45 protein-coding genes, 1 tRNA gene and 1 pseudogene (1 of these 47 cut by a window edge) are annotated in these 57,671 nt (G+C 64.2%); 20 read left to right on the top strand and 27 right to left on the bottom strand.

Going from position 1 to position 57,671, the window contains the following annotated elements; all coding sequences use genetic code 11:
- On the bottom strand, positions 1–2,200 hold the 5' portion of the coding sequence (gene uvrA / locus CH293_RS22320; protein ID WP_094721536.1) for an excinuclease ABC subunit UvrA. It extends 725 nt beyond the left edge of the window; only the first 2,200 of its 2,925 coding nucleotides appear in the window; the start codon lies at positions 2,198–2,200; its stop codon lies beyond the left edge, outside the window.
- Between the two features lie 252 nt (positions 2,201–2,452).
- Between uvrA and CH293_RS22315 the strand changes: the two genes are divergently transcribed.
- From CH293_RS22315 to CH293_RS22305, 3 genes are all read left to right on the top strand, one after another.
- A complete protein-coding gene (locus CH293_RS22315; protein ID WP_094721522.1) occupies positions 2,453–3,142 on the top strand; it encodes an MBL fold metallo-hydrolase in 690 nt (229 codons plus the stop codon).
- Between the two features lie 126 nt (positions 3,143–3,268).
- Positions 3,269–4,606, top strand: coding sequence for a DoxX family protein (locus CH293_RS22310; protein ID WP_094721521.1), 1,338 nt, complete (start codon positions 3,269–3,271; stop codon positions 4,604–4,606).
- Positions 4,607–4,799: 193 nt separating this feature from the next.
- On the top strand, positions 4,800–7,034 hold the full coding sequence (locus CH293_RS22305) for an ATP-binding domain-containing protein (RefSeq protein WP_176460092.1): 2,235 nt from the start codon (positions 4,800–4,802) through the stop codon (positions 7,032–7,034).
- A gap of 112 nt (positions 7,035–7,146) precedes the next feature.
- On the opposite strand, the gene CH293_RS22300 is transcribed toward CH293_RS22305, so the two are convergent.
- The gene (locus CH293_RS22300; protein ID WP_019665816.1) at positions 7,147–7,599 is read right to left on the bottom strand and encodes a universal stress protein; all 453 of its coding nucleotides are present in this window, start codon (positions 7,597–7,599) and stop codon (positions 7,147–7,149) included.
- Between the two features lie 183 nt (positions 7,600–7,782).
- Here CH293_RS22300 and CH293_RS22295 point away from each other — a divergent pair, with 183 nt between their 5' ends.
- The gene (locus CH293_RS22295; RefSeq protein WP_094721519.1) at positions 7,783–10,671 is read left to right on the top strand and encodes an alpha/beta fold hydrolase; all 2,889 of its coding nucleotides are present in this window, start codon (positions 7,783–7,785) and stop codon (positions 10,669–10,671) included.
- On the top strand, positions 10,668–11,522 hold the full coding sequence (locus tag CH293_RS22290) for an ABC transporter permease (RefSeq protein ID WP_037107757.1): 855 nt from the start codon (positions 10,668–10,670) through the stop codon (positions 11,520–11,522). The genes CH293_RS22295 and CH293_RS22290 overlap by 4 nt, the downstream gene beginning before the upstream one ends.
- Before the next feature lie 12 nt (positions 11,523–11,534).
- On the opposite strand, the gene CH293_RS22285 is transcribed toward CH293_RS22290, so the two are convergent.
- Positions 11,535–12,389 (bottom strand): hypothetical protein, encoded by an 855-nt coding sequence (locus CH293_RS22285; RefSeq protein WP_094721518.1) that lies wholly within the window; start codon positions 12,387–12,389, stop codon positions 11,535–11,537.
- A gap of 24 nt (positions 12,390–12,413) precedes the next feature.
- Positions 12,414–14,576 carry an excinuclease ABC subunit UvrB gene (gene uvrB / locus CH293_RS22280; protein WP_094721517.1) on the bottom strand — a complete coding sequence of 721 codons (2,163 nt, stop codon included), beginning with the start codon at positions 14,574–14,576 and terminating at the stop codon, positions 12,414–12,416.
- Between the two features lie 66 nt (positions 14,577–14,642).
- Between uvrB and CH293_RS22275 the strand changes: the two genes are divergently transcribed.
- The gene (locus CH293_RS22275) at positions 14,643–15,185 is read left to right on the top strand and encodes a DUF402 domain-containing protein (RefSeq protein ID WP_094721516.1); all 543 of its coding nucleotides are present in this window, start codon (positions 14,643–14,645) and stop codon (positions 15,183–15,185) included.
- Between the two features lie 106 nt (positions 15,186–15,291).
- On the opposite strand, the gene coaE is transcribed toward CH293_RS22275, so the two are convergent.
- Complete coding sequence (gene coaE, locus CH293_RS22270; RefSeq protein WP_094721515.1) at positions 15,292–16,509, bottom strand: dephospho-CoA kinase; 1,218 nt, start codon at positions 16,507–16,509, stop codon at positions 15,292–15,294.
- 130 nt (positions 16,510–16,639) lie between these two features.
- Here coaE and CH293_RS22265 point away from each other — a divergent pair, with 130 nt between their 5' ends.
- The gene (locus tag CH293_RS22265) at positions 16,640–16,849 is read left to right on the top strand and encodes a hypothetical protein (protein WP_019665823.1); all 210 of its coding nucleotides are present in this window, start codon (positions 16,640–16,642) and stop codon (positions 16,847–16,849) included.
- Positions 16,850–17,079: 230 nt separating this feature from the next.
- Here the strand turns inward: CH293_RS22265 and rpsA are convergent, their stop codons facing one another.
- Entirely contained in the window at positions 17,080–18,555 is a 1,476-nt protein-coding gene (gene rpsA / locus CH293_RS22260) for a 30S ribosomal protein S1 (RefSeq protein WP_019665824.1), read from the bottom strand.
- Positions 18,556–18,824: 269 nt separating this feature from the next.
- Between rpsA and CH293_RS22255 the strand changes: the two genes are divergently transcribed.
- Positions 18,825–19,661 (top strand): class I SAM-dependent methyltransferase, encoded by an 837-nt coding sequence (locus CH293_RS22255; protein WP_094721514.1) that lies wholly within the window; start codon positions 18,825–18,827, stop codon positions 19,659–19,661.
- Here CH293_RS22255 and CH293_RS22250 read toward each other — a convergent pair.
- The 4 genes from CH293_RS22250 to CH293_RS22235 all read right to left on the bottom strand — a co-directional run bounded on the left by CH293_RS22250 (position 19,658) and on the right by CH293_RS22235 (position 23,639).
- The gene (locus CH293_RS22250; protein WP_037107741.1) at positions 19,658–20,410 is read right to left on the bottom strand and encodes an amino acid ABC transporter ATP-binding protein; all 753 of its coding nucleotides are present in this window, start codon (positions 20,408–20,410) and stop codon (positions 19,658–19,660) included. The two genes, CH293_RS22255 and CH293_RS22250, sit on opposite strands and share 4 nt — an antisense overlap.
- Positions 20,411–20,415: 5 nt before the next feature.
- Entirely contained in the window at positions 20,416–21,399 is a 984-nt protein-coding gene (locus tag CH293_RS22245) for an amino acid ABC transporter permease (protein ID WP_037107738.1), read from the bottom strand.
- A gap of 39 nt (positions 21,400–21,438) precedes the next feature.
- Positions 21,439–22,320, bottom strand: a complete 882-nt coding sequence (locus tag CH293_RS22240; protein WP_037107835.1) for an ABC transporter substrate-binding protein — start codon at positions 22,318–22,320, stop codon at positions 21,439–21,441.
- Positions 22,321–22,550: 230 nt separating this feature from the next.
- A complete protein-coding gene (locus CH293_RS22235) occupies positions 22,551–23,639 on the bottom strand; it encodes an isocitrate/isopropylmalate dehydrogenase family protein (RefSeq protein ID WP_094721513.1) in 1,089 nt (362 codons plus the stop codon).
- Between the two features lie 20 nt (positions 23,640–23,659).
- On the opposite strand from CH293_RS22235, the gene CH293_RS22230 reads away from it, so the two are divergent.
- From CH293_RS22230 to trxA, 3 genes are all read left to right on the top strand, one after another.
- The gene (locus tag CH293_RS22230) at positions 23,660–24,196 is read left to right on the top strand and encodes a 2'-5' RNA ligase family protein (protein ID WP_037107733.1); all 537 of its coding nucleotides are present in this window, start codon (positions 23,660–23,662) and stop codon (positions 24,194–24,196) included.
- Positions 24,197–24,383: 187 nt separating this feature from the next.
- Positions 24,384–25,382 carry a helix-turn-helix domain-containing protein gene (locus CH293_RS22225; RefSeq protein WP_037107731.1) on the top strand — a complete coding sequence of 333 codons (999 nt, stop codon included), beginning with the start codon at positions 24,384–24,386 and terminating at the stop codon, positions 25,380–25,382.
- Positions 25,383–25,451: 69 nt separating this feature from the next.
- Positions 25,452–25,829, top strand: coding sequence for a thioredoxin (gene trxA / locus CH293_RS22220; RefSeq protein ID WP_019665833.1), 378 nt, complete (start codon positions 25,452–25,454; stop codon positions 25,827–25,829).
- Between the two features lie 86 nt (positions 25,830–25,915).
- On the opposite strand, the gene polA is transcribed toward trxA, so the two are convergent.
- Complete coding sequence (gene polA / locus CH293_RS22215; protein WP_037107727.1) at positions 25,916–28,657, bottom strand: DNA polymerase I; 2,742 nt, start codon at positions 28,655–28,657, stop codon at positions 25,916–25,918.
- 297 nt (positions 28,658–28,954) lie between these two features.
- Between polA and CH293_RS22210 the strand changes: the two genes are divergently transcribed.
- Genes CH293_RS22210 through CH293_RS22195 form a run of 4 tightly spaced genes read left to right on the top strand, consistent with a single transcriptional unit; the run spans position 28,955 to position 33,077 of the window.
- Positions 28,955–30,244, top strand: a complete 1,290-nt coding sequence (locus CH293_RS22210) for a branched-chain amino acid ABC transporter permease (RefSeq protein ID WP_094721512.1) — start codon at positions 28,955–28,957, stop codon at positions 30,242–30,244.
- A 4-nt stretch (positions 30,245–30,248) separates the two neighbouring features.
- Complete coding sequence (locus CH293_RS22205) at positions 30,249–31,238, top strand: branched-chain amino acid ABC transporter permease (RefSeq protein WP_019665836.1); 990 nt, start codon at positions 30,249–30,251, stop codon at positions 31,236–31,238.
- Complete coding sequence (locus CH293_RS22200) at positions 31,231–32,271, top strand: ABC transporter ATP-binding protein (protein WP_094721511.1); 1,041 nt, start codon at positions 31,231–31,233, stop codon at positions 32,269–32,271. The genes CH293_RS22205 and CH293_RS22200 overlap by 8 nt, the downstream gene beginning before the upstream one ends.
- Positions 32,268–33,077: an ABC transporter ATP-binding protein gene (locus tag CH293_RS22195; RefSeq protein WP_037107722.1), complete on the top strand. Its 810-nt coding sequence runs from the start codon at positions 32,268–32,270 to the stop codon at positions 33,075–33,077. Before CH293_RS22200 ends, CH293_RS22195 begins: the two co-directional genes overlap by 4 nt.
- A gap of 363 nt (positions 33,078–33,440) precedes the next feature.
- Here CH293_RS22195 and CH293_RS22190 read toward each other — a convergent pair whose 3' ends face one another.
- Both CH293_RS22190 and CH293_RS22185 read right to left on the bottom strand, forming a co-directional pair.
- Positions 33,441–34,781 (bottom strand): ABC transporter substrate-binding protein, encoded by a 1,341-nt coding sequence (locus tag CH293_RS22190; RefSeq protein ID WP_037107719.1) that lies wholly within the window; start codon positions 34,779–34,781, stop codon positions 33,441–33,443.
- 172 nt (positions 34,782–34,953) lie between these two features.
- Entirely contained in the window at positions 34,954–35,571 is a 618-nt protein-coding gene (locus CH293_RS22185; RefSeq protein WP_037107717.1) for an ANTAR domain-containing response regulator, read from the bottom strand.
- Between the two features lie 159 nt (positions 35,572–35,730).
- On the opposite strand from CH293_RS22185, the gene CH293_RS22180 reads away from it, so the two are divergent.
- Positions 35,731–35,807: transfer RNA gene (locus tag CH293_RS22180), tRNA-Leu, on the top strand.
- Positions 35,808–36,084: 277 nt separating this feature from the next.
- Complete coding sequence (locus tag CH293_RS22170) at positions 36,085–36,813, top strand: AAA family ATPase (RefSeq protein WP_094721509.1); 729 nt, start codon at positions 36,085–36,087, stop codon at positions 36,811–36,813.
- Here the strand turns inward: CH293_RS22170 and CH293_RS22165 are convergent.
- On the bottom strand, positions 36,798–37,781 hold the full coding sequence (locus tag CH293_RS22165) for an AraC family transcriptional regulator (protein ID WP_094721508.1): 984 nt from the start codon (positions 37,779–37,781) through the stop codon (positions 36,798–36,800). The two genes, CH293_RS22170 and CH293_RS22165, sit on opposite strands and share 16 nt — an antisense overlap.
- Positions 37,782–37,910: 129 nt before the next feature.
- Here CH293_RS22165 and CH293_RS22160 point away from each other — a divergent pair, with 129 nt between their 5' ends.
- Complete coding sequence (locus tag CH293_RS22160) at positions 37,911–38,390, top strand: DUF1772 domain-containing protein (RefSeq protein WP_052059209.1); 480 nt, start codon at positions 37,911–37,913, stop codon at positions 38,388–38,390.
- Here the strand turns inward: CH293_RS22160 and CH293_RS27960 are convergent.
- A complete protein-coding gene (locus tag CH293_RS27960; protein WP_141216857.1) occupies positions 38,387–38,569 on the bottom strand; it encodes a hypothetical protein in 183 nt (60 codons plus the stop codon). The genes CH293_RS22160 and CH293_RS27960 overlap by 4 nt on opposite strands.
- Positions 38,570–38,630: 61 nt before the next feature.
- On the opposite strand from CH293_RS27960, the gene CH293_RS28405 reads away from it, so the two are divergent.
- The gene (locus tag CH293_RS28405; RefSeq protein WP_080732913.1) at positions 38,631–39,224 is read left to right on the top strand and encodes a DNA-deoxyinosine glycosylase; all 594 of its coding nucleotides are present in this window, start codon (positions 38,631–38,633) and stop codon (positions 39,222–39,224) included.
- Between the two features lie 198 nt (positions 39,225–39,422).
- Here CH293_RS28405 and CH293_RS22145 read toward each other — a convergent pair.
- A pseudogene (locus tag CH293_RS22145) lies at positions 39,423–40,337 on the bottom strand (glycosyltransferase 87 family protein); the annotation flags it as partial.
- Positions 40,338–40,450: 113 nt separating this feature from the next.
- Here CH293_RS22145 and CH293_RS22140 point away from each other — a divergent pair.
- The gene (locus tag CH293_RS22140) at positions 40,451–41,428 is read left to right on the top strand and encodes an alpha/beta hydrolase family protein (protein ID WP_052059207.1); all 978 of its coding nucleotides are present in this window, start codon (positions 40,451–40,453) and stop codon (positions 41,426–41,428) included.
- Positions 41,429–41,447: 19 nt separating this feature from the next.
- Here CH293_RS22140 and CH293_RS22135 read toward each other — a convergent pair whose 3' ends face one another.
- The 11 genes from CH293_RS22135 to CH293_RS22085 form a co-directional block, all read right to left on the bottom strand.
- Positions 41,448–42,365, bottom strand: a complete 918-nt coding sequence (locus CH293_RS22135; RefSeq protein ID WP_052059206.1) for an acyl-CoA thioesterase II — start codon at positions 42,363–42,365, stop codon at positions 41,448–41,450.
- On the bottom strand, positions 42,366–43,784 hold the full coding sequence (gene pyk, locus CH293_RS22130) for a pyruvate kinase (protein ID WP_080732911.1): 1,419 nt from the start codon (positions 43,782–43,784) through the stop codon (positions 42,366–42,368). It abuts the gene before it with no gap.
- Positions 43,785–43,921: 137 nt separating this feature from the next.
- Complete coding sequence (locus CH293_RS22125; protein WP_094721507.1) at positions 43,922–45,427, bottom strand: glutamate synthase subunit beta; 1,506 nt, start codon at positions 45,425–45,427, stop codon at positions 43,922–43,924.
- A complete protein-coding gene (gene gltB, locus CH293_RS22120; protein WP_094721535.1) occupies positions 45,420–50,003 on the bottom strand; it encodes a glutamate synthase large subunit in 4,584 nt (1,527 codons plus the stop codon). The genes CH293_RS22125 and gltB overlap by 8 nt, the downstream gene beginning before the upstream one ends.
- Before the next feature lie 293 nt (positions 50,004–50,296).
- Positions 50,297–51,289 (bottom strand): TM2 domain-containing protein, encoded by a 993-nt coding sequence (locus CH293_RS22115; protein ID WP_094721506.1) that lies wholly within the window; start codon positions 51,287–51,289, stop codon positions 50,297–50,299.
- 3 nt (positions 51,290–51,292) lie between these two features.
- A complete protein-coding gene (lgt, locus tag CH293_RS22110; protein ID WP_094721505.1) occupies positions 51,293–52,294 on the bottom strand; it encodes a prolipoprotein diacylglyceryl transferase in 1,002 nt (333 codons plus the stop codon).
- Positions 52,294–53,097 carry a tryptophan synthase subunit alpha gene (gene trpA, locus CH293_RS22105; protein WP_094721504.1) on the bottom strand — a complete coding sequence of 268 codons (804 nt, stop codon included), beginning with the start codon at positions 53,095–53,097 and terminating at the stop codon, positions 52,294–52,296. Before trpA ends, lgt begins: the two co-directional genes overlap by 1 nt.
- Entirely contained in the window at positions 53,094–54,407 is a 1,314-nt protein-coding gene (gene trpB, locus CH293_RS22100) for a tryptophan synthase subunit beta (protein ID WP_037107692.1), read from the bottom strand. The genes trpA and trpB overlap by 4 nt, the downstream gene beginning before the upstream one ends.
- Positions 54,408–54,479: 72 nt before the next feature.
- On the bottom strand, positions 54,480–55,289 hold the full coding sequence (trpC, locus tag CH293_RS22095) for an indole-3-glycerol phosphate synthase TrpC (protein ID WP_037107691.1): 810 nt from the start codon (positions 55,287–55,289) through the stop codon (positions 54,480–54,482).
- Positions 55,290–55,367: 78 nt separating this feature from the next.
- Positions 55,368–56,066 (bottom strand): TIGR02234 family membrane protein, encoded by a 699-nt coding sequence (locus CH293_RS22090; protein WP_094721503.1) that lies wholly within the window; start codon positions 56,064–56,066, stop codon positions 55,368–55,370.
- Positions 56,063–57,649, bottom strand: coding sequence for an anthranilate synthase component I (locus tag CH293_RS22085; RefSeq protein ID WP_037107686.1), 1,587 nt, complete (start codon positions 57,647–57,649; stop codon positions 56,063–56,065). Before CH293_RS22085 ends, CH293_RS22090 begins: the two co-directional genes overlap by 4 nt.
- Positions 57,650–57,671: the final 22 nt, after the last annotated feature.

The raw sequence follows: 57,671 nt of genomic DNA, 5'->3' as shown, positions 1-57,671 counted from the left end.
GCACCTTCGCCTCGGTGGTGGCTGCGAACAACGTACGAATCTTGTCGAACACACCGGTGTACGTGGCTGCGTTGGAGCGGGGCGTACGTCCGATGGGTGACTGGTCGACGCGAACCAACTTGTCCAGTTGGTCGAGTCCGTTGATTCGCGTGTGGCGTCCCGGGACCTGGCGAGCACCGTTGAGCTTGTTCGCCATGACCGTCGCGAGGATGTCGTTCACGAGCGTCGACTTTCCCGATCCCGACACACCGGTGACCGAGGTGAGCACGCCGAGCGGGAAACTGACGTCGATTCCCTTGAGGTTGTGCTCGCGAGCACCGACGACGGTGACCTGGCGCTTCTTGTCCACCACGCGTCGGAGGTCGGGCAGCGGGATCTCGAGGCGACCTGCGAGGTAGGCACCCGTCAGGGACTCCTCGTTCTTCAGCAGGTCCTGGTAGGACCCGCTGTGCACAACTCGTCCGCCGTGCTCGCCTGCCTGCGGTCCGATGTCGACGACCCAGTCGGACGTACGGATGGTGTCCTCGTCGTGCTCGACGACGATCAGGGTGTTCCCGAGATCTCGCAGTCGAGTGAGGGTGTCGATGAGTCGACGGTTGTCCCGTTGATGCAGGCCGATCGACGGTTCGTCGAGGACGTACAGAACGCCGACGAGACCGGATCCGATCTGCGTGGCGAGCCTGATGCGCTGAGCCTCTCCGCCGGAGAGGGAACCTGCTGCGCGGGACAGCGACAGGTATTCGAGGCCTACGTCGAGCAGGAACCCGAGCCTGGCCTGGACCTCCCTGAGAACCTGACCTGCAATGGCCTCTTCCTTGGCTCCGAGGGTGAGGCTGTTCAGGAAGTCGGCGGTGTCCGAGATCGACAGACGGCAGACGTCGGCGATGGACTTCGCGCCGAATCCACCCGCCTCGATGGTGACGGAGAGGATCTCCGGCCGAAGACGATCTCCACCGCACGCCGGGCATGGGACGTCACGCATGTACCCGTCGTAGCGTTCCTTCATCTGCTCGGATTCGGTCTGCTCCAGCCTGCGATGCAGGAAGGGCATGACGCCTTCGAACTCCGCGTAGTACGACCGGGTACGCCCGTACCGATTCTTGTACTTGACGTGAACCTGATGCTCACTGCCCTCCAGGACAGCGCGCTTCACTTTTGCGGGCAGCTTGCTCCAGGGCGCGTCGAGGTCGAACCCCATCGCGTCCGACAACCCGGACAGCAGCCGGCCGAAGTACTCCGATGTCTGCCCCATCGACCACGGCGCGATGGCGCCGTCGGCCAGGGACAGATCCGGGTCCGGTACCACCAGATCCGGATCGACCTCTTTGCGCACACCCAGCCCGAGGCACTCCGAACACGCACCGTAGGGCGAGTTGAACGAGAACGACCGGGGCTCGAGATCGTCGATGGACAGCGGATGCGCGTTGGGGCAGGCCAGCTTCTCGGAAAAGCGACGCTCGCGATCGGGCGAGTTCTCGTCGATGTCGACGAAATCCAGGACGACGATCCCGTCGGCGAGGCGTAGCGCCGTTTCGACCGAGTCCGTCAACCGCTGCTTCGAACTGGCTTTCACCGTGAGGCGGTCGACGACCACCTCGATGTCGTGCTTTTCCTGCTTCTTGAGCTTGGGGGGATCGGTCAATTGGTGCACCACGCCGTCGACGCGGACTCGCGAGTAACCCTGAGTGTTCAACGACTCGAACAAGTCGACGAACTCGCCCTTGCGGGTACGGACCACGGGAGCGAGCACCTGGAACTTGATGCCCTCTTCCATCGCGAGCACCTGGTCCACGATCTGCTGGGGTGTCTGCTTGGCGATCTTCTCCCCACACACCGGGCAGTGAGCCGTGCCTGCGCGCGCGAAAAGCAGACGCAGGTAGTCGTACACCTCGGTGATGGTGCCGACGGTCGAGCGCGGATTGCGGTTGGTCGACTTCTGATCGATGGACACCGCAGGCGAAAGACCTTCGATGAAATCGACGTCCGGCTTGTCCATCTGACCGAGGAACTGACGAGCATAGGCAGACAGCGATTCGACGTAGCGTCGCTGACCTTCCGCGAAGATGGTGTCGAACGCCAGCGACGACTTACCCGAACCCGAGAGCCCGGTGAAGACCACGAGGCTGTTGCGCGGCAGGTCGATATCGACCCCCCGCAGGTTGTGTTCCCGCGCACCTCGTACGACCAGGCGATCCGCCACAATTTTCCCTTCTTTTCGGAAGTGTTCGAACACCGAACGCCGGTACCGACGACTCTCGCGTACCACCGAACGAACCGATCCAACCGATGCTGTTGTGATGCACACGTGAAGATCCAGTTCACGCACGAGCAATGCTAGGCCGACCCACCGACACGTTTGCCCGGCGCCGCAGCGGTCAGTTGCCACGCAACACTCGGGGCTTACCCAGGGTCGAACAGGCAACGCGCTCGAGCCGACGGTAGCCTCCTCGCAATGGACGAGCACCTCATGGTCATCGACGACCAGTACACCGGCGCGGTTTCCCCAGGATCGACGCCTCAGCGGCGGCAGATCTCCGGCGGCACGATCACCAAGATGTCGGTCGGCCCGATGGACAACAACTCCTACCTCGTCGTTTGTTCCACCAGCGGTGAGTCGCTTCTCATCGACGCCGCCAACGAGGCCGAGCGCCTGTCACAGCTCATCGACGAGAACGCGCCGACCCTCAGCTTGATCGTCACGACGCACCAGCATGCGGATCATTGGCAGGCGCTGGAAGACATCGCGGGCGGAACGGCGTCGCCCACGGCTGCACACACCTTGGACGCGGAACCGCTCCCGGTCACCCCGGACCGTCTGCTGGCCGACGGTGACACCATCGAGGTGGGCAGCCTCACACTGAAAGCAATTCACCTGCGTGGTCACACACCGGGGTCCATCGCGCTCGCTCTCACGGACGCCAAGTCGGGTGTCACTCATCTCTTCACCGGCGACTCACTGTTCCCCGGAGGTGTCGGAAAGACCTCCACACCCGAGGATTTCACGCAGCTGCTCGACGACGTCTCGTCCAAACTGTTCGACGAGTACGGCGACGACACTGTCGTCTATCCCGGGCACGGCAAGGACACCACGATCGGCGCGGAGCGCGGATCCCTGGACGAGTGGCGCTCGCGCGGCTGGTGATCTTCTCGGCGCGCTTGAGATGCCCGAACCCCGGGTATGGATACGGTGGAGCGGCGCAGGTACCTGTTCTCGGACGGGTGTCCGCGCCGAACATCGACGTTCATCGACCCATCCAGGAGGCTGTCAATGCTGGTCCGCCGTATCGCTCGTCCGCTGATGTCGACCATCTTCATCGCCGGAGGGATCGACGCACTGCGTAACCCCGCCGGGAAGGCGAAGGTTGCGGCACCCCTGATCGAGCAGGGGCAGGACACACTTCCTGACAGCGTCACATCGAACGTGCCGAGCGATCCCGAGACCCTCGTCCGCATCAACGGCGCAATTCAGGTCGGCGGTGGAATCCTCCTGGCGACGGGCAAGGCCCCGCGGATCGCGTCGCTCGCTCTGGCAGGCAGCCTCGTGCCCACCACGGTCGCCGGCCACGCATTCTGGAACGAGACCGATCCCGCCGCGAAGGCTGCACAGCGCACTCAGTTCTTCAAGAACGTCAGCCTGCTCGGCGGTCTTCTGATCGCCGCCGTCGACACCGAGGGCAAGCCGTCTCTGGCGTGGCGTGGACGTCGGGCTGCACGCAAGGCGCAGGAATCCGTCGTCTCGGCGTTGCCGGGGACCCACGACACCGCCGACCACCTCGGTGCCGCCACTGGACGCATCCGCGAGATCGCGTCGGTAGCTGCTACCCGCAGCGCGGACCTCGCCGAGGCAGCACAGCCTGTCGTCTCTAAGTGGGCCGATGTCGCTGCCGAGAAGAGTTCCGATCTCGCCGACGCCGCCCAGCCCGTTGTCTCGCACTGGGCCGACGTTGCAGCAGACAAGGGATCCGACTTCGCCGACGCCGCCCAGCCGGTCATCTCACGATGGGCACACAAGGCCGCAGATCGAGGTCACGACCTCGCCGAGGTCGCGCAGAAGCGCGGCTCGAAGCTCGCCGAGGAAGCAGCCGATCGTGGACAGGATCTGGCGAAGGTGGCGCAGAAGCGTGGTTCCAAGTGGGCCGAAACCGCCGCCGATCGCAGCGAGGAACTGACCGAACTCGCTCAGAAGCGTGGCTCGAAACTCGCAAAGAAGGCGCAGAAGCGTGGTTCGCAGCTGGCCGAGGACGCAGCCGACCGCGGCGCAGAACTGGCCGAGCTGGCCCAGAAGCGCGGCTCCAAGTGGGCCGAAACCGCCGCCGATCGCGGCGCGGACCTCGTCGACGCCGCCCAGGACCGGAGCGGAAAGTGGGCCGACGTGGCGTCGGCGCGTGCGGCCGAGTTCGCCGACGTCGCTCAGGAACGCGGAAGCAAATTGGCGGAGCTGGCCGCGGATCGCACGGAGACCCTGAGCAACCGCGCACGCAAGCGTGCAGAGAAGCAAAGCCGTGAGTTCGACAAGGCCACCGAAAAGGCTCGCGCGAAGCTGGACAAGAAGGTCGAAAAGGCACGCAAAGAGCTCGACAAGCGCGTGCAGAAGTACTCCAAGTAGGTCGAACCGAACCGAGAGCCCCACCCGCGAGCAGCAGTTCTGCGGTGGGGCTCTCGTTCGTCGTAGACTACTTGGGCGATTTTCGCGCATCTATTCGCCGAACTCCCGAGGAGAACCTTTGCCGGACGACGGCCTTTCGGTCACCAGCGATCAGCACTTGACCGACCAGGATCGCGAGCAGTCTTACGTCACAATGCTCTACGACCAACTCGACGCCCTACGGAAGTACGCGCAGAACCGGCTCAGCACCGTCTTGCTCGAGACCGGGGGCACACCGCAGGCGCGAAGTGAACGCGAATCGTTCACGCATCTCTACACCGACGACATCGCGAAGTACGACGCCGCCGAGAACGGCCTGTGCTTCGGACGGATCGACCTGTCCACCGACGGTGACGACTCGCCGGTCCGCTACGTCGGCCGCGTCGGGATTCTCGACGAGGCCAACGATTACGAAACGCTGCTGCTCGACTGGCGCGCGCCCATGGCCCGCCCGTTCTACCTCGCCACGCCTGCTGCGCCGGAGAACGTGCTTCGTCGGCGTCACATCCGCACGAGGAGTCGTCGGGTCACGTCGCTGGCCGACGAGTACCTCGATCTCGCTGCCGCGCAGAAAGTCGGCTTGAGCTCCGATTCCACCGGTGTCGCGGGCGAAAGCGCTCTGCTGTCGGCTCTCGACGCTGCCCGAACGGGTCAGATGAACGACATCGTCGAGACGATCCAGAGCGAACAGGACGCCATCATTCGCTCCGAGCATCGCAGTGTGCTCGTGGTGCAGGGAGGGCCTGGTACCGGAAAGACTGCCGTGGCACTCCACCGTGCCGCCTACCTGCTCTACACCTATCGTCAACAGCTCGCCAAGAGCGGCGTGCTCATCATCGGACCGAACGCCACGTTCCTCGACTACATCGGCCAGGTACTCCCTTCACTCGGTGAGACCGGAGTGCTTTTGTCCACCATCGGAAACCTCTACCCGGGAGTGCGGGCGACGCTCGACGACTCCACCCTCGCGGCACAGGTCAAGGGATCCACGTCGATGGTCGCGGTGCTCACCAAGGCGGTACGCGATCGCCAAGAGGTGCCGTCGGAACCGAAGCGACTGCGTTTCGACACTTACGACATCACCCTCGACCGCAAGATCGTCACCCGCGCTCGGGGGCGAGCCAGGTCGTCTCGACGGCCCCACAACCTGGCGCGGCCGCTGTTCGTGGCGTCCGTCGTCGACGGGCTCGCACAGCAATTGGCGGCGAAGTTGGGCGAGAACCTGGTCGACGGCGGCAGCCTGCTCAGCCGGGACGATATCGCCGACATGCGGGACGAGATGAAGGAAGACGCCGACGTGATGGCGGCGATCGACGAGCTGTGGCCGGATCTCGCTCCACAGCAAGTACTTCGAGATCTGTTCGCCTCTCCCGAACGCATCGCGTCGGCTGCACCGGACCTCACCCCCGCGGAGCGTGACGCACTGGTCCGACGCGGACGCGGTTTCTCCTCGGCCGACGCACCTTTGTTGGACGAACTCGCCGAGCTGCTCGGCATCGACGACAACGCCGAGCGCGAACAAGCAAATCGCCAGTGGCGCAACCAAATCGCCGACGCACAGGGCGCACTGGATATCCTCACCGGGTCCGCACCACAGGACCTCGAAGACGAACTCGACCCCGAAATCCTGATGGCGTACGACCTGATCGACGCGAGCCAGCTCGCCAGCCGGCAGGACTCCGGCGCACGTCTCACCACGGCCGAACGCGCCGCCGGGGACCGCACCTGGACGTACGGGCACGTCATCGTCGACGAGGCCCAGGAACTGTCCGACATGGCGTGGCGAATGATCATGCGCCGCATACCGAATCGGTGGATGACACTCGTCGGGGACGTCGCGCAGACCGGGGACCCCGCCGGCACGACATCGTGGGCTCAGGTACTGGAACCGTATGTAGCGCAGCGGTGGAAGAAGACCGAGCTGACGGTCAACTATCGAACGCCGTCGGAGATAATGACCGTTGCCCGTGACGTTCTCACGGCAATCGATCCAGTCCAGTCGGTACCACGATCGGTGCGAGATTCGGGCAATGTCCCGTGGGCACAGGAAGTCACCGAGACATCGTTACCGGGTACCGTCGAACAGCGTCTGACCGAGCACCCGCGCCCAGGCATCAGCGTCGTGCTGGCACCCCACGACAGGGTCGACGAGTTCGCGCACCTGAGGTCGGAAACCGTAACGGTGTCCACGGTCAAGGAGGCGAAAGGACTGGAATTCGACTCGGTTCTCATCGTCGAGCCCTCCGACATCGTCGACGAGTCCCCCATGGGAATGAGTGATCTCTACGTCGCTCTCACACGCGCGACGCAGCGGCTGGGCGTCGTGCACACCCGCCCACTGCCCGACGAACTGCGTTCGCTCGCACCGTTCGACGCCCTGGTCCACTGACCGCGCAGTAGGTGACCCGCGCAGTAGGTGACCCGCGCAGTAGGTGACCCGCGCAGTAGGTGACAGAAGACTGTGGCCCGGCGGACACTCCGCCGGGCCACAGTGGTCTCGTCTACCTGACGGTGTGAACGATGAGGACGTCGCTGGTGGACTTCCTCGCTGCGTCGGACGGCACGGAGCCCAGCAGCCGGCCGGTCAACGAATTGAGTCCGCGGTTTCCGACGACGAGCAGATCCGCCTTGACGTCGTCGACCAACTGCAGCAGCGACTCGACGGGGGCGCCGACGATCGCACGTTCGTCGATGTTCTTCGCGCCCGCTTTGACAGCGTGCTCGCGCGCGGTCCGAAGGATGTCGTGTGTCGGAGCAGAACCGGTGATCTGGTACGCATCCTCACGCAACGCGTCGGCTGCCTTACCGGTGTCCTTGGGATCCGCCGGGTAGTACGCGCAGGCGATCACCAGCGTCGCGTCCGCGTCACCGGCGATCGACGCAGCCTTCTCCACTGCGCGCAATGACGATTCGGACCCATCGGTTCCGACGACGACGGTGCGATAGGCACTCATTCATTCCTCCAGTTGTAGGTGTTCTGTCACACATTCGACGATGCTTCTACAGGCACGTTCGTGGTCGATCACAAGCCGATCCGCCGGTCCCCGTGCCCATTTCGATGACCCTATCTGCATCCGCCGGATGTGAGGCGGAGTTCGGCGACAACACGACTCTCGTGCCTCACATACATTGGTCACATGCACATCCCCCGGCCGCTTCGGTCGCCAGGAACCGCCGTGTTCGCCGCACTCCTCGTCGCGCTCGTTCTAGCGGTCTCGATCTTCTACGCATTCCGCTCCCCTGCGTCCGAAGACGCGGCGTCCACTCTCGACGCCAGGATCACCGTACCGGAGGCCCCGGGCAGTTCCGAGACGATCGACCTCGATTCCCGCCTGTATGTGCCCGAGACGACCCCCGCACCCGCCGTTCTACTCGCTCACGGATTCGGGGGCGACAAACTGTCGGTCGACGGTCAAGCTCGCTCGCTGGCCGCGGACGGTTTTCTCGTGCTCACCTACAGTGCACGCGGCTTCGGTGAGAGCGGAGGAACGATCTCACTGAACGACCCGAACGGTGAGGTCGCAGACGGCCGCGCACTGATCGACTGGCTCGCGGAGCGGCCGGAGACACTCCTCGACGCCCCCGGCGATCCACGCGTCGGTGTCGCGGGAGGGTCGTACGGTGGGGCACTTGCCCTCAGTGTCGCCGGAACCGATCCGCGCGTCGATGCGGTCGCCGCAGCGATCACGTGGAACGACCTCGGCGAAGCCCTGTTCCCCAACTACGGCGTGACCGGCGACGAGGCACGCGCCTCGCTGGCCGCAATCGACTCACCTGCCGGATCCGTCTACGGGGGACCCGGCGTCCTCAAACGAGGATGGGCGGGAGTGTTCTTCGGCGCTGGAAGCACCCCGGCGCCGGACACGAGCGACGGTGCCGACGCGTCCTCGACGGGATGCGGCCGTTTCGCGCCCGAGTTCTGCGCCGCATACGCACAGTCTGCAGTCACCGGACAACCGACACCCGAACTCCTCGCTCTTCTCAGCGCCCACTCACCCGCCGCCGTCGCGTCGAACATCACGGCACCGACGCTTCTCGTGCAGGGTCTGCAGGACACACTGTTCGGACTCGACCAGGCCGACACGACCGCCCGCCAGATTTCGGAGGCCGGCGGTGACGTGGAGGTCCGGTGGTTCGGCGGTGGGCACGACGGGGGCGGAACCAACGGAGGCTCCGATGCTGCGATGGAGGACTTCCTGGATGCGAAGCTCCGCGGCACGGACGCCACCGACAGCGGCGAACAACCGTTCAACTACGCAGTGCAAGGATCCGCCGTCGAACAGGAACGCGCGCGGAACCGACGATTGACCGCCCCGGACTACCCAGGTCTCGCCGGTGACCCGGAGCCGTCGTCGGCACAGTTCGTCGATGTCGAGCTGTCGCCGAAATCCACGCCTGTCACGGATGCTGCAGCAGACAATCCAGCAGAAGGAACCGCTCCTCCCGCCGAGCAGACCATCGTGAGGCCACCCGGCGCATCCCCGTCGGCAATCTCGTCCGTCCCCGGTCTGGGTTCGGCTCTGTCCGCTCTGACCGCCACTCCGGCGGGCGCTGCGCTGTCGGCCGACATTCCCGGCCAGTCGGCTACCTTCGAGGGCGAGCCACTCGCCGAGCCGCTCAACATCACGGGCTCGTCGCGCGTGAATCTTCGTATCGGAGCATTCGCTCAGCCCCAGGAAGCAGTTGTCTTCGTCAAGCTCTACGACGTTGCGCCCGACGGCCGCCGCACGCTTCCCGGTGGCGGCGTCGCAGCCGTGAGACTGCCGAGCACCGCCACGGAGGGGTCGATCCCCGTCACCGTGACGCTGCCGGGCATCAGTTACGCAGTTCCACAGGGCCACCACGTCGAGATATCGGTGTCGACGACCGATCAGGCCTACGCGGTTCCGCTGGAGCCCGCGCAATTCGTCGTATCCCTCGACGATCCGACTCTGTCGGTGCCGTCTGTGGAAGGTGCGTCGACGGGCACCAGTTCCGTCCCGACCGCTCCCCTCGTCGGGATCGGTGCGATCGCACTCGCCGTGGCTGCGTTGATCGGTGTCAACATCGTGCGGGGACGTCGCAGAATCGTCGCGGAGGTCGACGAATCACTCCTCGAGACACCTCTCCTCATCGACGGCCTCGAAAAGACCTACGCCAACGGGTTCAAGGCCGTGAACGGTGTGAGCTTCGAGGTGAAGAAGGGTCAGGTGCTGGGTCTGCTCGGACCGAACGGTGCGGGCAAGACCACGACGCTTCGCATGCTGATGGGCCTCATCACTCCGACCGCGGGTGAAATCCGCGTGTTCGGTCACAAGGTGTCGCCGGGGTCGCCTGTGTTGTCCCGCCTCGGATCCTTCGTCGAAGGATCCGGTTTCCTGCCACACCTCAGCGGTAGGGAAAATCTGAGCCTCTATTGGCAGGCGACTGGAAGACCCCCCGAAGACGCCCACCTGGAGGAGGCGCTGGAGATCGCCGATCTCGGCGCCGCCATCGAACGGAAGGTGAAGTCCTACAGCCAAGGCATGCGGCAACGCCTCGCCATCGCACAGGCAATGCTGGGACTTCCGGACTTGATGGTCCTCGACGAACCCACCAACGGTCTCGACCCACCGCAGATCCGCACGATGCGCGACGTCCTGATCAACTACGCGAAGACGGGACGTACCGTGTTGGTCTCGAGCCACCTGTTGGCCGAGGTCGAGCAGACGTGCACGCACGTCGTGGTCATGAACCGAGGCTCGGTCATCAGCTCCGGCACCGTTCGGGAACTGACCGAGGCCGGAGGCCAGACCGAAGTGCGCGTCGACGACGCAGAGCGGGGCGCGCGCGTCCTCGAAGGGCTCGACCTGGCACCGACGATCGTCGACGACACGACACTACGAGTCGACCTCGGAGCACTCGACCCTGCGCGGGTCACCCGAGCGCTGTTCGACGACGGTCTGCAGCTTCGCGGCCTCTCGCAGTCGACTCGCCTCGAAGACGTGTTCCTCGACCTCGTCCACAACGACGCCCTGCCTGCGGCGTCGACGAAGGAGACCACATGAGCGCGCACCTGGACGGGCGAGTCGACGGTTACTCGTCGGGAAAGACGCTGCCTTTTCGGACCGAACTGCGACGCCAGTTCGGGCGTCGTCGAACGCAACTCTCGATCGGATTCCTTGCCCTGCTCCCGGTCATCCTGGCGATTGCATTCGCGGTGGGCAGCGACTCGGCGGACTCCGATGCAGGCGGGCTCATCGAACTCGGTACTCGCGGAGGCGTCAACTTCACCGTGTTCGCTCTGTTCATGTCCGTCGGATTTCTGCTCATCGTGGTCGTCGCCTTGTTCTTCGGCGACTCGGTGGCCAGCGAAGCGTCCTGGTCCTCGCTCCGCTATCTGTTGGCGATCCCGGTACCGCGTACCCGTCTGTTGATGCAGAAAGCACTGGTGTCCGCGACACTGTCCATCGCAGCGATCGCCACGTTGGTTGTGGTGTCTCTGGGGCTCGGAACTGTGCTGTACGGCGCCGAGCCGCTGGTGACACCGTTCGGAGATGGCCTGTCCTACGCCGAGGCGCTCGGTCGCTTGCTGATCGCAGTGCTCTACATCTGCATCAACCTCTTGTGGGTCGCAGGCCTCGCAATGTTGCTCTCGGTGCTGACCGACGCACCGCTGGGCGCCGTCGGCGGCGCGGTGATGACCTCCATCCTGATGCAGATACTCGATCAGATCACCGCCCTCGGCTCGCTACGCAACTACCTGCCTGGCCACTACGCGAACACGTGGATCGACGCGTTGTCGCCCACGATCGAATGGAACGACATGGTCGTCGGATCCTTCTCCGCCCTCGCCTACGCCGCAGTGTTCGGAATTGCAGCCTGGCAACGATTTTCGACGAAGGACATCACCAGCTGACGGACGCTCGGCCTACTTCTTGTTGAACACACCGTTCGGGAACACGCCCTGATCGATGACCGTGTCCCGCCACGGTGTCGCGAGTTCCACCAGGCGTGCCGCGCCCTCCTCACCCAAGGCAGCCCACGGCGCGAGGGCCAAGTCGTTGGTGATGTCCTCCACCAACCCGCGTAGATCGTTGCCGTGCTCGGTGAGGGCACCGTCCGCGTCGACGATCTCACGGTCGCGAAGCGTGTCCAGGCCGTCGTTCCACTGTTCGGTCGACCATCCCCGACGCTTCTGCGCAAATTCCTTCTCGAACCCCTTGCCCGTTGCGGTGTGCGTGATGAGCGCCTGAATGCCGCTCAACTCCGCTGTCTGCAACGCCGCGATGTGCCCGTCGCCTCGATGCTCGCGGAGCAGCGTCAACGCGTGCCAGAATCGGAGGTGTGGCACCTCGGGCCAGTCGAGCTCGGCGTACGCGGCATACAGAGGACGTCCGTCGTCGCCGGGAATGTGGCTTGCCGCAATCGATGCCAGTTCGGCGGCTTCGGACATGGCAGATGATTCCACGACGTCCTGCCCCAGCAGCCGGGTATACGCATCGCCGACCGCGCGGTACCGGATCTCGACGACCCGTTCCGGTGACACCGCCTTCCATGCCGCGGGTACGAGGGGCTCGATCAACTCACGATTGAAGTTGTAGAACGTCGCGGCCACTACGCCCGCACCGACAGCCCCCAGCGGAGCGGCACGACCGGCGAAGTACGGCGCCCGCCCCTCCAGACCTGCCCCCGACAGTGCGTCCTGGGTCTCCGGAACGAAGTAGCTCAACGAGTGCAGAAGTTCGAGTGCACGCGCACTCCTGCCGGCAGTGGAAGCGTCCATGGGTTGAACCGTAGCGAAAGGCGGCTACTTCAACCCAGCCGCATCCATTCCGCGCAGTTCCTTCTTCAGATCCTGGATCTCGTCGCGCAGACGGCCTGCAAGTTCGAACTGCAACTCACGGGCGGCGTTCATCATCTGATCGGTGAGGTTCTGAACCAAGGCTGCAAGTTCCGCACGCGGCATCGACTTGACGTCCTGCCCTTCGTACACACCCGAACTGACAGCGCGACCCTTCTCCCCTTGCGCGCGACGCCCACGGCTCGCGTTGCGCCCGGAGCCACCGATTTCGACCGACTCCTCGGTGTCCTCGGCTTCCTCGTACACCTGATCCAGGATGTCGGCAATCTTCTTGCGTAGCGGCTGAGGATCGACGCCCTTCTCGAGGTTGTACGCGATCTGCTTCTCACGTCGCCGCTCGGTCTCTTCGATGGCATACGTCATCGAATCCGTCATCTTGTCTGCGTACATGTGGACCTCACCCGAGACGTTACGTGCTGCACGTCCGATGGTCTGGACCAAGCTGGTGCCGCTACGGAGGAACCCCTCCTTGTCCGCGTCGAGAATCGCAACCAGGGACACCTCGGGGAGGTCCAGGCCCTCACGGAGCAAGTTGATGCCGATCAGAACGTCGTACTCACCGAGACGAAGCTGACGCAGGAGTTCGACGCGCCTGAGGGTGTCGATGTCCGAGTGGAGGTACCGAACGCGGATACCGAGCTCGAGCAGATAATCCGTCAGGTCCTCGGCCATCTTCTTGGTCAACGTGGTGACGAGGATGCGCTCGTCCTTCTCCGCGCGGTCGCGGATCTCGTGAACCAGGTCGTCGATCTGGCCTTTGGTGGGCTTGACCACGACCTTGGGATCGACAAGGCCGGTGGGCCTGATGACCTGCTCGACGAATTCTCCGCCGGTCTGGCCCAACTCGTACTTGCCGGGCGTTGCGGACAAGTACACCGTCTGACCGATGCGCTGCGTGAACTCTTCCCATGTCAGCGGTCGATTGTCCGTTGCCGACGGGAGCCGGAATCCGAACTCCACCAGGTTGCGCTTCCTGGACATGTCGCCCTCGTACATAGCGCCGATCTGCGGCACCGTCACATGGGACTCGTCGATGACGAGAAGGAAATCCTCCGGGAAGTAGTCGATCAACGTCGCCGGTGCGGTACCCGGTCCGCGGCCGTCGATGTGCCGCGAGTAGTTTTCGATGCCCGAACAGAACCCGACCTGCTTGATCATCTCGAGGTCGTACTGCGTGCGCATGCGAAGACGCTGAGCTTCCAGCAGCTTGCCCTTGTTCTCCAGCTCTGCGAGGCGCTCCTCCAACTCCAGTTCGATGTTCGCGACCGCCTTCTCCATCCGCTCCGGACCGGCGACGTAGTGCGTCGCCGGAAAAATACGGACGGAATCGACCTGCCGGACGGTGTCACCGGTCAACGGATGCAAGTAATACAGCGCCTCGATCTCGTCACCGAAGAACTCGATACGAACCGCCAGTTCCTCGTAGGACGGGATGATCTCGACCGTGTCGCCACGCACGCGGAACGATCCTCGCGTGAACGACATGTCGTTGCGTGTGTACTGGACATCCACGAGGAGTCTCAGCAGTGCGTCTCGGGGCACCTCGACGCCAACCTGCAATTCGATGGACCGATCGACGTACGACTGCGGGGTACCGAGGCCGTAGATGCACGACACGGACGCGACCACGACGACGTCCCGCCTGGACAAGAGGTTTGCCGTCGCGGAATGCCGCAGCCGCTCGACATCGTCGTTGATCGACGAATCCTTCTCGATGTAGGTGTCCGTCTGGGCGATGTACGCCTCGGGTTGGTAGTAGTCGTAGTAGGACACGAAGTACTCGACCGCATTGTTCGGCAGCATGTCGCGAAGCTCGTTGGCCAGCTGCGCCGCCAACGTCTTGTTGGGCGCCATCACCAGCGTCGGCCGCTGCAGCTTCTCGATCAACCACGCCGTGGTCGCCGACTTACCCGTTCCGGTAGCACCGAGAAGGACCACATCCTTCTCGTCGGCCTTGATCCTGCGTTCCAGCTCGGCAATGGCCGTCGGCTGGTCACCGGCAGGCTTGTGCTCGCTGACAACCTGGAACGCCGGACCCGTCCGCTCGATCTCTCCGACCGGACGGTGTTCGGAATGAGCCACCACGGGATGTTCGGATGCAAACGCCATGAATCCAGGGTAGACGCGACCACCGACAGGTTCCTTTCGAGCCACGTCCAGGTAATTTGTTGACCCATGGACGCACCCGCCGCGGCACCACACGTACACGTCCACCCACCGAAGGTCGAATACTTCGACGTGGTCGGTCTCACCAACACCGACCCGAAGGGATTCGTGCGCCCAGTCGACGAGTACCGCGTCGAACCATGGGGTCTCTACATGGCGCGGCCGTCCGATCACCCGCAATTCGACTACCTGCAGTCATGGCTCCTGCCCAGCCTCGGCCTGCGCGCATCGATCTTCCACTACACACCAGGAAGCGAACGCGACCAGGACTACTACATCGACATCGGCGAGTTCACCCCCGGTGTCGATGCCTGGACCTCCGTCGACCACTACCTCGACCTCAGCGTCCGCACCGGACGAGGATTCGACTACCTCGACGCCGACGAACTCCTCGAAGCCAGAGTCGAGGGCCACCTCGACACCGCAACCGCCGACCTCGCAGTCAACCGCTCCGTCCTCGCCGTCGCCGGCCTCGCCTCCCACGGCTACGACCTCGACGCCTGGCTCGAATCCCTCGGCATGCCCACCACCTGGCGGCCCCGCACTGCTTAGGGGCACGCGGTGTTCGAGGTGCGGTCCCCTTCCGCTCGAACGATCCATCCATACGAATGGTGAGCTTCGGTGTTCATTCGAGCGACGACGGGGAACGAGCTCGCGCTCAGGCCTTCCAGCCCGTGCGCTCCGCCCATTCCCAGGCGCGCACGTACGCGCGATCGAACCATGGCTCCTTCACACCGATGTAAGTCTCGATCGCGGACTGGTAATCGGACCGACCCTTGGCCGCGAGATCTGCGGCGCGCTTGATTTCCAGGTACTCGGCGGTCGCGTCGGCGTCGGCGATCAGCCAGTCACGGAACACGAGCGCGAACTGCTGCCCCGGCCACCCGTCGACGCGAATGTGGATATTGGCCGTCCGGCCCGGGTCCGCCGAACCGTGGAAACGCTTGGTCCACAACGCAGGATCTGCCTCACCGCCGATTCCGTAGGCAGGCTTGGGGTTGTCCGCGGTGATGTTGGCGTTGCGGGGAAAACCTATCCGACGCAACGGTTCCGCGAGTGCGTCGGCGTCGTCGAGACTCGCGACGGTGACCTGGATGTCGATGACGTCCTTGGCGTCGAAACCGGGCACCGCAGTCGATCCGATGTGATCGATTCTCACAGCTGAACTTCCAGCCGCGACCGCGATGCGAGCCTTGATACGCTCGGCCTGAGCGGCCCACCGAGGGTCTGCCGGAACGAGTTCAGGATGCGTTCTGACGATCACGCCGTCTCTGATGTTCCTCTCGAACGGCACCAGGCGCTCGGTCCACAGGTCACGCACCATGTCGTCGAGATCATCCGGCGCGCCACTGTTGTCGATCCAGATGTCCGCCGCCGCACGGCGTTGTTCGTCCGTTGCCTGCGCAGCAATCCTGGCCCGCGCATCCGTCTCCGGCATGTTCCGCTGGCCGACAAGTCGTTCCACCCGCTCCTCCGCATCGGCGAAGACGACGGCGACGAGTTGGAACAGCGCACCCATCTTGCCTTCCACCAGAAGTGGGATGTCCTGAATCACGACGGCATCGTCCGCGGCGCCCTCGATGAGTTCGGCGGTACGCTTCCCGACGAGCGGATGGACAATCGAGTTCAACGTCGCGCGAGAGGCGTCGTCACCGAATGCCTTGGCCGCCAACGCCGGCCGATCGAGCGAGCCGTCAGCCGTGAGAATGTCGTCACCGAACGCCTCCACCAACTTCTGCAGACCGACCGTCCCGGGCTCGACGACTTCCCGAGCGATCACGTCCGCGTCGACGAGCACCCCGCCCAACTCCGCCAGCCTCTTCGACACGGTCGACTTCCCTGCTCCGATGCCTCCGGTGAGGCCGAGTCTCAACATGCCCCCAGTCTCTCACCGAAACACGCCGAAGCACACCAGCCTCAAATGCACCAGGTTCGGCTCCGCGTCCGTTATCTTCGTCGTGCGAGATAAGTATTTGCCGACCCACTGCTAGCGAAAAGGACTTTCGATGCGAAGCAATCAGATCCAACCGGGTCGGCACCGTCTCGGCATGGAATCGGGAGTTCACGTCATTCTGATCCCCGAGGTTGCCCTGGCGTTGGCCGACCATCGGCGCAATTGGTTCACCAACCTGCTCAGCCCGGCTCGTCACAGCTTCGCGTCCATGCGTAAGCGGACAGGTGCCGTCGCTCAGTGGAGTCCCGCCGTCGCAGGCTGAGCCACCCCGTCGAAACGACGATGGACCCGTATTCCCTCGCGGAATCGGGTCCATTCTTGTCTTCCGGGTGCACTGCCGCACGCCTCTTCGGTGACCGAACGGCACGTTCGGTCACTTCGAGTGACCGAACGGCACATTCGGTCCCGAGGGAGGTACACGAACGACAAAGCCCCGGCCCTCGCGGGGAGGGCCGGGGCTACGGTCACACCCCTAGGGGTGGACAGTGTCTATCAGGCGTTGCCCGACAGCTTCTCACGCAGTGCAGCGAGCTGTGCGTCGCTGGCGAGTGATCCGCCGGTCGATGCCGGAGCGGATGCTGCGGGAGCATCACCTTCGGCGTCGGCAACCTGACCCGACTCGGACGAGTAGTTGGTGTTGGCGGCTTCGGCAGCTTCGTCCTTCGCCGTCTTCTCCATCTGAGCGGTGTGCATCTTGTGGCGACGCTCCGCCTCGGCGTAGCGGCCTTCCCACTCTTCACGCTGCTTCTCGTAGCCTTCGAGCCATTCGTTGGTCTCGGAGTCGAAGCCCTCGGGGAAGATGTAGTTGCCCTGCTCGTCGTACGAGTCGGCCATGCCGTACTTGGACGGGTCGAACTCTTCTGCGTAGTCCTCGTTGGCCTGCTTGAGGCTCAGCGAGATACGACGACGCTCGAGGTCGATGTCGATGACCTTGACGAGTGCGTCGTCGCCGACGCCGACGACCTGGTCCGGGACCTCCACGTGGCGCTCGGCCAGCTCGGAGATGTGCACGAGGCCTTCGATGCCCTCTTCGACGCGAACGAACGCGCCGAACGGAACGAGCTTGGTGACCTTTCCGGGCACGATCTGGCCGATCGCGTGGGTGCGTGCGAACTGACGCCACGGATCTTCCTGCGTTGCCTTGAGCGACAACGACACGCGCTCGCGGTCCAGGTCGACGTCGAGAACCTCGACGGTGACCTCGGTGCCGACCTCGACAACCTCGGAGGGGTGATCGATGTGCTTCCAGGACAGCTCGGAGACGTGCACGAGTCCGTCGACGCCACCCAGGTCCACGAAGGCACCGAAGTTGACGATGGAGGACACGACGCCCTTGCGGACCTGGCCCTTCTGGAGCTGGTGCAGGAACTCGCTGCGAACCTCGGACTGGGTCTGCTCGAGCCATGCGCGGCGCGACAGGACCACGTTGTTGCGGTTCTTGTCGAGCTCGATGATCTTGGCCTCGATCTCCTTGCCGACGTACGGCTGGAGGTCGCGGACGCGACGCATCTCGACGAGCGAGGCGGGAAGGAAGCCACGAAGACCGATGTCGAGGATGAGTCCACCCTTGACGACCTCGATGACGGTGCCCTTGACGGCCTCGTCCTTCTCCTTGAGCTCTTCGATCGTGCCCCAGGCGCGCTCGTACTGCGCACGCTTCTTGGACAGGATCAGGCGGCCTTCCTTGTCCTCCTTGGTGAGGACGAGAGCTTCGACCTCATCGCCCACGGAGACGACCTCGTTGGGGTCGACGTCGTGCTTGATGGAGAGCTCGCGGGAAGGGATGACGCCTTCGGTCTTGTAACCGATGTCGAGCAGAACCTCGTCGCGGTCGACTTTGACGATGGTGCCTTCGACGATGTCACCATCGTTGAAGTACTTGATCGTGGCGTCGATAGCGGCGAGAAAATCCTCTGCGGAGCCGATGTCGTTGACGGCTACCTGCGGTGAGGTTGTGGTTGAGGGCATGTGTTGAGTTGCTCCGGACGGGTTGGGTATCGGTTGATGGATGTTCGGTCGGACTGTAGAACGTAGTTCTGAACAGAACGAGAACCGTAGGCGTCGAAAGACACCTCGTGCTCGTGATGCAAGAACAGATCTAGAACGAAAATGTTCCCGCCGACCCTCGAACCTCGTCGGATCAAGGGCAGCGTGAACGCACTCGCGTCCGTAAGGGTACTCGACCAGGTCACAGGTGGGCAAACGCGACAGCACCGCGATCGAGCGCCCCAGCTAACGTGTTCCCGGTGACCGATACCCCGCAGTCTCCCGTCGTCCCGGGCCGTGCGCGTATCGACTCCGAGGCAAGCGACCGAGCGAGTCGATCGTGGTGGGATTCCGACGCCGACGAGTACCACCGCACTCACGGGGACTTTCTGGGTGTCGGCTCCGAACGTGGTGAGTTCGTCTGGTGCCCCGAAGGTCTTCACGAGGGCGACGTGCACTTGCTCGGCGACGTGTCCGGACGAGATGTCCTAGAAGTGGGCTGCGGGTCCGCGCCGTGCTCTCGGTGGCTCGGCGCCCAGGGGGCCCGCGCCGTCGGCCTGGATATTTCGGCGGGGATGCTGCGCACCGGCATCGACGCCATGACCGCTGCGGACGATCACGTTCCGCTGGTACAGGCGAGCGCCGAGGCGCTTCCGTTCCTCGATTCGAGTTTCGACATCGCGTGCTCGGCCTTCGGTGCCGTGCCGTTCGTGGCGAACTCTGCCGGGGTGATGAAGGAAGTCGCGCGTGTACTTCGTCCCGGCGGAATCTGGGTGTTCGCGGTGAACCACCCGATGAGGTGGATCTTCCCCGACGATCCGGGACCCATCGGCCTGACTGCGACGATCCCCTACTTCGACCGCACCCCGTACGTCGAGTTCGATGCCGACGGCGTGCCGACGTACGTCGAGCACCATCGCACGGTCGGCGACCGGGTCCGGGAGATCGTCGGCGCCGGACTCGAAGTCGTGGACATCGTCGAACCGGATTGGCCGGAGTGGCTGGACCGAGAGTGGGGTCAGTGGAGCCCACTCCGCGGTCAGCTCTTCCCCGGAACAGCGATCTTCAGCGCTCGGAAACCGAGCTAGAGCAGCTTCGAGAGGAACGCTTGCGTCCGCTCGTGCTGCGGGTTCGACAGAACGGATCTCGGTTCGCCCGATTCGACGACGACGCCACCGTCCATGAACACCAATTGGTCCGCAACTTCACGAGCGAAGCCCATCTCGTGTGTCACCACCACCATGGTCATTCCGTCCCGCGCGAGTTCCTTCATGACTCCCAGGACTTCGCCGACCAGCTCGGGATCGAGTGCGGACGTCGGCTCGTCGAACAACATGAGCTTGGGATCCATCGCCAGCGCTCGCGCTATTGCCACCCGCTGTTGTTGACCACCGGACAGCTGGGCCGGGTAGGCGTCGGCCTTGTCCGCGAGACCCACCCGGTCCAGCAGCTCCTTCGCGCGGACAGTCGCATCCTTTTTCTTGACGCCCTTGACCTGGGTCGGCGCCTCGACGATGTTGTCCAAGGCAGTTCGATGCGGGAACAGGTTGAAGTGCTGGAAGACCATTCCGATGTCGCGGCGCTGCTTGGCAGCCTTCTTCGGGTGTAGTTCGTAGAGCTTGCCGTTCTTTTCCTCGTACCCGACGAGCTCGTCGTCGACGTACAACCGGCCGGCATTGACCTGCTCGAGGTGATTGATGCACCGCAGGAACGTCGACTTGCCCGATCCCGACGGTCCGACCATGCACAGGACCTGGCCCTTGTCGACTTCGAGGGTGATCCCCTTGAGAACCTGCAGTGCGCCGAAGTTCTTGCACACCTGCTGCGCTTTCACCATCGGACTCACGACGGGCCGCCTTCGCTGGAGCGCTGCACTGGCAACGGCTTGCCGCCCTGCGCGTCGGCGAGGGCCTGCAACTGGCGACCGGTCAACTTACGAGACACACCTTTCGAGTAATAGCGTTCGAGGTAGAACTGCCCGACCATCAGGATGCTCGTCATCACCAGATACCACGTGGACGCCACCAGCAGTAGCGGCACGGGCTCGAAGTTCACTCCCGAGATGTCACGGGCGCGCCCGTACAGCTCACCCGTGAACGGTATTGCGATGACCAGCGAGGTGGTCTTCAGCATGCTGATCACTTCGTTGCCGGTGGGAGGAATGATCACCCTCATCGCCTGAGGCAACACCGTCCGACGCATGGTCTGCGACCAGGACATGCCGAGCGCCGTCGACGCCTCCACCTGACCTTCACCGACCGAGTTGATGCCGGCGCGGACGATCTCGGCCATGTAGGCGGCCTCGTTGAGGGCCAGCCCGATCACCGCGAACCAGAACGCCGAGTACAACGACTGCAGATTGAACGTCGCCAACTGAACGGTGAACGGGATTCCGAGCGCCACCTCGCGGTAGATGACCGGAACCAGTCCCCAGAACGTGAGCTGGACGTAGATCGGGGTCCCGCGAAAGATCCAGAGGTAGATCCACGCGGCACTGCGCAGCACCGGGTTGGGAGACAATCGCATGACCGCGACGACGACGCCCAACACGATCGCGATGACCATGGAGTAGACCAACAGCTGCACGGTGATCCACACACCGTTGCCGATCCGGCTGTCGAACAGGTAACGCCCGTACGTGCCCCACCCGTAGGCGGCATTGGTTGCAGCCCCGTACACGAAGAGCCCGAACAACACGATGACGATGACCGCGGCGATCCAGCGTCCGGGGTGGCGGAGCGGTATCGCCTTGATCGGCGCCGGTTCCGGGCTTGCACCGTCCGAGGATCCGGAACGGCCGGATCCGGGCGAAGCCGAGGAGGTCACACTAAGTCCTTTCGACGAGTGAGCGCAGCGGGCCGCGGATCAGTTGACCGCACCGTTGATCTGCGACTCCTCGATGACGCCCGCCTCGACGCCCCAGTTCTCTGCAATGGTCTGGTATTGACCGTTGTCGATCAGGTGCTGCACTGCCTGCTGCAGGGTTGCCGCCAACGGCGATCCCTTGGCGACGGGGTAACCGTACGGAGCGGAGTCGAACACGTCACCGGCCGCCTCCAACTTGTCGCCGGTCTGCTTGATGGCGTACGCGGTCACCGGTGAATCGGCGGACATCGCGTCGACACGTCCGAGAACCAGCGCGTTGACGGCGTCGTCCTGGCTGTCGTACTTCTCGATCTGGATGGCGGGCTTGCCTGCGGCGACACATGCTTCGCTCTTCGCGGGCACTTCTTCCTGATCCTGGATCGTGGTGGTCTGCACGGCGACCTTCAGCCCGCACGCATCCGTCGGGTCGACGCTTCCGCCCGCCTGCTGCGCCCACTGGGTACCCGCGTTGAAGTACGTTGCGAAGTCGACGGTCTGCTCGCGCTCCTTGGTGTCGGTGAACGACGACATCCCGACGTCGTACGTACCGCCCTGGATCGACGGAATGATCCGATCGAAATCGGCTTCCTCGTACTGTGCCGTCACACCCAGCACGCCTGCCACGGCGTTCATCAGATCCACGTCGAAACCGACGATCTTGCCCGAGGAATCCTTGAACTCGTTGGGCGAGTAAGGCACGTTGACGCCGACGACGAGTGTTCCGGACGACACGTTCTTCTCCGGCAGGGTCGCCGCGATCTCGTCGACCTTGGTCACCTCGACAGCTGTCGTCTCATCGGTTGCGGGCGAAGCACCTTCCTCGGTGTTCTGGGCGCAGCCTGCGAGCAACAGCGCCCCGGCACCGCCCACTGCCAACAGCATCCGAGCGGTCTTCGAGTACGAGCGATCAAACACGAGAAATCCTCCGAAATCCAAACACGATCCAACGCGACAGTCCTACGCGGCCGCACCACGTCGAGCGGTGGGGCCGGACCTACGAACCCTAGGCGACGTTCGTCGCCCGTGCTGTCCGGGTAATCGAACAGTAACGCGGGCGCGTCGAACCTCAGGGCATTTTCGCCCCTTCGGCGGCCTCGGCAAGCGGGGCACAGTCAGATCCGCAGCGCTCTCGCGAGAACGGTCTCGGTGAACTCACCGGTCGACGCGGTCCCGCCGAGGTCGGCTGTGGCCACTCCGGATTCGAGGGCACCGTCGACTGCGTGCCGGATCCGCCCGGCAGCGTGCGTCAGCCGAGCATCACCGTGTCGGGTCGCCAGGCATTCGAGAAGCATTGCGGCAGAAAGGAACAACGCCGTCGGGTTGGCCCTGTTCGTTCCGGCGATGTCCGGTGCGGATCCGTGCGCTGCCTGTGCCATCACCTTGTTCTCGGACGTGTTCACCGACGGTGCCATTCCCAGCGATCCGGACAGTTCACCCGCGAGGTCGGACAGAATGTCGCCGAACATGTTCTCCGCGACGATGACGTCGAAATCCTCACCCCGCCGAACGAGGTGCGCAGTCAGTGCGTCGATGTGGTGCTCGTCGACCCTCACATCGGGGAAGTCCTCGGCCACGCCGCGACAGACGTCGCGGAACAACCCCGTGGTCAACGACAGGACATTGGTCTTGTGGACGATGGTGACGTGCCGCGACCGCATTCGTGCCAGCACGAATGCTTCTCGGGCGATCCGTTCGCACGCGGCCCGGGTGAACACGCCGACTGCGAGAGCGACGTCCGGCGTCGGCATGAATTCGCCGCTTCCGACGAACATGTTGCGGTCTGCGTAGAACCCTTCCGTGTTCTCGCGGACCACGACGAGGTCCATCCCGTTCGACACTGCCCGGACACCCGGATGAGCCTTGGCAGGGCGGATGTTCGCGTACAGATCGAATCGCTTGCGAATCATCCCGCCCGGCGTCAACTGGGATCTGAAAGGCTCCGGATACGACGCGCTGTCGTGCGGGCCGAGTATCCAGGCATCGAGCGCATCGAGACCCGCGAGCGTGGATTCTGGAACCGGCGTTCCGTGCGACTCGATCGCCGAGTGCCCCAGCGGCAGCTCGACCCACTCCACTGCCAGGGCGTGCTCCGCCCCCACGGCGGCGTCGACGACGCGCTGGGTCGCCGGAACGATCTCGTGCCCGATGCCGTCGCCGAGCATCGAGCCGATTCTCACCTTCGTGACTCCGTCGTGTGCCATATCGGCAATCATGACTGACTATGGTTCAGTCTCTCGAATTGCTTCTCGACGAATCCCTCGATGCTGCGGTCCGGCGTGAGTGGCAGATCCTGCTCGACGCCGACCTGCCCAGCCAGGCGCGGCACACCGGCGAGTCCAACAGGCCGCATGTGACCCTGGCGGTGGCGGACGAAATGGAGGAGTTGGACGCGCGGATCGCCGACGAGTACCTCGCTGTGGAGTTCCCTGTTCGGCTCGGGGCATTCGTGCTGTTCCGGGGCAAGCACATCACCCTCGCGCGTGCAGTCGTCCCTTCGAGGAAGCTGCTCGATTTGCACTCTCGTGCGGCAACGCTTCTGGGCGACGCCGACGGCAACAGATCCCACACCCAGCCCGGGAAATGGTCACCACATGTCACGCTTGCACGACGCATGACGCGGGTCGAGTTGGCCGAAGCGCTCGTGCGCCTGGACTCGGTGCAACCGGACCTCGTCGGACACACGGTGGCACTGCGGCGCTGGGACGGTGAAGGCAAGCGTGAGTGGCTCGCGACGCGGCCCGGTCATCAGAACTTGTAGTCACCGAACTGGGTCACCTCGGCATGGGTGTCGGGGGCGTAACCGAGCATCGTCGCGAGGTACACCAGGCTGATGGTGGCCAGAAAGATCACTGTGATGGTCATGAATGCAAGCGTGCTAGCAGGCGTTCCACAACAACAGTGGCAGATATGACACAGTTCCACGTTTTTCTGCCATACTCGTCGACATGTTGAAACGCGTCGTCGTTCCACTGCTGCCACTGACCGAGCAATTCGAGATGGGTGTCGCCTGCGAGGTGTTCGGCTTCGACAGGTCCGACGAGGGGCTGCCCACCTACGACTTCTCGCTGATCGCAGGCGTGGCGGAGCCCATCAGATCCCGGTTCGGCTACACCATCGACGTCCCGTACGACCTGTCCCAGCTGGACCACGCCGATCTCATCGTGATTCCGGCGGGAGGTACCCACCTGGCCCCCGACGGCTCCGCTCTGTGCAACGCAGAACTCGACGACACACTGGAACCCCTGCTCGACAAGTTGCGCGCCGCCGTCGCTCGCGGCGCCAAGGTCGCGAGCCTGTGCAATGGCGCTTTCCTTCTCGGCAAAGCGGGATTGCTCGACGGACGGCGATGCACGACGCACTGGCGACACTCGGACCGACTGGCCGCGGACTACCCTCTCGCCGAGGTCGACCGCAACGTGCTCTACGTCGACGACGGAAACGTCCTGACCAGCGCGGGAACTGCCGCCGGCATCGATCTGTGCCTTCACATCGTCCGCAAGGAGCAGGGAAGCGTCGTGGCGAACGGTATCGCGCGACGGATGGTCGTACCGCCGCATCGGGACGGCGGCCAGGCCCAGTTCGTGACCACGCCCCTTCCCTCCGTCGAGGTCGATACCCTTGCACCTCTGCTGGACTGGATGACAGAGAACCTGCACACCGAACTGTCGGTCCAGACACTGTCCGCGAGGGTCAACATGTCCGCACGCACGTTCGCGCGTCGGTTCCAGGCCGAAACCGGGACCACACCCGCCCGCTGGTTGAACGACCAGCGAGTACTGGCCGCACAACAGCTACTGGAGAACTCCGACCTGTCGATGGATGTGATCGCCGAACGCGTGGGCTTCGGAAACGCCGCTGTACTGCGGCAACACTTCGTCCGGCTGCGCTGCACGACGCCGAACTCGTACCGACGAACGTTCCGGGCGGCGCCGCAACCTGCATGACCCGGGATGATTTCGAGCTCGAGGTGCGTTGAGGCATCCAGAGAAACAAACATCGACGAAAGGGCAGGCGTGGCAACACAGACTTTGACTCAGCAGAACTTCGACGAGATCGTCGGCGGCAACGACGTGGTGCTCGTGGACTTCTGGGCGTCGTGGTGTGGACCGTGCCGCCAGTTCGCGCCCACGTTCGAGAAGTCCTCGGAATCGCACCCCGACGTGGTGCACGCCAAGGTGGACACCGAGGCAGAGCAGGGACTCGCGGCGGCCGCCAACATCCAGTCGATCCCCACGATCATGGCGTTCCGTGAGGGAGTCCTCGTCTTCGCGCAGCCGGGCGCACTCCCCGCAGCAGCACTCGAGGATCTGGTGGGGCAGGTCAAGGCACTCGATATGGACGAGGTACGTAAGCAGATCGCAGAGCAGCCTGCCGCCGCTGACAGCGAATAATTCGGACGGCAACACAACATTCAGGGCCGGTCGCACTGTGCGGCCGGCCCTGAACTATGTAGACGAGTGGTGCACACGACGAACGCCTAGTGCGCGGCTTTGTCCCAACTGCGCCCCGTACCGACCGACACCTCGAGCGGCACCGACAGCGAAATCGCCGACGCCATCTTGTCGCGAACCAGAGCCTCGACCTCGTCGCGCTCGGATTCGACCACCTCGAGCACCAACTCGTCGTGAACCTGAAGCAACATGCGCGACTTCAAATTCGACGCGCTCAAGGACTTGTGCACATCGATCATCGCAACCTTGATGATGTCCGCAGCCGTGCCCTGGATGGGAGCGTTCAGCGCGGCACGCTCGGCGACCTCGCGCCGCTGACGGTTGTCGCTGTTGAGGTCCGGTAGGTAGCGGCGACGGCCGTACAACGTGGACGTGTACCCGACCTTCCTCGACTCCTCCACCGCGTTCCGCAGGTAATCACGCACGCCGCCGAAGCGCGCGAAGTACGCCTCCATCTGCTGCTTGGCTTCGTCCGTGGAGATCTTGAGTTGCGCAGCCAACCCGAAGGCGCTGAGCCCGTACGCGAGCCCGTACGACATGGCCTTGACCCGACGACGCAGTTCCGGCGTGACCTCTTCGATGGGAACACCGAAGGCTCGCGCTCCGACGAAACTGTGCAGATCCTCGCCTGTGTTGAACGCCTCGATCAGCCCTTCGTCGCCGGACAAGTGGGCCATGATGCGCATTTCGATCTGGCTGTAGTCTGCCGTCAGCAGCATGTCGTAGCCTTCTCCGACCACGAACCCGTCGCGAATGTGGCGACCGGCCTCGTTACGAACCGGAATATTCTGCAGGTTCGGCTCCGTCGAGGACAGCCGGCCCGTCGCTGCGACCGTCTGATTGAACGTCGTGTGGATACGCCCGTCGTCGGAAATGGACTTGAGCAACCCGTCGACGGTGACCTTCATGCGGGTCGCGTCGCGGTGGTCCAGCAGGAACTTCAGGAACGGATGCTCGGTCTTCTCGAACAAGCCCTGCAGTGCGTCTGCATCGGTGGTGTAACCGGTCTTGGTCTTCTTCGTCTTCGGCATGTCGAGTTCTTCGAAAAGCACGACCTGCAGCTGCTTCGGCGAACCCAGGTTGATCTGCTTGCCGATCACCTCGTAGGCGGCGTTGGCGGCGTCGGACACCTGCCCGGCGAAGCGGCTCTGAAGTGCTTCGAGGTGGGTGCGATCTACGGCGATGCCTGTCGCCTCGATGTCCGCGAGCACTCCGAGGAGGGGTAGCTCCATCTCGGACAGCAACGACGTCGATTCGATGTCGGTCAGTTCCGAGTCCAGTGCGGCCGCCAGATCGAGAATGGCCTGCGCTCGCAAGATTTCGCCCTCGGCCACCGCGGCTTCGGCGACGTCCTCGGTGTCCAGTAGCGACATCTGACCTTCGACGGAGTCCTCCGCCCGAAGCTCACGCTTGAGATAGCGCAGGCACAGGTCGTCGAGATTGAAGCTCCGCTGGCCCGGACGGACGAGGTACGCAGCGAGTGCGGTGTCGCTCGTCGATCCGCCCAGGGTCCATCCCCGACCGCGAAGCGCGTGGATGGCCCACTTGGCCTCGTGTAGGGCTTTGGGCTGCGTTTCGTCGGCCAGCCATGCCGCGAGTGCTGACTCGTCGGACGGATCGAGTGAGCTCGTCGTGACGAATCCGCCCTCACCGTCGGACGCAGCGATCGCGATGGACACGGCATCACTGTCGAACGGGCGACGAGGACCGACGACCGACAGTCCATGACGCTCACCTGTCGACGCGTGAGCGGCCAGCCATGCTGCGAGCTCTCCGACGGGGACGGCGCCACCCTTGACGTCGAAGCCCTCCTCCGCCTCCGGTTCGGCCGAGGACAACGTGTCGAACAGGCGGTCACGGAGGACCCTGAACTCGAGGTCGTCGAACAACCCGTGGATCTTCTCCCGGTCCCACGGTGCGAGTTCGAGCTGGTCCGGGGTGTACGGCAACGGCACGTCACGCACCATTTCGGTGAGCTCGCGGTTGAGGACGACCGAGGACAGATTGGCACGCAATGCGTCACCGACCTTGCCCTTCACCTTGTCGACGTTGTTGACCAGTTCCTCCAGGGAGCCGTACTGCACGATCCACTTGGTCGCCGTCTTCTCGCCGACGCCGGGGATTCCGGGCAGGTTGTCGCTCGGGTCGCCTCGTAGCGCCGCGAAGTCGGGATACTGAGACGGCGACAACCCGTACTTGGTGGTCACTTCTTCCGGGGTGAACCGGGTGAGCTCCGAAACCCCCTTCTTGGGGTAGAGCACGGTCACGTTGTCGGTGACGAGTTGCAGCGAGTCGCGGTCACCGGTCACGACGAGGACGCGGTAGCCGAGCGCTTCGGCCTGAGTGACCAACGTGGCGATGATGTCGTCGGCCTCGAAACCCGGCTCGGCCATGACAGGGATACCCATCGCGCCCAGGACGTCTTTCGTGATGTCCACCTGGCCGGCGAACTCGTCGGGAGTCTTGCTGCGGTTGGCCTTGTAGTCCGGGAATCGCTCGGCGCGAAACGTCTGCCGAGAGACGTCGAAAGCTGCGGCGATGTGCGTCGGCTTCTCGTCCCGGAGGAGGTTGATCAGCATGGAGGTGAACCCGTACACCGCGTTGGTCGACTGGCCGCTCGTGGTCTTGAAGTTCTCCACGGGCAGGGCGAAGAACGCGCGAAACGCGATCGAGTGACCGTCGATGAGCAACAGCGTCGGTTGCTGACCGTCGGCTGATTTGCCGGTCGAAGGTGCGGATGCGGCACTGGCGTCGGTTACGGGGCTCACGGTTGCCCAGTCTAGGTAGAGGGTCCGACAGCGGCGGGCGCGGATGGGAATCTGCTGCGATTTCGCCTGTTCACGTAGTTCGAAACACAAATGATACTTATCGGAAATTCGAGACGCCGATTTCGTGCGGTTCCAACGGTTAGAGTCCGACAATTGCAAGCAGCCGAGCCCGATCCTGGGCTCACCCCGACAACCGTCCGGAGGACGTGCGTGGCTCCAAATGTTCGATGGACCCGAAGGAAGATCCGAATTCGGTACACAGACCGAAGTTCGTTCCGCCTTCTGAGACAGATCCTCATGTTGGCGATACTCGGATCCATAGCAGCAGTGACGTTCGGTGGCACTGCTGCAGCACAAGAACCGACCCCTACTCCCCCGCCCACCGCGATCTCGGACGCACCGCCCGCCGACGCGGTCGCCGTGAGCGGAAGCCTCAACAACGGCGGTGAACGCCTTGCCGACGTCGATGTGAAGGCATTCGACTCCTCCGGTGACGAGGTGGTTCGCACCACCTCTCAGGACGGAGGCCGTTGGACACTCCAGTTGTCGCCTGGCACATACACATTCGAAGTCGACTCCGAAACCCTTCCGGACGGAGTCAGCGTCCAGGGCTCGGTGGAACGCGACGTGCAGGCCGGACGCGCCAACACCGTCATCTTCTCCTTCGGTGAAGCCAGAACTGCCACGGAGGTGCCGTTCTACGAGAAGTTCATCAGGACCACCGTCGACGGCCTTCGCTTCGGTCTGGTCATCGCATTGGCAGCCGTAGGCCTCAGCCTGATCTTCGGCACCACGGGCCTGACCAACTTCGCGCACGGAGAACTGGTGACGCTCGGTGCCGTGGCCGCGTGGGTCTTCAACGTCAGCATGGGCATACAGCTGATCTGGGCGACGATACTGGCGATCATCGTCGGCATCGCGATCGGCTGGCTGAACAACACAGTGATCTGGCGCCCGCTGCGAAAACGGAAGACCGGCTTGATCGCTCAACTCGTGGTGTCGATCGGCCTAGCCATCGCACTGCGCTACCTCATCCTGATCTTCTTCTCCGATCGCGCCGAACCGTTCGCCGACTACCAGGCTCAGACCCAGAACGAATGGGGACCGCTGGCGATCACCAATGTCAACCTCGCCTGCATCGTCATCAGCATCGTCGTCCTCGTCGGCGTCGCGGTGATGCTTCAGCGCACCCGAATCGGCAAGGCCATGCGCGCCGTTGCCGACAACCGGGACCTCGCCGCCTCGTCGGGAATCAACGTGGAGCGCGTCGTCACCTTCGTCTGGTGCATGGGCGGTGGCCTCGCCGCCCTGGGCGGCGTCCTGTTCGGGCTCTCCGAGCTCGGTGGCCGCGTTCAGTGGGAAATGGGCTTCAAGCTGCTGCTCCTGATGTTCGCGGGAATCACGCTGGGCGGTTTGGGAACTGCGTACGGAGCCCTCCTCGGCTGCGTCATCGTCGGACTGCTGGTCCAGTGGTCGACGATGATCATCAATCCCGATCTCAAATACATCGGAGGACTGCTCGTCTTGATTCTCATCCTCGTCGTCAGACCCCAGGGCATACTCGGCTCGCGACAAAGGATCGGGTGACAACGTGGATATTCTCGGAGCACTCCAGGTCTCGCTCGCCCAACTTGTCGGGCCGTCGGCAATTTTCTACGCACTACTCGCAATCGGCTTGAATCTGCACTTCGGCTACGCCGGACTGCTCAACTTCGGTCAGATCGGTTTCGCGCTGCTCGGTGGCTACGGCGTCGGCATCATGACGATCACCTACCAGCAGCCCCTGTGGCTGGGCATACTCGTCGGCCTCGGCGCCGCAGGCTTGCTGGCCCTGGTCCTCGGCATCCCGACGCTACGGCTCCGCGCGGACTATCTCGCGATCGTCACGATCGCAGCATCGGAGATACTCAGACTCGTCTTCAGATCGACGGCGTCCGATCCGATCACCAAGTCCACCAACGGCATCTTCGGCTTCGCCGACCCGTTCACCTCTCTCAGCCCGTTCGACTCCGGCAAGCAGTACGCCTTCCTCGGTGTGAAGTTCTACGGTGACGACCTATGGGCCATGGTGGTCGGGTGGTCACTCGTACTGATCCTCTGCGGATTCATCTACCTGCTCACGCACAGCCCATGGGGTCGCGTCCTCAAGGCCGTCCGCGAGGACGAGGATGCAGCACGATCGCTCGGCAAGAACGTCTTCGTCTACAAGATGCAGGCTCTTGTTCTCGGTGGCGTCATCGGAGGCATGGGCGGCGTGTTCAACGCCCTGCAGACCAAGTCCATCAACCCGGACTTCTACTCCACCGCACAGACGTTCTTCGCCTTCGGCGCGTTGATCCTCGGCGGTGCCGCAACAGTATTCGGCCCGGTCCTCGGAGCCATGCTGTTCTGGTTCCTTCTCTCCATCCCCGACGCCATCCTGCGGCAAGCCATCTCGGGCCCCGATCCCCTGCTGAACCTGACCGAACAGCAGGTCGGCGCAACCCGATTCGTACTCCTCGGCATTCTGATCGCCGTGATGATGGTGTTCAGGCCGCAAGGCATTCTCGGCAACAAGCGAGAGGTACAGCTCAATGCCTGACAAGACAACAGCGGACGCACGGCGGCCACTCAGCGCTCAGGAGAGGTCAGCACTGTTCGCCGGAGTCCCCCAGACTCCCGGTGCGGCAAAACCGGATCCGACGCTCGTCGTCGACGGAGTGTCCCGAACCTTCGGCGGCCTGAAAGCCGTCGACGTCGCACATCTCGAGATCCAGCGAGGCTGCATCACCGGCCTCATCGGACCCAACGGTGCTGGTAAGACCACGTTGTTCAACTTGCTCACCGGATTCGACCGCCCCGACACGGGCACCTGGTCGATGGACGGACAGTCGCTCGGCCGAATGCACCCACACCAAGTCGCGCGCAAGGGCGTCGTGCGTACGTTCCAGTTGACGAAGGCACTGTCCAAACTGACCGTGCTCGACAACGTCCGACTCGGCGCCACCGGCCAGCGCGGCGAACGGATCGTCAACACGCTGATGCCCTGGACGTGGAAGAAGCAGGAGAAGGAGATCACGGACCGGGCCTACCAACTGCTCGAGCGATTCAAGCTCGACGCGAAGGCCGACGACCTCGCCGGCTCCATGTCCGGCGGTCAGCGCAAGCTACTGGAAATGGCGCGCGCTCTCATGACCGATCCGGCCGTGGTCATGCTCGACGAGCCCATGGCAGGCGTCAATCCCGCACTGACACAAAGCCTCCTGGGCCACATCAAGTCGCTGCGCGACGACGGGATGACGGTCGTGTTCGTCGAACACGACATGGACGTCATCCGCGACATCAGTGACTGGGTCGTCGTGATGGCACAAGGCAGCGTCATCGCCGAATCCACCCCGGAAGACCTGTCCAACAACGGCGCCGTCGTCGACGCCTACCTCGGAAGCCATCACGACCAGGCCCTCGAATTCGACGAGAACGGCAATCCCGTCGGCGCCACAGCCGAACTGGCCGAAGCTCTCGAACAGGCCGAAGCAGAAGAGCTCGAAGCAGGCGGCGACCTGTCCGAGCCCGAGTTCGTCGCGTCTGCCGACGTCGCAACCGGCAAGCACGCCAAGGAAGAAGACGGCAAATGAGCGAACCGAACACCGACAAACTGACACCCGCCGAATTCGCCGCCACACCAGAGGAACACGCCCGCCTCGCGGAGGGGGCACTGGTCCGCGCCGACAACCTCGTCGCCGGATACATACCGGGCGTCAACATTCTGGAAGAGTGCAACTTCTTCCTGAAGGACGGCGAGATCGTCGGCATCATCGGCCCCAACGGTGCCGGAAAATCGACCCTGTTGAAAACACTGTTCGGGCTCATCCCCGTGCGCAAGGGCTCGGTCAAACTCCGCGGAGACAACATCACGTCCGCCGAAGCCCACGTCCTCGTCACCAAAGGCGTCGGATACGTGCCACAGACGCAGAACGTCTTCCCGTCACTCACCATCGAGGAAAACCTCGAAATGGGAATCTACTTGCGTCCGAAGAAATTCGCGGAACGCTTCGACTTCGTCAGCGAACTGTTCCCGCTCCTCGGCGAACGCAAGAAAGTCAAAGCAGGCGCACTCTCCGGTGGCGAACGACAAATGGTCGCCATGGGCCGCGCCCTGATGATGGAACCATCGGTCCTGCTGCTCGACGAACCATCCGCAGGCCTCTCCCCCATGTTCCAGGACGAAGTGTTCATCCGCTGCAAGAAAATCAATGCAACAGGCGTCTCCATCATCATGGTGGAACAGAACGCACGCCGCTGCCTCCAGATCTGCGACCGCGGATACGTCCTCGACCAGGGACGCAACGCCTACACCGACACCGGCACCAACCTCATGAACGACCCCAAGGTCATCGAGCTCTACCTCGGCACCCTGGCTGGAAGCAAAGAGAAGAAATAACTTCCGCACTCCCACAAGACCCGGGCTCACCCCGCGAGCCCGGGTCTTGCTGCATCTCGAGGGGCTGCCCGGGTGCTCCCCCAGTGCAGACGGGCTCGGGGGTAGACCGAGGCGGATGCCCAAGGCGGAGCGAACGTGACGTTCGGTCAGTCAGACTGACCAAAACGTTCATTCGCTCCGAACGGCGGATGCCCAAAGCGGAGCGAACGTGACGTTCGGTCAGTCAGACTGACCAAAACGTTCATTCGCTCCGAACGGGGAAGCGGACAGCACGGAATCCAAGCGGCATGGCCCACGACAGCACGGAACCCCGGTCCAGGTGGACCGGGGTTCCGTGTGTTCTGAGTCAGTACCGAGGACCGATCACTCCCCGACGACGATGTATCCGTCCGTCTTCAGGGTGTTGTCCGGGCCGAAGACCAGGTTGCCGTAGGAACCGGTGGCGGGCTCACCTGCGTCGCTGAAGTTCAGCGCACCGGTGACACCGTCGTAGTCGATGTCGGTTCCGGCCTGGACGAGGGGAAGGCACTGTGCGTACGTGGTGCACTTCTCGCCATCCTTGGTGACGCTGTTGATGTTGGCAGCGATGTCCGTGCCCGCCGTCGACTTGGCCTGCTCTGCCGCGAGGGCCGAGATGATGACTGCGTCGTAGGACTCTCCGGCGTAGTTGAAGTCCACCAACGCGGGGTCGACGGTCTTGAGTCGATCCTGGAAGGCGGTGCCGACGTCGGTGAGTGGGGTGGTTCCGCGCATCGTGTCGAGCAGGCCCGGTGCGACGGATTCGCCGAGGGCGTTACCCATGTTGCCGTCGACGCCGTAGACGAGGGTGCCGTCCGACGGTCCGATGCCGACCTCGTGCATACGCGTGATGATCTTCGCGGACTCCTCGAAGCCGACGATTGCGACGGCGTCGGGCGCGAAGTTGTTCACGTCGTCGACCTCGGCGTTGAACGACTGTGCGTTGGGGTCGTAGATGATCGACTGGATCTGATCGGACGGAATGCCCGCTGCTTCGAGGTTCTCCACGGTGTTGGCGGCGAGGCCGGTGCCGTAGGGGTCGTTGAGGGCCAGGATGGATACGCGCTGCGCACCGTCCTCGGCGATGAGCTGCGAAAGCGCCTGCGCCTGAAGCACATCGGTGGGTGCGGTACGGAAGTACTGTCCCTTGTCCGCGTAGCAGACGAACTGATCCGAAGTGTTGGCCGGGGAGAACTGCACAACGCCGGCGCTGGAGATCTTGTCGATCACCTTCAGCGACACCGAGGACGATGCCGCACCGACGATGACGTCCGCTCCACCTGCGAGCAACCGGTCGACCGTGGTGTTCGCGGTGTCCGTCGTCGTGTCACCCGAGTCGCCGGGAATGAGCTGAACAGGCTGCCCGAGAACGCCGCCCGCAGCGTTGACCTCGTCGACCGCGAGGCGCACACCCGCGACCTCCGGCGGGCCGAGGAATGCAAGGCTGCCGGTCTCGGGAAGCAACGTGCCGACGACCAGCGGGGTCGTGACGGGGGTCGCCCCTGCCGTCGCCTGATCCGGCGTGCAGTCGGTCGACACCGTTGTCTCTTCTGCCGCCGAACTTCCACCGCTGGCAGAGCTGGAACTGTCTCCCGAGCTGGAATCGTCGCTCGAGGAACAGCCGAACAGTGCCAGTGAAGCAGCACCCAGCACCGCAGCCGTGCGGACATAGGTCCGTTTTGCCATCTAGGGTCTCCTTGGTCGATCCAAAAACGAAGCGCACGTGAGTCATGCGCCGCGTGTGTGGATCCGACGCTAGCTGTCCCCATCGGTTCGCGATGGGCGAGAAGACGGCTCGTGACCTGACTGTGACCTGAGGGGCCGAAGATTTACATCGCCGTAGCGTGCGGGCCCGAAATCAGGACTCGGGCGGGGTGTCCAGCGTCTCGATGATGACCTCGGCGACGGCCTTCATCGTCGTCCGGCGATCCATCGCGGCGCGCTGAATCCACTTGAACGCCTGTGGCTCTGTGAGCGACTGAGATTCCATCAGCTTGCCCTTCGCCCGCTCGATGAGCTTGCGCGTCTCCAGTCGTTCCTGGAGGTCGGCGATCTCGCTCTCGAGCGACGAGATCTCCGTGTACCGACTTGCCGCGAGTTCCACGGCAGGCATCAGGTCAGCTTTGGAGAACGGCTTGACCAGATACGCCATCGCTCCCGCGTCGCGAGCCTTCTCCACGAGTTCACGCTGACTGAACGCCGTCAGGATGACGACGGGAGCTATTCGCTTCTCGGCGATTTCCGACGCTGCGTCGATCCCGTCCCGGCGAGGCATCTTGACGTCCATGATCACCAGATCGGGACGAAGTTCCACGGCCAGGTCGACGGCCTGCTGACCATCGGCCGCTTCACCGACCACCTCGTAGCCCTCTTCACGCAGCATCTCCACCAGATCGAGGCGGATGAGCGATTCGTCCTCGGCGACCACGACCCGTAGAGCGGGCTTTGCGCTCTCTTGCTGGGCAGGAGCATTCATCGTTTACCAGTCTCCTTAGACACGTCATCGACCAGCAGAAATCCTCGCATGCCCGGCACTGTGCCGCAGACCTCACCTGGTTCCACGAACCCTTCGAGGGTACCGGTGTACGGGGCCTGAAGCGCATCTTCTAAAGTAGTGAACCGCACGAAGACGCCAGCCCTCGTATCCCAATTGGCAGAGGAAACGGATTCAAAACCCGTCCAGTGTGAGTTCGAGTCTCACCGAGGGCACCACCCCCCAGCGTCACTGGTACACCGACCCGCACCGCTAGGCCATCGGTGAAGCGGCTATTCATACGGTGTAGTCGCTAGGCATACAGTGAAGCGATGTACATACCCAGCAATCTTCGATGCCATGACACCGGCGCCGGCACTCTGTGCGCTCAGCGTGTCACTCACCGGTTCGGAGATGCTGCGGACCGGTCGGAACCGAAATGGGTCTATTTCCAATGCAGTGCCGACAGCACCCATGTGACCGGATACGTCGATCGACCGGTGACCGCCTGAATTCATGTTCGTAGAGCGCGCATTCGTCGATCCGGTCGATCACGTCGACGACTGGCCTTTCACCGTTCCTGCCGTGGCGGACCTCGTCGGAGACGGACTCGAGTTCCATGCGCCGGTGACGATGCTCGTCGGCGACAACGGCTCGGGTAAGTCGACCATCGTCGAAGCTGTCGCGGAGGGTTTCGATCTCGATTCGCGGGGCGGCCGAGCGTCGAGACTGCCGCGCACGGACACCGTTCGAACCCTGCTGGGCGACGTCATCGAACTCGAGACGACACCGCGAGGCGCACGGATGCTTCGAGGACCGCGGTTGCAGAAGAAGGGCTTCTTTCTCCGTGCCGAAACGGCCGTCGAACTGACCGAACGTTACTCGGGCGTGCAGGGTTACTGGGACGAAGACACCACCGAATTGAGCCATGGCGAGGGCTTTCTCGCGGTGTTTCGCGCGATGTTCCAGGACCCGGGCTTCTACGTGCTGGACGAACCGGAGTCGGCACTGTCCTTCACTGCCTGCCTACGACTGGTGGCGTTGATGTCCGAACTCGCCGACGCCGGGGCCCAGGTCGTCTGCGCGACCCACTCGCCTGTGTTGGCGTCGTTACCAGGAGCCGACGTCGTGGAAGTCGGTGATCACGGTCTGCGCAGAACCAGTTGGGAAGAACTGGAACTCGTCGCGCACTGGCGTCGGTACCTGTCCGATCCGTCGATGTATCTGCGTCACCTTCTGGACTGATGTCGGATTGCCGGTAGCCCGCGGCGACGGACGCTTCCCGGTGACTGACCGACGAGTCTCTTGAATGCTCGGCCGAAGGCGGCTTCGGACTCGTACCCGCTTCGATGTGCCAACTCTGCGACGGTACAGTCACCGGTTTTCAGTGCGTCGTGGGCACACTGCATCCGCCAGCGCGCGAGGTAGCGCATGGGCGCTTCACCGACGAGTGCCGTGAAGCGTGCGGCGAACGCCGAACGCGACATCGCGACCTCGGTGGCGAGGGCGGCCACGGTCCACGGTTTCTCCGGCGCGCGGTGAATCATCGCCAGCGCGGGGCCGATCCCTGAATCCTGCAGTGCACCGAGCCAACCGGTCCCGGCCGCGGGATCGTTCTCGATCCACCACCGCAACGCCTGGATGACGAGGATGTCCGACAACCGCGTGATGACGGACTCCCCACCGGGTCGGATTCGCTGTGCCTCGTCGGCGACGAGGCCCAGTGTGCTGTGCATCCACGACAGCTGCGGTGTCGGTGCCGACTCGACGACGATCAGCGACGGCAGGCAGTCGAGCAGCTTTCCGACCGACGGGTGATCGAGCCGCACTGCTCCACAGATCATGATCGTCGAGGATCCGGTGCCTCCGTGGCGGACGACGGCGTATCGATCGCTGATGTAGTCGTGATGCAAATCGTGCACGAGAGGGGCCGACTCGGCAGAGAAGGCGTCGCTGGACAGGACATGCCCGGATCCATCCGGCACCAGTGCGAATTCGCCCGGAGCGAGCCACCGAGGCTCGGCGCCGTCGACCTCGAGGAGACATCGCCCGGCGACCACGACGTGAAACCACAGGCAGTCCTCCATTGTGGGCATCGCGAGCCCCCAGGGCTCGGCCAGCTCGGACCGGCAGTAGAACGCACCGGTCATCCGGACGAAATGCAGGGCTTCTCCGAGCGGGTCGGATGATGCCCATGGATCGTGGCCGCGCACCGACCGATCCTACGACGACATGGACGAACGAGCATGAAACTGCGACGGAAAGACATTGTCCGTCCAGCGACTACAGGTGCACGCTGGACGAGTCGACGAACTGGACGAATCGACGGAAAGGAGACCATCGTGATCGACGTTCTCGCCTCCACTGCCACCACGACCGCGGCGGTCGGGTGCGGACTCACAGCGGGAGTGCTGATGGCGTTCTCGGTCAGCGTCATGCCCGCGCTCGCAACGCGACCCGCCGCCGAGGCCGCTGCCACGATGCAGCAGATCAACATCGCGATCGTCTCGCCCTTGTTCCTGACGGTTTTCCTCGGCGCCGCTGCCGCTGCGGTGACCGCCGCCGTCGCGAGCGTCGCGTCGGGCGGAGATTCGCGGACGCTCGTCGTTGCCGGTGCGGTGGTGTACGTGGTCGGGTGCGTGGCAATGACGATCGCAATCAACGTGCCGCTCAACGATTCTCTGGCTGCAGTCGACCCGTCGAGCAGCCAGGGTGCTGCAGTGTGGGCGGACTATCTCACTCGATGGACACGCTGGAACCATGCCAGGACGGCGGCGGCCGCGCTGGCGTGTGCTGTGTTGACCGTGGCGGCGCGGATCTAATCTCCCTGCGGTTGCTCGTGACGATGACGGATCTCGGCTTCGAACTTCTCGATCAGAGCATCCGCCTCCGCGAGCTCGGCGCCTTGCGCACCCTCGTCCATCGATGCATCGCGCCCACGCTTGAGTACAGCGAGTTCTGCGTCGAGTTCATGATTGTCGAGTACTCGTGGATCCAACATGGCTCCATTGTCGTCGACGACGCCGGCGCCCGCACGCGATTGGGCCTGACATGCTGGTGGGATGACCACGGTGCACAGCTTTCCGCCGATAGTCGACCGTTCGTCGCACACGTTGATCCTCGGCTCCATGCCCGGAGTGGCATCGCTGAAAGCGGCACAGTACTACGCGCATCCTCGCAACGCGTTCTGGCCGATCATGGGAGCGCTGTTCGGTGCAGGCCTGGACAAGTCCTACGACGAGCGAACCGCGATTCTGCTCGCTCGCGGAATCGCGGTGTGGGATGTCGTGAAACTATGCACGCGGCACGGGAGCCTCGACTCCGCGATCGTCGAGTCCACTGTCGAGACGAACGACTTCGACTCCCTGCTCGGCGAATTTCCTTCCATCCAGCGCATCTTCTTCAACGGAGCCAAGGCCGAGACGAGTTTTGTTCGCCACGTCTCCCCGTCCGTACGCGATGTCGCCGTACGTCGGCTTCCGTCGACCAGCCCCGCTCACGCCTCTCTGTCCTTCGACCGAAAGCTCGACGCGTGGCGATCGGTCGCGCAGCCTCTGCCGGAGATATCTCGGTCCAGCAGTCGAGACGACCGCAACCACGAGAACGACCGCGAACACGATCGGGTAGACCGATGTCACCGGGATTCTCGCCCATGACGGGACGCCGAGCATGAATGTGCCGATGACGGCAGTGCCACTGGGCGCCGTCCAGTACCAGGCGACGAACGGGGCCACGACGAGGGCCGGTATCGCCCAGCTCCAGGACCGAGCGGATCTCGCAGCCCAGTCCAGAACCACCACGACCAACGGCACGCACCACACCCAGTGATGTCCCCACGAGAACGGGGACACCATGGGAGTCGTCAGTCCGCAGATGGTCAACGACAGCAACCGAGCGCCTCGGCGCTCGGCCGCCACCGCGCACCACAGTCCGAGCACGCCGACGACGAGTACACATCCGAGCCACAGTGCCATCGGCGGCGACCCGTCGGACCAAATTCGAGCGAGCACACCGTGCACCGACTGATTCGCCGGCGACGGTAGCCAGCCGATCCGATCGGACTGGAAGATCGCGCTGGTCCAGAAGGTGCGTGCGTCGTCGAACAACAGAATCGATCCCGCGAGAACAGTGGCGGCGAACGTCGCGACGGCCACCGCCGCAGTCCGGAACTGCCTGGCGGCAAGCGCATACACGACGAAGAATGCCGGTGTCAGTTTCAACCCCGCGGCGAGGCCGACACCGATTCCTCGCAGACGACTGCCATCGGGACGACCGAGATCCCACAGCACGAGGATCAGCAGAAGAAGGTTGATCTGCCCGAGCCACAGTGTCATTCGAACCGGTTCGAGCCACGTGAACGCCACCGCCGATCCGAGGGCGACGACATGAGTGGGCACTCCGCGGTACCCGAGAATCCTCCAACTCAGAAGGACCGCGAGGTAGAGAAGCAGGATGTTGACGACGCCCACGACCGCCGTCGTGGCCGAGATCGGTAGCACGGCAAGCACAACGAACACCAAAGCAGCGAACGGCGGGTAGGTGAACGGCAGCGAGGTTTCGAACAACGAGAACGAATACAGGCCCTCACCGGTCAGCAACGTCCCACCGCCGTGCCGGTACACGATGGCGTCGACCCCGTTCCCGAACAGTCCGTACAAGCCGGCGAATCCCAACGTCCACGCATGCGCGACGAGGGCGACGGCTGCGGCGACAACTGCGAACGTGACCCATCGCCCGTCGTGTCGTCGAAACGTGTCGGTTTCCGGCATGGAACGGACACTATTGGTACTTCGTGGAAAATCACGGACGACACAGGCGAACTTTGTGGATTCGACGCCTGATCGTTAGCAGCGGTCATGCCGATGCGTGCCACCATCGACTGATGCGAATGTGGCAGAAGTTACTGATGGTGCGTTCGGTCGTCGTGTTCGCGCTGGCGGCGAGCGCCCTCACGGTCGCCGGCCCCGCGCATGCTGCGCCCGCTGCGACGGCCGATGTGGTCGATGTTCGCGCAATGTCCGCAACTCACTCCGTAGTCGACGTGTATTCGCCGTCCATGGACAAGGTGATCTCGAACGACGTCCTGCGGCCTTCCCACGGCGGCACTCTTCCCACCCTCTATCTCCTGAACGGTGCACTCGGGAACGAGGACGGCGTGGGATGGCTCGGGAACTCTTCGGTAGCGGAGTTCTTCGCCGACAAGAACGTCACCGTCGTCATGCCGGTCGGTGGGAGGTTCAGCTTCTACACCGACTGGCAGAACCCCGACCCGGTGCTCGGAAACTACAAGTGGCAGACCTATCTCACCCGCGAACTCCCCCAGGCGATCGACGGCCACTTCGGCTCGACCGGGAAGAACGGCATCGCCGGCCTGTCCATGAGCGGAGGCCCCGCGCTCGATCTGGCCATTCAGGCACCGGACGTGTTCGACGCCGCGGCGTCGTTCAGCGGCTGCCCTGCACCCTCGAATCCGTTTGCGATGGCAGGAATCTCGACGATGATCGCGGGTGGCCTGAACAACCCGTTCAACATGTGGGGATTGCCGGGCAACCCTGCGTGGCGCGAACACGACCCGGCCGTGAACGTCGAAAGACTGCGCGGCACAGCGGTGTACGTCAGTGCGTCGGAAGGACTTCCAGGACCCGTGGACCGCATCCCGGTCGGTGCTTTCCCACCCGTCGGCGGGGTCGTCGTCGAAGCGCTGGTCAACTACTGCACGTCACTGTTCGTCGACGCTCTGCACCGAACTGGAGTTCCAGCAACGATTTCCATGCGTGAGCGGGGCGCTCACACCTGGCCGCTCTTCGAAGACCAGCTACGCGAAGCCTGGACCACGACGATCGCGCCGGCTCTGGCCTGACCGGTGGACTGCCATCGAGTCAGGCCTTCCGAGGGAAGTGCCTGATCAGACCTTCCTGCACCACCGTCGCGAGAAGCAAGCCGTCCATCGAGAAGAACCTGCCCGTGGCCAGGCCTCTGGACCCCGCCGCGACAGGAGACTCCGTCGCGTACAACGCCCAGTCGTCGAATCGGAACGGTCGATGGAACCAGATGGAATGGTTCACGGTTGCCGCGACGATCCGATCGAACCCCCACGACAGACCGTGTGTGGTGATGATGGAGTCGAGCACCGTCGTGTCCGACGCGTACCCCATCGTGGCGGCGTGGAAGATCGCGTCGTCGGGAAGATCACCGTCGGCCTTCATCCACACGCGGTTGTGATTGAGCTTCTCGCCGGTCCCCTGCAGAATCCACGCGGGATCGTTCGCGTAGCGCATGTCGATCGGCTTGAGCGCGTCGACGAACATCTGCAGCCTGTCCTCGTAACCGACGAAGTGGTCGCCGAGCGGCGGCAACGCGTCCGGGTATGCAACATCCGGCAGCTCGACACTGTGCTCGAGTCCGGTGCCGAAATCCTGGAACGCAGCGAGCATCACGAAGATCTCGTTGCCGTCCTGATATGCCGTGACCTGCCGGTTGGCGAATGCTCGACCGTCGCGGTGTCGGTCGACGTGGTACTCGATCGGCTTCTTCACATCACCGCCACGGATGAAGTGCGCGTTGATCGCATGGACGTCACGGGTCGTTCCCGTGACCGTTCGGCCGGCTGCGATGAGCGCTTGCGCGACCATCTGACCGCCGAAGGTCCGGCTTCCGACCTGACGAGGGTGTACCCCCAGGAACTTGTCCTCGCCGATCTCCTCGAGCGCCAGCAGCTCGAGGAGCGTCTCCAGATCCGTCTTCACTTCAATAGCGCCGGGTGCAGTGGTTGCACCCGTTCCCCCCGCATCGGTCACTTACCGGTCCTCTTCCCCAATTCGGTGCACGTGGATCAAGTTGGTCGAGCCTACTGTGCCGGGAGGAGCACCGGCCACGATCACGACCTGATCACTCTTGTTGTACCGCCCGAGTTCGAGCAGAGCCTTGTCGACCTCGAGCACCATCGCATCGGTAGTGGCCACATCGGGAACCAGGAACGTCTCGGTTCCCCAGCTCAGAGCCAGCTGCGAACGAACCTCGGGAATCGAGGTGAAAGCGAGCAACGGCAACGACGTGTGCAGACGCGCGAGTCGCCGCACGGTGTCGCCGGACTGAGTGAACGCGACGAGCGCCTTGGCGTCGAGACGCTCACCGATGTCACGCGCGGCGTAGGAGATGACGCCTCGCTTGGTACGCGGAACATGAGTCAAAGGAGGAACGGGATCGCCCTCGCTCTCGACGGTCTCGACGATGCGGGCCATGGTGCGCACGGTCTCCATCACGTACTTGCCGACGGAGGTCTCACCGGACAGCATGACCGCGTCGGTGCCGTCGAGTACGGCGTTCGCGACATCGGACGCCTCTGCCCTGGTGGGGCGCGAGTTCTCGATCATCGACTCGAGCATCTGCGTTGCGACGATGACGGGCTTGGCGTTGGCACGCGCGATCTGGATCGCGCGCTTCTGCACCAGCGGAACCTGTTCGAGCGGGAGTTCGACACCGAGGTCGCCGCGGGCCACCATGACTGCGTCGAACGCAAGCACGATGGCTTCGAGATTGTCCACGGCTTCGGGCTTCTCGAGCTTCGCGATGACCGGCACGCGGCGGCCGACGCGATCCATGACCGCGTGCACGAGCTCGACGTCCGCAGGGGAGCGAACGAACGACAGCGCGATGAAGTCGACTCCGAGCGACAGTGCGAACTCGAGGTCGGCAATGTCCTTCTCCGACAACGCCGGAACGGACACGTCCATACCCGGCAGGGACACGCCCTTGTTGTTGCTGACCGGTCCACCTTCGGTGACGCGGCACAGCACGTCGTTGCCCTCGACTCCCGTGACGACGAGTCCGACCTTGCCGTCGTCGACGAGGAGCCTGTCGCCCTCCTTGGCGTCCTGCGCCAATTCCTTGTACGTCGTCGACACGCGGTCGTGCGTGCCCTCGCACTCGTCGACGGTGATGCGTACCAATTCACCGGCGGCCCAGGTGGTCTTACCTTCCGTGAACCGTCCGAGACGGATCTTGGGTCCCTGGAGGTCGGCAAGGATGCCGACGGCTTTGCCGGTGGCATTCGAGGCCGCACGGACCCACTCGTAGTTGGCCTGATGATCGGGGTGATCACCATGGCTGAAATTCAGTCGAGCGACATCCATTCCACTCTCGACGAGTTCGCGGATTCGCTCAGCGCTGGCGGTTGCAGGTCCAAGGGTGCAAACGATCTTCGTACGTCGGCTCACGATCACGAGCGTAGTCGGTGCACCTCACCTTCTCTACGGCAGAGGTCCCCGACCAAACACTACTGACCGGTAGTAGTGAGTTGCCACAGGTGAACCGACCTGGATCGGTACAGACTACGGTGTCACAACGGCGCTGATCACACCACTGCGAGAGGCAGAGCGGTCGGGTGAACCGGCGACGGAAGGTCGGAGCGACCGGTCAGGAACGCGTCGACGCCGTGCGCTGCGGACCGTCCCTCCGCGATGGCCCAGACCACCAGCGACGCGCCTCGATGAGCGTCGCCGCAGACGAACACGCCGGGAGCGGTGGTCTGCCAGTCGGGTCCACAGGAAACCGAACCGCGACGAGTCAGCGACAGGCCGTAGTCGTCGAGCAGAGGACTGTGCTCGACGCCTTCGAACCCGATCGCGAAGAGCGCGAGGTCGCACGGAAGCTCGACTTCCTCACCGATGGGGGTGATGATCCGTCGACCGTCCGCGTCGCGCTGCACCTCGACCTCGGCGAGGACCATCGCTCGGACGCGGCCGTTCTCGTCACCCAGAAAGCGTTGGACGGCAACCTGATGCCGCACCACACCGCCCTCGGCGTGGGCCGGTGAGGTACGCAGAACGAGGGGCCACGACGGCCACGGCGACGTGGAGTCGTCCCGAGCATCCGGAAGCGCCTGGTTGTAGTCCAACTGCGTCACCGACGCGGCACCCTGACGGTGCGCCGTGCCGAGACAGTCGGCTCCGGTGTCTCCGCCGCCGATGATGACGACGTGCTTGTCCTTCGCCGAGATGGACGTGGGGCCGTCTCCCTCGCACTCCTTGTTCGACGGCACCAGATGCTCCATGGCCAGATGGATACCGCTCAGACCGCGACCCTCGACCTCGGTGTTGTCCCGCGCACGCAACGCACCGACAGCAAGAACGACGGCATCGAACTTCGCCCGCAACTGCTCGACGGTGAAGTCGATTCCCACCTCGCAGTCGGTGACGAAATGAGTTCCCTCCGCACGCATCTGCATGAGACGCTGATCCAGAACCGACTTCTCCAGCTTGAACTCGGGGATTCCGTACCGAAGCAGACCCCCGAGCCTGTCGTCCCGTTCGTACACGGTGACGTCGTGACCCGCACGGGTCAACTGCTGGGCAGCGGCGAGTCCGGCCGGGCCGGAACCGACCACCGCGACGGTCTTACCCGTGCTGATCGTCGGCGGCTGCGGCACGACGCTGCCTTCGTCCCACGCCAGGTCCGCGATGGTCTGCTCGACGCGCTTGATCGTGACGCTTCCACCGGTCTCGCTCTCCGAGATCGAGAGCACGCACGCAGCCTCGCAGGGCGCAGGACAGACGCGACCGGTGAACTCCGGGAAGTTGTTGGTCGCGTGGAGGCGATCGCTCGCAGCGTCCCAGCGGCCTCGACGTACCAGGTCGTTCCACTCCGGAATCAGGTTGCCGAGGGGGCAGCCCGCAGTTCCCGAGTGGCAGAACGGAATTCCGCAATCCATGCACCGGCGTGCCTGATCGGAGACCTCGACGGCTCGCTCGTCGGCAGGCTGGTGCGAGTAGACCTCTTTCCAGTCCTTGACGCGCTCACCGATCGGCCGCTTCGCCGCTTCCTGCTTGACGATGTTCAGAAATCCTCGTGGGTCAGCCACGTGCAGCCTCCATGATTGCTGAGTCGACGTCGCGCCCCTCGGCGCGCGCCATCGAGGTCGCTTCCAGCACACGCTGATAGTCGACGGGCATGATCTTGGTGAACAGAGCGGAACGGCGCGGCCAATCCGCGAGCAGCGACGACGCCACTGCGGATCCCGTCCACTTCCGGTGATTCTCGACTGTGTCCCGCAGCCACGCGAGATCGTCGGGATCGGGCGTCTGCAGAGACACCATGGCCATGTTGACGTTGCTCTCGTCCAGCCCGAGGACGAAGGCGATACCTCCGGACATACCGGCGGCCATGTTGCGTCCGGTCGGTCCGAGGACGACGACACGGCCACCTGTCATGTACTCGAACGCGTGGTCGCCGACGCCTTCGTTGACCGCGGTCGCGCCGGAATTCCTGACCGCGAACCGCTCCCCCACCCGTCCGCGCAGGAAAACCTCACCCGCAGTGGCGCCATACAGAATGGTGTTGCCGGCGATGACGTTGTCCTCCGCGACGAAGGTGGCGTCGGGTGACGGCCGGACGACGACGCGGCCGCCCGAAAGCCCCTTCCCGACATAGTCGTTGGCGTCACCGATCAGATCGAGGGTGATCCCGGTGGGAAGGAATGCACCGAGCGACTGACCTGCAGACCCTGTCAGTTCGACGCGCACCGTGTCGTCGGGAAGCCCCGCGCCACCGTACCGGCGCGTGACCTCCGCACCCAACAGAGTGCCGACGGTTCGGTTGACGTTGCGCACCGGCAGTTCCAGTTTCACAGGGTGCGCATCCTCGAGTGCACCCTCGGCCAACTGGATCAGGGTTCGGTCGAGCGCGAGATCGAGTCCGTGGTCCTGACCGCGGAGGCGTCGACGCTGTGTCATCGGTGCCCCGTGCTGATCCTTCGGCATGGCGAAGATCGGCGTCAGGTCCAGGCCCTTGCTCTTCCAGTGCGCCACACCGGCGGCCGTCTCCAGAGCATCTGCGTGCCCGACGGCTTCGTCGATGCTGCGGAAACCGAGCTGCGCCAGATACTTGCGCACGTCCTCGGCCACGAACCGGAAGAAGTCCTCCAGGAACTCTGGCTTTCCGGTGAACCGTTTGCGTAGTTCCGGGTTTTGTGTCGCCACGCCCACCGGGCACGTGTCGAGATGACACACACGCATCATGATGCATCCCGACACGATGAGCGGAGCCGTCGAGAATCCGAACTCCTCGGCACCGAGCAGCGCCGCCACGATGACGTCCCTGCCGGTGCGGAGCCCACCGTCGCACTGCACCGTGATTCGGTCGCGGAGTCCGTTGAGTACCAGAGTCTGCTGAGCGTCGGCGAGACCGATCTCCCAGGGAGCGCCCGCGTGCTTGAGCGACGTCAACGGCGCCGCACCCGTGCCGCCGTCGTAGCCCGAGATCAGGACCACGTCGGCGTGCGCCTTGCTCACACCCGTTGCCACGGTGCCCACTCCGACCGAGCTGACGAGTTTGACGTGGACGCGTGCATTCTCGTTGGCGTTCTTGAGATCGTGGATCAGCTGCGCCAAGTCCTCGATGGAGTAGATGTCGTGATGCGGGGGCGGCGAGATGAGACCGACACCGGGCGTCGAGTGACGGGTCTTGGCGACCCACGGATACACCTTGTAGCCGGGCAGCTGCCCACCCTCCCCCGGCTTCGCGCCCTGCGCCATCTTGATCTGGATGTCGCTGGCATTGACCAGATAGTCGCTCGTGACCCCGAAGCGGCCGCTGGCGACCTGCTTGACCGCGCTGCGACGAGACTTGTCGTACAACCGATCCGTGTCCTCGCCGCCCTCACCGGAATTGGAGCGACCGCCGAGGTTGTTCATGGCGACGGCCATGGTCTCGTGTGCTTCGGCGGAGATCGACCCGTAGCTCATCGCCCCGGTGTTGAACCTGGTGACGATCGAGTCGGCCGACTCGACCTCGTCCAGCGGAACAGGGGCGCGCAAGCCTTCCTTGAACTCGAAAAGCCCGCGAAGCGCACCACCTTCCCGCGCCAGCCGGTCCACCTCGCTGCTGTACTTCTGGAACACGTCGTAACGCCCGGTGCGCGTCGCGTGCTGAAGCAAGAACACGGTCTCCGGAGTGAACAGATGCAGCTCGCCCTCGCGACGGAACTGGTATTCACCTCCGATGTCCAGACGGCGGTGAACCCGATCGGTGGGGTTCTCCGGGTAGGCGCGACGGTGCCGCAGCTTCACTTCCTCGGCCAGAACGTCCAAGCCGACACCGCCGAGAGTGCTGACCGTCCCCTTGAAGTACTCGCGCACGACCTCCTTGTCGAGACCGACGGCCTCGAAGACCTGCGCACCGGTATAGGAGCCGACCGTGGAGATGCCCATCTTCGACATCACCTTGAGCACGCCCTTGCCCAGCCCGTACAGGTAGTTGCGGACCGCGACCGTGGACTCGACACCGGTGAGTTCGCCCTCCGCGACGAGATCCTCGATGGACTCCATGGCCAGATACGGGTTGACCGCCGCCGCACCGAAGCCGATCAACAGAGCAAGGTGATGCACCTCGCGTGCGTCACCGGACTCGACGACGAGAGCGACCTTGGTGCGTTCCTTGGTGCGTACCAGGTGGTGGTGGACTGCAGCCGTGGCCAACAGCGACGGAATGGGCGCGTACGTGTGGTCGGAGTCTCGGTCGGAGATGATGAGCGTTCGGTATCCAGCGGCGATCGCATCGCTGGCACGACGACGCAGATCCTCGATGGCTTCGGCGAGACCCTCGCCGCCGCGCTCGACCTCGTACAGTGCCCGCAGCACGGTCGCCGACAACCCAGGGTGATCGCCGTCGAAGTTGATGTGAATGATCTTGTTCAGCTCGTCGTTGTCCAGCACCGGCCACGGCAGCACGATCTGACGACACGATGCAGCCGACGGCTCGAGCAAATTCTGCTCCGGGCCCATCACGCGCGTCAGTGATGTGACGATCTCCTCGCGAATGGAATCGAGCGGAGGGTTCGTGACCTGCGCGAACAGTTCGATGAAGTAGTCGTACAGCTGCTTCGACCGCTGCGAGAGTACAGCGGGTGGCGTGTCGGTTCCCATCGATCCCAACGGCTCACCGCCCGACGCGGCCATCGGCGTCAGTACGACGCGCAGGTCTTCCTCGGTGTACCCGAACGCAACCTGCCGACGAACCACCGAGTCGTGGTTGTACTGGATGTGCGCACGGTCGGGCAGGCTCTTGATCTCGAGCAGGCCTGCATGCAGCCATTCCTGATAGGGATGCTCGGACGCGAGCTGCAGTTTGATCTCCTCGTCGGGAACGAGACGGCCTGCCTCCGTGTCGATCAGGAACATCTTGCCGGGCTCGAGCCGCCCCTTGGCCACCACCTCGGACTGAGGCACGTCCAGCACACCGGCCTCGCTGGCGAGAATGACCCGACCGTCCTCGGTCTGCCACCACCTGCCCGGACGAAGACCGTTCCGGTCCAGAACGGCCCCGACGTACGCACCATCGGTGAACGTGACGCAGGCAGGCCCGTCCCACGCCTCCATGACCGACGCATGGAACTGGTAGAACGCCCGTACCGCCGGATCCATGTTGCGGTGGTTCTCCCACGGCTCGGGGACCATCATCATGACCACGTGCGGCACACTGCGCCCGCCGAGATGCAGAAGTTCGAGGACCTCGTCGAGAGACACCGAATCCGAACCGTCCGGATTGCAGATCGGATACAGACGCTCGAGGTCACCGGGAATGAGACTCGACGCCAACATCGCCTCACGGGCGCGCATGCGGTTCCGGTTGCCCTTGACGGTGTTGATCTCACCATTGTGCGCAACGTACCGATGCGGGTGCGCCAGCGGCCACGACGGAAACGTGTTGGTCGAGAATCGACTGTGCACGATGGCAATTGCGCTCATGCACAGCGGGTCACGAAGATCCGGGAAGAACAACGGCAACTGCATCGTCGTCAGCATGCCTTTGTAGACCATCGTCCGCGAGGACAGCGACGGAAAGAACAGCCCGGTTCCGGCAGCTTCGATCTCCGGTGTCACCCGCTCGGCCCGCTTCCGCAAGCCGTACACCAGACGATCCAGGGCCACGCCCGACGGCCTGACACCGTTCACCTCGGGAGCCGTCACGAACAGATACGTCATGTGCGGCATACAACCCAGTGCCGTCACACCGATGTCGGCCTTGTCCGGATCGACCTCGACCTCGCTCCACCCGAGGACCGACAGACCCTCCTCGGTAGCAATCGCTTCGACCCGAGCCACGGCGGCAGCCCGCTCACGTACTCCTTGCGGCAGAAAGCACATACCGGCGGCAAACGTGTTCGCGCCGTCGGCGGCGGCGTCGGGCAACGGGAAGTCGGCGAGGGAGGCCAACAGTTCGACCGGAAGCTGAATCAGAATGCCTGCGCCGTCACCGCTGTTCGGCTCGGCGCCCGCAGCACCCCGATGCTCCAGATTCTCCAGTGCGAGAACACCGTCGGCGACGATGCTGTGAGAGCGGCGACCCGCGATGTCCGCGATCATCGCGACGCCGCAGGAATCCTTCTCGCGAGACGGGTCGTACAGCCCCTGCTCCGCCGGCAACTGTGAGAACAGCAAATCCGCCACCTCCCTCTCGGCCAGGGAGGCACCGCAGAGCGAACGGCACTCGAAACATCACGGCGCCGTCTCGTTCTCCTCGGCAACTCCGCTAGCGATCAGCTCCGACACGATTCTAGGCTCGTGGGAACTCTTGTTTCACTGAACGGGTCTACCGGGACAACTCTGGCCCGCGAAGGAATTCGGCCTCAACACCGAATGCCTGGAGCTTACCGTAGCTCTTGACAAACACCGAAACCACAGGCCGACTACCTCCAACCGCAGGCAGCCACCGGAGAACGGTGCCGGCGGACTCAGTCCCGCAGCGGGCGCCCGTTCTGATCGCGCACGTTGCCGGTGAGCATCATGATCCCGTCGATCAACGGCCAGATGCCGCCGATACCGCACGTCAACCACGTCACCGCGATCTGCGCGACGGCCATGCCGGGCTGATTCAGATAGAACCGTCCGGCACCGAACGGACCGAGGAGAATGCCGAGCACGCCGCCGGTCACCTTCGACTTGTCGGACAGCGGCTCACCCGTCACCGGATGACGGCCGTAGGGTGCGGCCGGATCCACACCGTACGGCCCCACGGCATACGCAGATGGCGCTGGATATCCGGGCGGCGGGCCGTAACTCTGCGAAGCACCGTAACCCTGCGGAGCACCGTAACCCTGTTGTGGACCGTAACCCTGTTGTGGACCCAAGCCCTGCTGCGGACCGTAGCCCTGGGATCCGCCATAACCCTGCTGCGGACCATAGCCCTGGGATTCGCCGTAGCCCTGGGATTCGCCGTAACCCTGGGATCCGCTGTAGCCCTGGGATCCGCTGTAACCCTGTCCGTCGTACGGGCCCGGTTGCGGATAGTTCGGATCCGGCGGGCCGTACACGGGGCCGCCAGGTGCGCCGAATGCAGTCGTCGGCGAATCCGCCTGGTACGACGGGTAACCCTGAGAATCGGGGGTGTGAGCAGCCGTCGGATCGCCGGCCGCGGACGCGCGCTTGCCCAGATCGACCGTCGGCTGCGGTGTGGTGTCCGGAGTGCTGGGCGGCGGGTAACTCGGACTCTCGCCCCAACCCGGACCGTTTCCGACCCCGGAGTGGACGTCCCATCCTGGGCCGGACCCGGAACCCGAGCCGACGGCTCCGGTCACCGGGCCTGCCTCCGAGGTAGCAGGGGGTTCGGACAGCGACGCCTCGGCGGTTGCGTCGTAATCGAACGCCGAGGCGAATTCGGGCCGCGACTCGGTGCCGTCGGAGGAGCTACCGGAACCGGGTTCTTGATTCTTGTCGGACTCGCTCACCGGTCACTCCTTGTTCGAGGTGGACTGTGCATCGGTCCCCGACGATGCACTGTCGTCGGATTCGGCGGTAGGAGCATGGTCGCCGGAGCGCTCGTCGTCCACTGGATCGTTGCCGTCCGGACGATCGTCTCCGACGGATCGAAGCGATGCCGGATCTTCTCGGCCCTTGGTCGCGAGGACGAAATACAGCACAGCGAGCACGAACACGATGGCCGACGTGAAGCTGTTGATCCGGATGCCCGCGATGTGGGTTGCGTAGTCGTCGCGCATGAGCTCGACCCAGAACCGGCCTGCGCAGTACCCCGCAACGTAGAGGGCGAAAAGTCGACCGTGGCCGATCGAGAACCTGCGGTCCGCGACGATCAGCAGGGCCACGACGGCGAGGCTCCACAGAAGCTCGTACAGGAACGTGGGATGGACGATCTTCTCCACGACGCCCGTCGAGACTCCGGTCAGCTGATCGATCCGCCCCGAGTCGTTCACACGCTCGTAGATCTCGAGTCCCCACGGCACCGTGGTGTCGCGGCCGTACAGTTCCTGGTTGAAATAGTTTCCGATACGACCGATGGCCTGAGCCAACAGAATCGGGGGACCCACGGCGTCACCGAACGCGGGCAGCGGAATTCCTCGTCGCCTGCACGCGATCCACGCTCCGACGCCGCCGAGGAGTACCGCACCCCAGATTCCCAGGCCGCCCTCCCACACCTTCAGCGCGCGCACCGGATCGCCACCGGGCCCGAAATATGTGCTCCAGTCGGTCGCCACGTGATAGAGCCGCCCGCCCAGCAGACCGAACGGCACTGCCCACACGGCGACGTCGAGAACCGTGCCCTTCGTGCCTCCGCGAGCGACCCACCGGCGATCGCCCCACACGATGGCGACGACGATCCCGACGATGATGAACAGTGCGTACGCACGCAGAGCAAGAGGCCCGACGTACCAGACGCCCTGGGGAGGGCTCGGAATGTACGCGAGTACTGCAGACGACGCGGAGCTGCCGGACATCACGACGCCACGTTAGCGGATCGGACGCCCTCAGCGAGTTCCGACGTGAGCTCGGCAACCGCGTCCACACCGCGGTCCACGGCACTGACGAGCGCGGATCCGACGATGACCGCGTCCGCGAACTGCGCGATCTCCGCAGCCTGCGCACCCGACCGGACTCCGAGGCCCACACCCACAGGAATGTCCGAGTGCTTACGAATACGAGCCGTCAACTCGGGCGCCGCCGAGGACACGGCGTCACGCGCGCCGGTGACGCCCATCGTCGACGCCGCGTAGACGAAGCCGCGACTTGCCGCGACGGTGCTGGCGATGCGCTCCTCCGTGGACGACGGCGCGACGAGGAAGATGCGGTCGAGATCGTATTTGTCCGACGCCTCGATCCACTCCTCGGCCTCGTCGGGAATCAAATCGGGTGTGATGATGCCCAGTCCACCTGCGGCGGCGAGATCACGAGCGAAAGCGTCGATCCCGTAGCGCATCACCAGGTTCCAGTAGGTCATGACAACGGCCTTGCCGCCTGCGGCGGACACCTTCTCCACGACGGTGAACACGTCGCGCACCCGTGCACCCGCGCGCAGCGCCGTGTCGGCTGCGGCCTGGATCGTCGGTCCGTCCATCACCGGATCCGAGTACGGGATTCCGACCTCGACGATGTCACAGCCGGCCGAGACCATCGTCTCGAAGACCTCGATCGACTTGGGAACCGTCGGGAATCCTGCAGGCAGATACCCGACGAGGGCAGCGCGATTCTCCGATCGGCACTGCGCAAACGTGTCCGCGAGCCTCGAACGTCGTTCGGTCATGCTTTCTCGCCCTTCTCGCCGTCTACTTCTGCATCCCCGTCACCGTCGACGAGGCCGAACCACTCCGCCGCGGTGTCGACATCCTTGTCGCCCCGACCGGACAGGTTGACCAGGACGATGGCGCCCTCGCCGAGTTCCTTGCCCAGCTTCAACGCTCCGGCCACCGCGTGCGCGGACTCGATGGCAGGGATGATTCCTTCGGTACGACTCAGGAGCCGGAACGCATTCATCGCCTCGGTATCGGTGATGCCGCGGTACTCGGCACGGCCGATGTCGTTGAGGTACGAATGCTCCGGACCGACACCCGGATAGTCCAGCCCGGCCGAGATGGAGTGCGACTCGATGGTCTGGCCGTCCTCGTCCTGCAACAGGTACGAGTAGGTGCCGTGCAACGTGCCGGGCGAACCACCACTGATCGTTGCGGCGTGCCTGCCCGTCTCCACACCGTCGCCCGCCGCTTCGAATCCGATCAGCCGCACCGACGGATCGTCGATGAAGGCATGGAAGATGCCGATGGCGTTCGATCCGCCACCGACGCAGGCCGCGATGGCGTCGGGCAGCCGCCCGGTGGACGCTTGAACCTGCTGCCGCGCTTCGAGTCCGATGATGCGCTGGAAATCGCGCACCATCGCCGGGAAGGGATGCGGTCCGGCGACGGTGCCGAAGCAGTAGTACGTGTTGTCCGCGTGGGCAACCCAGTCCCGCAGCGCCTCGTTGATCGCGTCCTTCAGCGTGCGAGACCCTGACTTGACCGCGACGACCGAGGATCCGAGCAACCGCATGCGGGCGACGTTCAGCGCCTGACGCTCGGTGTCGACCTCGCCCATGTACACGACGCATTCGAGACCGAGCAGAGCGCACGCGGTTGCCGTTGCGACACCGTGTTGTCCCGCACCGGTTTCCGCGATGACACGCGTCTTACCCATGCGCTTGGCCAGGAGAACCTGACCGAGCACATTGTTGATCTTGTGAGATCCGGTGTGGTTGAGGTCCTCTCGCTTGAGGAGGATGCGTGCGCCGCCTGCGTGCTCGGACAGACGGGTCGCCTCGAAGACAGGTGACGGACGCCCCGTGTAATCACGCTGGAGTCGATCGAGCTCGCCGAGAAACTCGTTGTCCGAGCGAACCTTGTCGTACTCGGCCGTGACCTCTTCGATGACACCCATGAGCGCCTCGGGCACGAACCGGCCACCATAGACGCCGAAGTGCCCACCTACGTCGGGATCGTGTTGGCTACGGTCGGTCAGCCCCAGACTGCTCTGAGGTAGATCGCCGCCCTTGAAACCGGGGTTCGTCTGCGCGCTGCTCACCCGAACAGTCTGCCCCAGCGGTCGACAGCAGCGACCATCGGGGCAGGATCGATCGGAAGCCGGACGGGCCTGTCAGCGAGCGGGGCGAGGGCAGGACGGGTGTGTGCCCGCGGTGACGAGATCCGACACGGCCGTACGGGGATCGCCGCTGGTGACCAGACCTTCTCCGACCAGAACGGCGTCCGCTCCTGCGCCTGCATAGGCCAGAAGGTCAGCAGTTCCACGCACTCCGGACTCCGCGACACGGATTACCTCACTGGGCAGCCCAGGAGCGATGCGACCGAAGCTGTCACGGTCGATTTCCAGCGTCTTCAAGTTGCGGGCGTTGATCCCGATCACGCGGGCACCCGCCTCGAGCGCTCTGTCGGCTTCGGCTTCGGTGTGAACCTCGACGAGCGCGGTCATTCCGAGCGACTCCGTGCGATCGAGCAACGACACGAGGGCGTCCTGCTCCAGCGCCGCGACGATCAGCAGAATCACGTCGGCACCGTGCGCCCGCGCCTCGTGAATCTGGTACGGACCGACGATGAAGTCCTTGCGCAACACCGGAATACTCACGGCCTTGCGTACTGCGTCCAAGTCCGCGAGCGAACCGTGGAACCGTCGTTCCTCCGTGAGCACGCTGATGATGCGTGCTCCACCCTGCTCGTAGGCCTGGGCGAGTGTGGCGGGATCACCGATCTCGGCAAGCGCGCCCTTCGACGGACTTGCCCGCTTGACCTCGGCGATGACACCGATTCCGTCCTCGTGCAGCGCCGCCGTCGCGTTCAGCGGTGCGGATGCTTTCGCCGCTGCCGCCTTCACCGTCGCGAAGTCGACTACCGACTCCCGGGCAGCGACATCGGCTCGCACACCGTCCAGAATCGAATCGAGAACAGTCATGGTGACCCGAGTCCTTTCCCATCGATGACCTGATGTGAGAAAACTCATTTCAGGCCTGCCCTAGCGTAGTCGGCAGCTTCAGTCTTCTTTTCTCCGGGTGCCCGACGGGTCGGTGGGGTCCTCACCGGCGTCGAGTGCGTCCCACAGCATTCGTTCCGTCAAGTCCTCCCCCTCGTCGTTCGAAGCGGCCCGGTCCGTGGCCGACGATGCTGCCGCTGATGCTCGTCGTGCCACTTCCTCACGACGCGCAGCGGGTGCGTCGTATTTCGAAGACAGTACCTTCCGTGCGGTCGGTTTCCTAAGCAGCATGACCGCGGCGAGCGCTGCGCACAGTGCGCCCACCAGTGCGACGGCCGCGGGCAAGGTGAACGCCTCCGCGCCGACCACGTCCGCACGCCCAGGGAGTTCGGCCAGATCCGCAGCCCTCGCCTCCGATACGTCCGAGACCAGTGCTTGCACTGCGGGAACCCCTGCCCCGACCGCCACGAGCCCCACGAGAACCGCGAGAACCCGAGAAGCCCACCCGCGCACCGCGAACGACGCGGCAACCGCAGCCACCAACGCCAGAGCCAACGGAGTCGATGCCGCTGCCCACGTGCTTCCGAGAAGATCCGTCGCCCGGTTCTCCCCGAGCCCGTCGGACGAGATCACGTGAACCCACGTCATCCGGGAACTCCCCCACAGGCACAGCGCCCCGATCAGCATCGCGACGACGGGGATCGCCGCGGCTCTCGATTTCGCGGGCCGACCGGTGCCCGACGCCGCAGCGGCCGTCACTTCTCGTTCCCGCCCGCCACATCGCTGCCCACGGCTCGGAGGGATTCAGCCGCGGCAACGGCGCCCAGAACCGCCATCGCCTTGTTCCGTGCTTCGGTGTCCTCGTACTCTGCGACCGAGTCCGCGACCACACCCGCTCCGGCCTGTACATAGGCCGTGCCGTCCTTCATCAGGGCGGTGCGAATGGCGATCGCAGTGTCGGCGTCACCGGAGAAGTCCAGATATCCGACGATCCCGCCGTACACACCTCGCCGCGTCGGTTCGAGTTCGTCGATCAACTCCATGGCGCGTACCTTCGGCGCACCGGACAGCGTTCCTGCCGGGAAGCACGCCTTGACTGCGTCGAGTGCCTGTTTGCCTTCGGCCAGATGTCCCGAGACGACGGATACCAGATGCATGACGTGGCTGTATCGCTCGATGTGGCGATAGTCGTGCACTCGCACGGTTCCCGGCGTGCACACGCGACCCAAGTCGTTTCGACCGAGGTCGACCAGCATCAGATGCTCGGCGTTCTCCTTCTCGTCCGCCAGGAGGTCCTTCTCGAGGAGTATGTCCTCCTCCTCGGACTCTCCTCGCCACCTCGTACCGGCGATCGGGTGAGTCGTGGCGACACCGTCGACGACGGTCACGAGAGCTTCGGGGCTGGATCCGACGATCGAGAACGCGGTCTCGCCGTCCTCTCCCGGCACGTGCAGCAGGTACATGTACGGGCTGGGATTCGACGCTCGCAGCATCCGATACACGTCGAGCGGAGTGGCGTCGGTGTCCATCTCGAATCGCTGCGACAGCACCACCTGGAAGGCTTCGCCCGCCTCGATTTCCTTCACGAGCCGGTCGACGTCCCGTCCGAATCCTTCGGACGTGCGCTGACGACGGTAGTCCGGCTTGGGTCGGCTCACCGTCGACACGGTCGAGGGTGCGGGCGCCGCGAGATCCGCGCACATCCGGTCCAGTCTGCTGACCGCGTCGTCGTACGCCTCGTCGACGCGATCGTCCGTGCCGTCCCAGTTCACCGCGTTGGCGATGAGAGTGATCGCGCCTTCGTGGTGATCGACGGCCGCGAGATCGGTTGCCAGCAGCATCACCATCTCCGGCACCTGCAGATCGTCCTGGGCGTGCTCCGGCAACTTCTCGATACGCCGAACGGCGTCGTACCCCATGTAGCCGACCATGCCGCCCGTCAATGGCGGCAGATCGGGAAGCCGTTCCGAGCGCAGCAGTTCGAGCGTCCGTCCCAGAACGTCCAGCGGGTTGCCACCGGTCGGAACACCCGCGGGGACGTTGCCGCGCCACACCGCTTCACCGTCGGCCGTCGTCAACGCTGCCGGTGTTCCAGCACCGATGAACGACCACCGCGACCAGGACCGGCCGTTCTCGGCGGACTCGAACAGAAACGTGCCCGGCCGGTCGCCACCGAGCTTGCGGTAGGCGGAAAGTGGGGTCTCCGAGTCCGCGAGAACCTTGCGCACCACCGGCACCACTCGGTGCTCGGCTGCGAGCGCCCGAAAGACCTCGCGACTGGTTGTCGATTCCGCGTCCGGATCGGAGTGGACGCCGGGCAGGGTGGTGGTCTCGCCATGCATGCGTCCATCCTCCCAGGTGCCC

It is taken from the genome of Rhodococcus sp. 14-2470-1b (assembly GCF_002259415.1).
Lineage (GTDB): Bacteria > Actinomycetota > Actinomycetes > Mycobacteriales > Mycobacteriaceae > Rhodococcoides.
This window is presented reverse-complemented; position numbering and strand designations above follow the sequence as displayed.

Excerpts from the sequence above, each read along its gene's own strand:
- CH293_RS22310 (WP_094721521.1), top strand. The coding sequence starts at position 3,269 with ATGCTGGTCCGCCGTATCGCTCGTCCGCTGATGTCGACCATCTTCATC.
- coaE (WP_094721515.1), bottom strand. The coding sequence starts at position 16,509 with ATGTTGAGACTCGGCCTCACCGGAGGCATCGGAGCAGGGAAGTCGACC.
- CH293_RS27960 (WP_141216857.1), bottom strand. The coding sequence starts at position 38,569 with ATGTTGGATCCACGAGTACTCGACAATCATGAACTCGACGCAGAACTC.
- CH293_RS22240 (WP_037107835.1), bottom strand. The coding sequence starts at position 22,320 with ATGCTGTTGGCAGTGGGCGGTGCCGGGGCGCTGTTGCTCGCAGGCTGC.
- CH293_RS28405 (WP_080732913.1), top strand. The coding sequence starts at position 38,631 with ATGACCACGGTGCACAGCTTTCCGCCGATAGTCGACCGTTCGTCGCAC.
- CH293_RS22225 (WP_037107731.1), top strand. The coding sequence starts at position 24,384 with ATGTTGAAACGCGTCGTCGTTCCACTGCTGCCACTGACCGAGCAATTC.
- trpC (WP_037107691.1), bottom strand. The coding sequence starts at position 55,289 with ATGACTGTTCTCGATTCGATTCTGGACGGTGTGCGAGCCGATGTCGCT.
- rpsA (WP_019665824.1), bottom strand. The coding sequence starts at position 18,555 with ATGCCCTCAACCACAACCTCACCGCAGGTAGCCGTCAACGACATCGGC.
- lgt (WP_094721505.1), bottom strand. The coding sequence starts at position 52,294 with ATGTCCGGCAGCTCCGCGTCGTCTGCAGTACTCGCGTACATTCCGAGC.
- CH293_RS22265 (WP_019665823.1), top strand. The coding sequence starts at position 16,640 with ATGCGAAGCAATCAGATCCAACCGGGTCGGCACCGTCTCGGCATGGAA.
- CH293_RS22300 (WP_019665816.1), bottom strand. The coding sequence starts at position 7,599 with ATGAGTGCCTATCGCACCGTCGTCGTCGGAACCGATGGGTCCGAATCG.
- CH293_RS22210 (WP_094721512.1), top strand. The coding sequence starts at position 28,955 with ATGTTGGCGATACTCGGATCCATAGCAGCAGTGACGTTCGGTGGCACT.
- CH293_RS22250 (WP_037107741.1), bottom strand. The coding sequence starts at position 20,410 with ATGGTGAAAGCGCAGCAGGTGTGCAAGAACTTCGGCGCACTGCAGGTT.
- CH293_RS22305 (WP_176460092.1), top strand. The coding sequence starts at position 4,800 with ATGCTCTACGACCAACTCGACGCCCTACGGAAGTACGCGCAGAACCGG.
- CH293_RS22085 (WP_037107686.1), bottom strand. The coding sequence starts at position 57,649 with ATGCATGGCGAGACCACCACCCTGCCCGGCGTCCACTCCGATCCGGAC.
- CH293_RS22275 (WP_094721516.1), top strand. The coding sequence starts at position 14,643 with ATGGACGCACCCGCCGCGGCACCACACGTACACGTCCACCCACCGAAG.
- CH293_RS22290 (WP_037107757.1), top strand. The coding sequence starts at position 10,668 with ATGAGCGCGCACCTGGACGGGCGAGTCGACGGTTACTCGTCGGGAAAG.
- CH293_RS22140 (WP_052059207.1), top strand. The coding sequence starts at position 40,451 with ATGCGAATGTGGCAGAAGTTACTGATGGTGCGTTCGGTCGTCGTGTTC.
- CH293_RS22200 (WP_094721511.1), top strand. The coding sequence starts at position 31,231 with ATGCCTGACAAGACAACAGCGGACGCACGGCGGCCACTCAGCGCTCAG.
- trpA (WP_094721504.1), bottom strand. The coding sequence starts at position 53,097 with ATGACCGAACGACGTTCGAGGCTCGCGGACACGTTTGCGCAGTGCCGA.
- CH293_RS22285 (WP_094721518.1), bottom strand. The coding sequence starts at position 12,389 with ATGGACGCTTCCACTGCCGGCAGGAGTGCGCGTGCACTCGAACTTCTG.
- CH293_RS22235 (WP_094721513.1), bottom strand. The coding sequence starts at position 23,639 with ATGGCACACGACGGAGTCACGAAGGTGAGAATCGGCTCGATGCTCGGC.
- CH293_RS22230 (WP_037107733.1), top strand. The coding sequence starts at position 23,660 with ATGGTTCAGTCTCTCGAATTGCTTCTCGACGAATCCCTCGATGCTGCG.
- uvrB (WP_094721517.1), bottom strand. The coding sequence starts at position 14,576 with ATGGCGTTTGCATCCGAACATCCCGTGGTGGCTCATTCCGAACACCGT.
- CH293_RS22170 (WP_094721509.1), top strand. The coding sequence starts at position 36,085 with ATGTTCGTAGAGCGCGCATTCGTCGATCCGGTCGATCACGTCGACGAC.
- CH293_RS22195 (WP_037107722.1), top strand. The coding sequence starts at position 32,268 with ATGAGCGAACCGAACACCGACAAACTGACACCCGCCGAATTCGCCGCC.
- CH293_RS22185 (WP_037107717.1), bottom strand. The coding sequence starts at position 35,571 with ATGAATGCTCCTGCCCAGCAAGAGAGCGCAAAGCCCGCTCTACGGGTC.
- CH293_RS22295 (WP_094721519.1), top strand. The coding sequence starts at position 7,783 with ATGCACATCCCCCGGCCGCTTCGGTCGCCAGGAACCGCCGTGTTCGCC.
- CH293_RS22190 (WP_037107719.1), bottom strand. The coding sequence starts at position 34,781 with ATGGCAAAACGGACCTATGTCCGCACGGCTGCGGTGCTGGGTGCTGCT.
- CH293_RS22315 (WP_094721522.1), top strand. The coding sequence starts at position 2,453 with ATGGACGAGCACCTCATGGTCATCGACGACCAGTACACCGGCGCGGTT.